Below are 56,834 nucleotides of genomic sequence, written 5' to 3'. Positions count from 1 at the left end.
ATCGCGACCAACGGATGGTTCAGGTGAGCGAGCACGACGTCGTCATGGCCCCTGGCTACTCCGGCGTCGAAGGTCACCGGGAGCTGGCGGGGCGGTGCGTCGCGCCGCCCCAGCTTCTCGGTGAGCCCGGCCGAGGCCCGTACCCACGAGCCGGTGAGCGTCGGCACCTCGAACATCCCGTCGACGAGGCGCTGGTCGGACAGGTGGGGCCGTAGCGGTTGCTGCCTCGCGAGGTCGAGTGCCGTGTCGACCACCCGCCGCACGGCGTGCGGCGTGATGCCGAGCTCGGCGACAGTCTGGTCGACGGTGTCGCGGAGTCGGCGTACCTGCTCCCCGACGGCCTTCTCCGCAGGCAGATCGCGTGCCGCCGCCGACGTCGAGGCTGGGTCGTCGAGGCCGTCGTCGACGAGCTGCCCGAGCATTCGCCGCTGCACCTTGTCGGACAGGACGGCGTTGACCGCGCCGAGGTCGGCTTCCATCCGGGTCACCTTGTCGGCCACCCGGGCCAGGAACTCCAGGTCGGCCTCGTAACGGTCGACCGCGCGTCCGAAACCCGAGCCGACGAAGTGGCGGATGTCGGGAGCCTCGCGCTGGCCGTACCGGTCGATGCGGCCGATCCGTTGCTCGAGCTTGTTGGGGTTGAACGGGATGTCGTAGTTCACCAGCCGGTGGCAGTGGTTCTGCAGGTCGATCCCCTCGCTCGCGGCGTCGGTCGCCACCAGGATGCGTACCGGGTGTTCCGCGGGGTGGCGCTGGAAGGCGAGCCGGAGCCGCTCGCGGTCCGCCGTCGCGAGCTGGCCGTGCAGCTGCTCGACGGCGGCGCCACCCAGACCTTCCTGCCGCAGCAGCTCGACCAGCCAGCGCTGGGTGTCGCGGTACTCGGTGAACACCACGACCCGCTCGTTCGTCCAGAGCCCCCCGTCGGGGAGGCATACGGCCTTGAGGTAGGCGACCAGTTCGCGGGCCTTCGCATCCGGACGTGCCTCGTGCGCGAGCGCCCACTGCTCCATCCGGCGCAGCAGTGCCAGCTCCTGCTGCTCCGGAGTGGGCTGCAGCGCACCCGCGCGGTTCAGTGCGTCGTCCTCGGCCTCGGCGAGCGGCTCGTCGGCGTAGGTTGCGGTGTCGTCGAAGAAGTCGTCCATCCAGTCCGGCGGCTCGCCAACGTCGGGATCGTCGCGGTCGCGCGCCTGGAGCGTGCGCAGGTAGACGCCGACGGTGTGCGCGAACGCGGCGGGGCTGGAGAACAACCGCTTCTTCAGCAGCAGCGTGACGAGGTCGGTCGCCTTCCTGCCCCTGTTCGACCGGAGCCGCGCCCGACGCAGCCGTGCGAACTCCTCGAGCAGGCCGTGGATCTCCCGCTCGTCCTCGGGATACTCGACCCGGATCGCGGTGGCGACGCGCTCGACGAACCGCCGTGTGCCGTCCGCACCTGCGATGTCGCGCTTGAGTCGTCGCACGACCGTCTCGGCGACCGCTCTCCGGTCCGGCTCCACGCCGCGGGCGAACCGCTGGTCGTCGAGGATCTCCAGCAACGCGGTGAACGAGGCCTGGTAGCCGTTGTGCGGTGTAGCCGACAGGAAGAGCCGGTGGGTGAAGTGGGGCGCGAGACGGCGGATCAGCTTGGTCTGCTGGGAGTCGACGGCGTACACCTGCTTCGGTGCGGCCGGCGCGACGTGGTGTGCCTCGTCGAGGATCAGCAGGTCGAAGGTACGCGGATACGACGGGCCTCCCGGCGGCAGCACCTCGTCGAGGAGGCGCTGCGCCTTCGGCCCACGCAACCACGGCAGGCTGACGATGGCAAGCGGGTGCACCTTGAACGGGTTGGCCGCACTACCGTGCTCGCGGCGGACGACCGCGCACCGTTCGGTGTCGATCACGGTGAAGTCGAGGCCGAACTTCTCGGCCATCTCGTCCTGCCACTTCACGGTGAGGCCGGCGGGGCAGACGACCATGATCCGCCTGGCCCGGTGTCGCAGCAGCAGCTCCTGGGCGACCAGGCCGGCTTCGATCGTCTTGCCGAGGCCCACGTCGTCGGCGAGCAGCAGGTTGACGCGGGGTGCGTCGACGGCACGGGCCACCGGCTCGAGCTGGTAGTCCTCGATCGCGACGCCGGACCGGAACGGTGCCTGCAGGGTCTTGACGTCGGCGGAGGTCACGGCGGACCAGCGCACGGCGTCGAGGAACGCCGCGAGCCGGGCGGGCGGGTCGAATCCGTCCTCTGTGACCTCGGGCAATGACCCGGCCGGGAGTACCTGGCTGCCCGTCTCGACCTCCCAGATCACCTCGAGCGTGTCGTCGTACCGGCCGCCCTCGACACTGCGCAACCCGACGACCGTGTTGTCGGTGCCGGCGTCGACGTCGCTGACCACCCACCGCTCGGCCCGGACGGTGACCAGCGCCCCGACAGCCAGTTCCGCCTGCACCATGGAATGACGATGCGCTCCCTCGCGCTGGCCAGAACGGCGTTCCGACGAACAGCCCGGAGCGTCACCCGGTCCGTGACATCAGGTAAGAGTGGCTTTGGCGCGAACGCACGGTAGCCGGTTGAGCGGTGTGCGTCAGTCGGACAGATCGGTGAGGAGGTCGTCGATGATGTGTTCCTCCTCGACGGCGTCGCCGAGCTCGGTCATGGCCGCGCCGAGGGACGGATCCCAGCGTGCCTGCACAGGGCTCCCGGTCAGCTCCCTGCCGCGGAGCCTCGCAGAGCGGTAAGCGGTGGTCTCGAACCGCCAGGGGCGGACCGGGAACCGGTCGAACAGGAGGTTGCCGATGTGCAGGCCGCCCCAGTCGAAGTCGCCGTGGTAGCGGAGGCCGGCTCCCGCCGCGGTGAGCAGGCGCAGCAGGTGCATGACGGCGGCGCCGGGCTGTCCGCTGGTGCAGACCAGCGGCGTGCACGCCGGCCCGAGCTCTTGCGCGGCCGTCGACGCCACGACCGGGTTCTCGCAGACGGACGCGCGTGGCACGTCGAGCCGGGGAGGGTCGCGGACGAGCTGGCGGAGGGTCAGCACGACCGGCTGGCCCGTGCCGTGCCACGCAGCCAGGGCGCGGCCCGTGGCGGTCTCGTCGTCACCGGGGAAGCCGAGGGTGAGGACCGTCGTCGACAGTTCGTCGCGTAGGAGACCGACGGACGCCCAGACCTCGCGGCGCCATTCGGCGCCGGTGCCGGCCGACAGGCCGGACAGGGCTCGGGCGGCGCCGAGGCTCAGCGTCGCGAGCGGACGGTCGTCGTCGAGCGCGTGCGCGCTGCGCGCCACCCGGGCGGCGAACCGTCCAAGGGGTTCACCGTGCGCGGGGAGGTGGCGGATCACCTCGGCCAGGTCGCCGAGCAACGACTCCGCGGACTCGGGTGTGCCGGCCAACCGGCGGACGAGTCCGGTGGCGCGGATGCGTTCGTACCACGCCACGAGCCCGGGCCGCCGCTCGACGACGGCCTCCAGCGGCGTGAACGCGCGCTGCCACGACCGCTCCAGCTCCGCTCTCTCGGTGGTGCGGTCGGCCACCGGGCCGGTGAGGGCGACGACGGCGACCGCGAGTCCGTCGGGACACGCGCCCGAGTGGCGTACGACGTGGTCGACCGCGGGAAGGGAGACGGTGAGCGTCTCGCCCGGACGGGGACGTCGCCCGAGCAGGCGGTGGGCGGCGGCTCGCTGCTCGGCGGTCGCGCCGGACAGGGTGACCGAGGTGTCGAGCGGCTCGCCACGCTCCATCCGACGGCGCACCCTGGTGAGCAGCCACGCGAGCTCGTCGCCACCCAGCAGGCGAGCGAGCCGCTGGTGGTCGGTCAGTCCCACGACCCCTCCGAGAGGGCTTCAGGACGGTCTTCGGTGGCGAGCGTCGACACGGGGCGTTCGACCTTCAGTCGGTCGCTGCCGTCCCACTGCCAGTTGGTGACGAGCACGGCCGAGACGCCCTCCCTACGGGCCAGGTGCGATATCGCCAGCCCGGGCACCTCGGGGTAGCAGCCCCACTCGCGCTCGCTGGTCATGACGACGTCGAGGTCGAACGCGGCGAGCAGCCCGAGGTACTTCGCGCGGGCGTGGTCGTCGACCCCGGCGAAGGCCTCGTCGAGGGTGATGAGGCGTGGCGCGTGCGGGTTGTCGGCCGATGCGTAGTGCGCCGACGCCGCCGCGAAGAGGGGGACGCTGGCGGCGAGGACACGCTCGCCGCCCGAGGCAGGCCCGGTCGCCGGTCGCCACTGGCCGTTCTGGTGCCGCTGGATGACGAACCGGTTCCAGGCGCGGTAGTCGAGCGCCTCGGTGAGGTGCTCGTGCCAGGTGCCCGACTCGTCACGCGAGCGTGCCTGCGTGATCTGCTCCTGCAGGAAGCCGCCGACGGCGGCACGGTCGTCCGCCGACCAGGCGTCGGCGGTCTGCCGCAGCAGCCGTTCGCGGGCCGCCGCGAGTCCCGACGGGCCGTCGTCGCGCGGCTTCCAGAGCAGGCGCAGGCGCATGCCCGTGCTCGTCGGTCGTTCGGCCAGCTCACGGTTCATGGCCGCGACCTGGCTCTCGGCCACGGAGATCAGCTCCTGCAGAGTGCTCGCGACCTCGTTGACGAGGTGGTTCTCGAGGATCTCGCGTTCACGCTCGTCGAGCAGCCGCTCGCGCTGGTCGACCTCGACGGCCAGTGCCTCGGCGAGGTCGGGCACCGAGGTTGGTCGGCCGCGGAACTCGACCTCCACCACGATGCCGTCGTCACGCAGGTCCGCCGCCGCCTTGTTACCGTGCCGGGACAGGGTGTCGTGCAGCGTCTTGAGCTCGGTGTTGACCCGATGCTGGGCGCGATCCCAGGTGCTGTCGTCGTCCGGTGTGTCGGCGAGCTCGTCGTTGACTCGACGTGCGAGCCGCACGGTCGGGTCGGGTGCCCACGTCTCGTCGGCATCGGGGATGTCGAGGTCTGGCAGCGCGACGGCGAGGAGACCGGTGTTGGTGAAGCGCCGGAACGACTCGGTGGCCGTCGTCCGCTGCGCGGAGACGGCGACCAGTTGTTCGCCGAGACGTTCGCGCTCGCCGACTGCCTTGCCGCGAGCCTCGAGGGCGCCGTCGGCCTCGGTCTGCGCCCGCTTCCGGCCGTTCTCGTTGTCGCGCACCAGGTCAGCGACCTCGCCGAGCTGTCGTTCGAGCTCGGCGACGGCGGCGCCGACGGTCTGACGCAACGCGTCGTGCGTTTCGCGCGCGGCCTCGGCCGCGTGCTCGGTCTCGGTCGTGCGCATGGCCAGCTCGTCGCGTGCGGTACGGGCGTTCCCGAGGTCGCCGGCGACCTGGTCGGCATGCCGGGTCGCCTCGTCGAGTCCCTCAGCCGCGGGCCAGAGTCCGGCCAGCGCGATCCGGTACTCGCCCAACCCCCGCCGGACGTCGGAGAGCTCGCCTGTGTCGGCGGGGAGCCCGGTGTCCCGCGCGCCTTCGAGGTGAGCGGCCCGGGCTCCCTCGCTCGCGGCTGTGGCGGCGACGAGCTCCCGCGCGGCGACCTCCTGCCGGGTCGTGAGGCGCGTGCGTTCCTCTGCGAGCGCGCCGACTGCCGCGTGCGCCTGATGCACCGGCTGGTCGCCGGGAAAGGTCGCTTGCTCCGCCGTGAGGACGGTCTCCCGTTCCTTCAACTGAGCGCGCGCCGCGGTGATCCCGGTGAGCTCGGCCTCGACCTCGGTGAGGGTGCCGCGGAGCTTGGCGAGCCTGGACCGTCGTGCCGCCTCGCGCGCACCGCGGCCGATGTACTGCGCTGCCGGCTTGTGCCAGGTGCCTTCGAGCACCCCGATCCGGTAGCGACCGTCGACGCCGACCCACGTGTCGCCGCCGCGGCCGAGACCGATCGACCCGAGCACGGCCGCGACGGTGTCGTCCGACATCCCGCTCGTCTGCGGTGCCACCCGGTCGACCGCGGGTCGCAGAACGGTGTCGAGCGCGACGTCGGCCCGGGTGCCTGCCCGAACGACGACGTCGTCGGTGTCGGCGGACAGCAGCTCACCCCGGGGCGTCATCCAGGCGTCGAGGATGCCCGCCGACTCCAGTGCGGCTTCGAGCCCCGCCCGGTCGACCGGGTCGACGTGCTCGGCGAAGTCCACGAGCTGCCACAGCGGTGCGCCTGGGCGGCCCTGCCGGGCGGTGGCGTCTCTCGTGTGCGGCGGAGGTGGCGCGGTGTCCTCGCCGCGCTCCAGGCGTGCGATCTCTTCGGCCAGTTCCGCGGCGCGCTCGCGCTCTGCTCGCTCCCGATTCTCCAGCTCGGCCGCCAGCGTGGCCAGCTCGGCCGCCGCGACCCGGCCGGCGTTGCCCGCGGCCGCGGTCGCGGGGTTGGTCCCGTCGAGTGTCTCGACCCAGAGTTCCAGCTCGGCCAGCGTGCTGGCGGGATCGGGTAGTCGCAGCTCGGTCGCCCGGTCGAGATGTGCGCGTACCTCCCTGACCAGGGCGGCGCCGCGCTCGGTGACGGTGCGCTCGGCGTCGGTACGACGCACGGCCAGATCTTCGGCCTCGGTGTCGAGGTCCGTCGCTCTGCGCCGTGCGTCGGCGAGCGCTCGCGTGGTGTCGTCGACCTTCGTGAGCAGGCTCTGCACGTGGTCGATCGCGCGTTGCTGACGATCGACCAGCCGACCGGCCTCGCCGCGCAGTGCCGTCAGATCGTGTGCGGCGTCGAGGGGAGTGTTGATGCCGTCGGCGTGCTGATCGGTGATGTGCGCCGTGGCGGCGGCGTCTCCTGCCGAGTGTCGCGCCGCGGTCAGCTTGTCGCCTGCCGAGGACCGCCTCGCGGTCGCGGTGTTGTGCCGCTTCTCGAGATCGCCCACCCGTCCGGTGGCGTCGTCTCGTTCGGCGGCGATCCGCCGTGCCTCCGTGGCCAGTCGCTGCGCGTCTTCTCCGAGGCGTTCCAGCTCGCGAGCGCTGCGCATCTCCGGACTCGCGCGTAGGGCGGCATCGCGTGCCTTCAGTCGGCTCTCGACGCCGGCCAGCTCGGTGAGCTTCTCCTTGGCGGCGGACAACTCGCCGTCGGCCCTCGCGTACTCGGCCTCGGCCGCGCCCAGGTCGCGGTTGACCCGCTCGTAGTCGGACTGCGCGTTGCGCGGGAGCGCTGCCCTGCGCCGTGACGCGACGCGCGCGTAACGGCGGTAATGGCCGAGGAACGACGTGGCGGCGTGGTGAGCCTCGGTCATCGCCCGCAGCGTGTCGCGATCCTCCTCGAGGCTGCGGAACGCCTCGGCGACGTCGGCGATGACCGCCTGATCCAGGGGCGGGAGGGCCTCGGTGAGTGCTGCCGACAGGGCCTTCTCGCTGGGTCGCTTGGACAGCTGCGGCTGGCGCACCTGGACGAGGAGGTCGACGAGCGCGCGGTAGCGCTGCTCGCCGAATCCGAAGAGGGCTTCGTCGACGGCGCGGCGGTAGTCGCGCGCGCGGTCGTAGACGGTGCCGTGGCCGGCGAGCGCGTCGACCAGCCTGTCGCGGGCGAGCGCGGTTCTCGTGGCGTCGACGAGGGCGAGATCGGCACCCGGACGCCGGCTGGTGACGAAGAACCAGTGGCGTGCGATTCCCCGTCCGGTGACGGCCTTCAGCCCGCAGCCGAGCGTGCGGTAGTGCGCTTCGCCATGCTCGTCGACGCGACCGAACTCGAGCCAGGTGTAGCCGAGGCGTTCGGGGTAGGGGTGGTCACCGCCGAGCAGGAGGTTCCACTCCATCCGCTTACGTGAGTCGGCGTCGGGCTCGACGCGGTGCGGCGCGAGATCGCCGTCGAGCAGGAAGGGGAGGACGAGGGCGAGCACCTTGGACTTGCCGGTGCCGTTGTTCCCGCGCAGGAGGAGGCGGCCGTCGCGGAACCAGAACTCCTCGCTGTCGTAGTAGAAGAGGTCGACGAGGCCGGCGCGCAGTGGTTGCCAGCGTTCCAGGACCGGTGTCGGCAGCTGTCTGTTCATGAGCCGTCCTCCGAAGTGAGCATCGCAGCGAGAACACCACGGCGCAGTGGGTCGTCCACCGCACGTGAGCGAGGAGCGGAGCGGAGGAGGGCGGCGGGATACACAGTCATGTGAGATGCACCGCGAAGGTGGGTTCGGCGAGGCTGTAGCGGGCGAGCGCGGGAAGCGCCGTGACCGTGGACGCCGTGCGGCTCACCAGGTGCAGCGCTTCGAGGCGGACGAGTGCGGAGGTGGTCAGGTCGACCTCGGCACCCGGGTCACGCGCGGCTCGGCGCCAGTAGCCCCTGTGCTCGGTGGCCAGTCGGCGTACCTCCGCGTGCAGGTCCTCGACGGGTACCGCGCCTTCCTGTCGAGTGAGGTGCTCGGCGAGCAGCAGCGTGACGTGGCCCTCCGTGCCGCTCTCCGGCATGCGTACGTCGGTGAGGTCGTCGTACGGATCGACCATGGCGATGCCCTCGGCACGGACCTCGGCGACCAGGCCCGTGAGCTCGGTGATGCGGGCAGTGATGGCGGTGCGTTGCCCGGTGAGGTAGGAGCGTTCGGCGTCGTCGAGCTCGGCGTAGTAGAGCACCGGCTCGTCGAGGAGACGTCGGGTCAACCGGTGCCGGATGCGCTGGTTGCGCAGCTCGTCCGTGGTCGGCGGGATCTCGTGGGTCAGGGCCGCCAGTCGGTCGTCGAAGCCCTGGTCGTCGACGGTGGACGGCCCCCGCGGTGTGGCGAGGAGTGCGGCGAGCACCCGGCGGTGCACGTCGTAGAGCGCATCTCCGGTGTCCCTGACGAACGCCTCCTCGTCACCGGCAACCCGGCTGAGCACGCGAAGGTCGAGGAGCAGGCGGACGACCGCCACCAGGTCGGCGCGTTCGTCACGACCTTCGAGAGTGAAGGTCACCCCGGCGGCGGACAACCGCGGGTCGCCGGCTTCCAGGACCACCTGCTCGGCGAGGCGGCCGAGCGTCACCTGGGAGTCGGCGCGTTCGAGCGCGGCCAGCGCCAGGCACGTGAGCACGTACCTGCGCCGGCCGAACGGAACCCGGGACTTCACGTCACGCGCGGGGAAGGTGTGGTCGTGTGTCGTCGCCGCGCTCTTGACCAGCCTCGCCACCTCGCTGTCGACGACGAGCAGCCACCCGGTGTTGCGGTCGAACCATTCGCGGAGCTCCGCCGCGTAGCGACGGACGAGGGGAAAGGCCTCGTCGCCGGCGTGCAGCAGCGGACGTCGCAACAGTGCCCGCGCGGCCTTGCGCTGTTCGTCGGTTCTCGTCGCGTCGAGGGCGTCGGTCAGGGCGGTCACGAGCAGGCCTCCGGAGCGGCGGGGAGCGTCATGCGCTCTGCTCCTGGCGGGCGTTGGCGATAAGGTCCAGGATCTCGACGAGGTGGTCGGGCCCGCCGAAGGTGCCGAGCGGAGTGTGAATCTCGGCGCGATGCCCGTCGTCGAGTGGGGTGAGCCGGATCATCATGGTGCCGTCCGACGTGATGGTCTCTATGGCAGTGCTGTCGGGGGTCTGCGCGGCGAGGCTGTCGAGGGTCTGCGCGGCGAGGCTGTCGGGGGTCTGCGCGGCGAGCGCGTCGCCGAGCAGACCGAGGAAGAGCCGGAACGCGGCGGGGTCGAGGTGCCCGACGTCGGTGAGCCTGGTGGGGTGCGTCGTGACGAGGGCGTCGCGAGCGTCGCTGGTCTCGGCGGCCTCGCGCGCCGCGAGCTCGGCCAGGTGAGCGCGCTGCGTGGACCGGTCTACCACGCGGTTCGGCTTGCCGCGTCGTTCGTAGCTGCCGGTCCTGCGCAGCCGCGGACTGATCTCGAGCGGGGGAGCGTCGGCCCAGGCCGTCTGCGCCGACGTCGGCTCCGCCGCGCCGTCGGAGTCGGCGGTCAGGTGACGTGCGCTGGACAGCCCGAACGCCGCCCGCCATAGCCGGTGCAGGTCGGCGTCGTCGGGAGCCTCGGCGAACCAACCGGCCAGGCTGCGGAAGTCGGCGGACCGGTCGGAGCGACCCGCGCGCCGCTCGTTGAGGGTAGCCACCACTTGGAGGAGCTGCGGGATGGCGGCGCGGGCCTGCGAGCGGAGGAGCTTCGCCTGGCTCGGGTGCCCGGGCTCGCTGACGAACCATGCGCGGAAGCCGTGCCAACGCTCGTCCCAGAGCCGTCGAGTGCGTTCGAACTCGACCTGCTTCGCGTCGGCGGCATCCTCGCCGGCACCGGGCGCGGCGTCCTCGGACTCACGGCCGGCTGCGATGTCGAGGAGCCAGGCCACGCCCCGCTCCTCCAGTGCTGCGACGAGCGTCGCGATCTCCGAGCCCGTGGTGACCAGGTCCTTGATGAAGCGTTCGAGATAGTCGATCAGCCGATCCTTGTACGCGTGGAAGGCGTCGATGTCCGCGTCGTGCAGGTCGATGGTGCGCTGCAGCGAACCCATGAACGCCTGCGCATTACCGGCCAGGTCGGTGAACCGGTCGACGAGTCCGCGCAGCAGTAGGTGCACCTTGGCGGGATCCGCCGCGGGCTGCTCGGCCAGTTCGGTGAGGGCGCGGAGCTGGGTGACGATGTCGGCGAGGGCGACGGCCTGGAGCGCGCCGCGCCTGCCGAGGACCTCGTCATAGGTCTCGACGGCCTGCTCGACGGCCTCCCCCTGCCGGGTGAGCTGGAAGAGGTAGCGGGCGCGGTGGAAGTCCTCGACGCTCGTGACCCGGCTGGTGTCGGCGTCCGCGCGCAGGTTGCCCCAGTCGACGAGTCTGGCGAGGGCATCGTTCAGGCTCGCGGACTCGACCGCGTGCGCGAGCGACTCGTGTACGTCCTCCGGCCTCATGTGCACCGTGAACCGGCGCTTGGCCTGGACGAACGCGGTCATGACGCTCCGGTACAGGCCGGCGTTGGGCGCGGTCAGGTAGCTGAACGGGGTGAAGTCCCTCTCTGGCACGGTCGGCCCTCCCGCGGTGACATGCGTGCCTTCGAGGGTAAGGTATCGCGCCGACACCGAGCGGCGCGGGGAAGGCGGTGGCGGGTGCGGTGGGTCGACGAGATCGAACGGATGGCGGCGGACCGGTTGCCGGAGCCTGTCTACCGGTACTTCCGGCAGGGCTCGGACCTCGAGCTGTCCGTCCGCGAAGCCGCGGGAGCCTGGGACGCGCTCCGGCTGCTGCCGCACGTCCTGCGCGACGTGAGCACCGTGTCGGCGGCTCCCCGAGGCGGGTGCGCCGTGGTGGGTGCAGGCGTACGTCACCAACGACCGTGCTCTCACCGTCGACCTGCTCGCCAGCGCGAAGGAGAACGGTGCCGCGGCGGTGGTGCTGACCGCGGACACGCCTGTCGTCGGGCGCCGCCTCGACGACGGGCCGAGCGTGTGGGACACCGTGCCCGCCGACCACCTGCTGGTGAACGTCGCCAGCGACGGCGCGCAGGTGCATGCCCTCGACAAGGCCGCCGACCTGACGCCCGACGCGATCGGCTGGCTGCGCGACGTCAGCGGCCTGCCCGTCGTGGTCAAGGGTGTGCTCCGCGCCGACGACGCCCGCGAGTGCGTCGCCGCCGGGGCCGTCGGCCGTCTGGGTCTCCAACCACGGCGGCCGCCAGCTCGACGGCGTCGTCCCCACCCCCCGCGCGTTGCCTCGCGTCGCCGTCGCCGTCGCCGTCGCCGACGCCGTCGCCGGCACCGGTGCCGAGGTGTACGTCGACGGTGGGATCCGGCACGGCCGGCACGTGTTCGCCGCGCTCGCCCTCGGTGCCCGTGCGGTGTTCGTCGGACGGCCGATACTGTGGGCGCTCACCGTCGACGGCGCCGACGGCGTCCGTCGACTCCTCGACGAGCTCACCGGGGAGCTCACCGGTGAGCTCGCCCACACCATGATGCTCGCGGGGACGCCCTCGGTGACCGATGTGACGCCGGACACGGTGGAGACCTGAGGGCAGGCATGGTGAGTTGTCAGTGGCAGGCGTCGCTCCGGCCACGCCTGCCACTGACCTGGCCGGTCTCGGGCTCAGCGTGGAGAGGTGCCCCGATACGTGCCGCTGGCTTCCCATGGTGAGTACGCGCTTCCCATGGCGCATGGGCCATGTTCGGTGCGTCTTTACCAACTGAACGTGATCATTCGCCTAGTACTACAGCCGCACCATAAGTGCGGCTGTAGTATTAGGGGAACACGACCGTGGTGTTGCCGTGGACGAGGACGCGGTCCTCGCAGTGCCACGCGACGGCGCGCGAGAGCACGATCCGTTCGATGTCGGCTCCGCGCCTGACGATGGTCGGGGTGTCGTCGCGGTGCGACACCCGCGCGACGTCCTGCTCGATGATGGGCCCGGCGTCGAGCTCCTCCGTCACGTAGTGCGCGGTCGCGCCGACGAGCTTGACGCCGCGTTCCTTGGCCCGCTCGTACGGTCCGGCGCCGGCGAAGGCGGGTAGGAACGAGTGATGGATGTTGATGAGCGGTACGCCGACGCGCCGCAGGAAGTCACCGGACAGTATCTGCATGTACCTGGCGAGGACGACGAGGTCGACCCGGTCGGTGACGAGTTCGAGGAGGCGCTCCTCCGCGTCGGCCTTGGTGTCGCGTGACACCGGCAGGTGGTGATAAGGAAGGCCGAACGAGGCGACGTCGGTCTGCAGGTCGGTGTGGTTCGACACGACGAGCTCGATGTCGGCGTCGATCTCCCGCCGCCGCCAACGCCACAGCAGGTCGAGCAGGCAGTGGTCGTACCGCGAGACGAGGATCGCCAACCTCTTGCGCTGCCTGGTGTCCCAGAGCGTCCAGTCCATGCCGAAGCGTTCGCCGACCGCGGGTCCGAAGCGTTCCGCCAGGTCGTCGGACGGTTCGGACAGGGCGAACTCCATGCGGAGGAAGAACGCCCCGCCCTCGGGATCGGTGGAGTACTGAGCGGAGCTGACGATGTTGGCGCCGGACTCGTACAGGAACCGCGACACCGCCGCGACGATGCCAGGCTGGTCGGGACACGAGACGAGCAGCCGGAAGAGTGCAGGTGCGGCTGGGTTCACCCGGCTCACGATATCCGGCAGGGGAGACGCATCTGTCACCCCCCTATTGACAGGAGGTCCGCCCTGCCGCATGCTGAGCGGCATGAGCAACTGTAACCCCCGGGTTGACGGCGCGTGGGACGCGGTGCTCGGCCATCGGCCGGACGACGTCCGCGCCTCGGTGGGTGAGCGCTTCGCCGAGAACGACATCGACCCCGATCGCGTGCGTGCGGTCCTCCGGGACATGGGCGACGGCCTGTACACAGCGGCGACGACTGGCGAGAAGGAGTGGGCCGACGGGTTCGGTGGTCCGCTCGGTGTGGCACTGCTGGCCGCCGAGGTCAGCGCACTCGCCGCTCACCTCAACTCCCGGGCCTCTGCGGTACGGGCCGTCGCCGTGGACGACCTGCTCGAGGACTTCAGCGCCGTGACGGTCGCCGCACGACTCGGCGTCTCGCGGCAGAAGGTCTACGAGGTGGCCAGGGGTGGAATGCCTGGCACCTTCATCCCCCATGCCTTCGGAGGCAGTCATGCGTGAGATCACCGAGATCGTCGACCTTCCCGACGCGGCCGTCCAGCCGCTGGTGCACCCGCTGGATCTTCGTGACGCGCGCCAGCCGTTCCGGCGGTCGCAGCTCATCGGCATGCTGGCGAGCCCCGCGGTCGGCGTGTGTGTCGCCGCCCTCATCTGGTTCGTGAGCAGCGGCTACGTCGGGCCTCTGGTCGCGGGCTGCGCGATCGTCGGCTTCGGCGCCTTGGCCGGTCATCTGGCACGCGAGCAGGCCTGGGCGTACATCCCCCGCAAGCGCCAGGACCGGCGCCGGGCGCTGCCGCTCGCCTGGGAGCTCGGCTCGGCGCTGGTGTTGGGGGTGGTGCTCGCGGTGGCGTTGATTCTCGTGGTCGTGCGCCTGGCCCGACCCGACCTCACGCCCGATGTCCGCGAGTACACCTTCGGCATGGGTGTCGCCGTGGGTCTCCTGCTCGCCGGCGACGTCGTCGTCACTCTGGTACGCGGCGGCGGCAGGCGTGCGTTGCGCACGACGGCGGGCCTGCTCGCCGTCGCGGCCTGCCTCGTCGCCGCCTACGTCACGCTCTTCGACACCGCGGGCTCCGCCACGTCGAGCACCGTCGTCGCCGGGATCGTCAGCATGCTCGTCGTCGGCGCGGGCGTCGGTGTGTGGAAGTACGTCGAGTACCGCCGCAGGGCGGTGGCCCGGTGACCGTCCTCGACGACCGCGCACTCAACCGCGCGCTGCTCGCCCGCCAGTTGCTGCTCGAGCCGGCCGACCTCGACACCCTTTCGGCCGTCGAGCATCTGGTGGGGCTGCAGGCTCAGGAGCCGCAGGAGCCGTACGTGGGACTGTGGTCGCGGCTGCGGCGTTTCGATCCGGCGGAGCTGGTCGAGCTGCTCGAGAACCGGCGCGCCGTCCGCACCCTGCTGATGCGCAGGACGCTGCACCTCGTCTCGGCGGAGGACTGCCTCGCGCTCCGACCGCTGCACGAGCAGATGCTCGTCAAGCGGATGTCGAGCGTGCTGGCACGGCACCTGCCCGGTGTCGACCTCGGCGAGCTCGCCACCGCCGGCGCCCCATACTTCGCGGCAGAGCCCCGGACGGTCGGCGAGGTCGCCCGCGCGATCGGCGACCGGTGGCCGGACGCCCGGACGCGCGTCCTCGGCGACGCGCTCAGCACGGTGGTCGCGCTCGTCCAGGTGCCGCCGCGCGGGATCTGGGGCACGACGGCGCCGGCGCGGTGCACGACGATCGAGGCCTGGCTGGGCCGCCGACTCGCAGACGACGCCGGCGAACCGGACGAGCTCGTGCTGCGCTACCTGCGTGCGTACGGTCCCGCGGCGAGTGCGGACGTCCGTTCCTGGTCGGGGCTGACCGGCCTGCCCGCGGTGATCGAGCGCCTGCGCCCGAAGCTGCGCACCTTCCGCGACAAGCGCGGTCGCGAGCTGCTCGACGTCGACGAGGGGCCGTTGCCCGACTCCGACGTCCCGGCGCCGCCACGATTCCTACCTGCGTTCGACAACGCGGTGCTCGGCTACGACGACCGCAGCCGGATCATCGACATCGAGCACCGCGGGCTCAGCGTCGAGGGCACCAGGTTCGTCCTCGTCGACGGACGCGTCGCGGCCACGTGGACCAGTACCCGCGACGGTGCGGGTGACCCGGTGACGGTGACGGTCGAGCGGCTGCGGACGCTCACCGGGCGGGAGCGCGACAGCGTGACCGCCGAAGGGGAACGCCTGGCCGCGTTCCTCGGCGACGGCGCGGACGGGCGCGTCGAACTGCGCTGACGGCAGCTCGGCCGCAACACATGAGGTGCCTCCACAGGCCCGCTGTACGTGTACGTGTTCGCGACGCGACACGGCAGCGAGGAACGGGTCATACCCGCAGGGAGAGCTCCTGGCGGCACCTGGTCACGTAGTCGTCGAACCTGTCACCGAACTCGTCGTTGAGCTTGATGATCTCGCCGGCAGTGACCTCGTGCCGGTGCAGGTCCAGGACCCGGGTGGTCAGGTCCATCATGTCGAGCAGGCACTTCCTGCTGCTGTCGCCCGACACGAGCCATGCCTCGGCAATCTGCTCCTTGAGCGGCCGGACAGTCTCGGTGTCGGCCCGCAGCATAACGGTCAACCGGTCGCCGGCGGCGGAGTCACGTACTGCTTCGGCCTGCTCGTGCAGGGCTCGTGCGAGGTGGTGGAACGATCGCCAGAGGGCGGCGTATGCCTTGAACCTCACGTCGGACCAGTGCCTCGCCGTCTCGTTCCTGCGGGTCAACGAGCTCTGCAGCAGGAGCGCGCCGGCAGTGAGTGAAGCCGGTGCGATCGCGAGGATGAGCGCTTGCCACCAGACCATCGCACGAGTCTGCCATGCCCGCGCGAGCGGCGGACGGTTGACTTCGACTTACCGTTCGTGCAGACTTACCGATGTGCCCGCCTCCGCCGCAACCGTTCTCGACGCTCTGGGTGACCCGCGACGCCGGCTGATCCTGGAGCGGCTCGTCGACGGGCCGCTGCCGGTCGGTGTGCTCGCCGAGCACCTGCCGATCTCGCGGCCGGCGGTGTCCCAGCACCTCCGGGTGCTCAAGAACGCCGAGCTGGTCACCGAGTCGGTGCGCGGCACCCGACACCTGTACCGCCTGGACCGGAAGGGGTTGAGCGTCGTGCGCGACTATCTCGACCGGTTCTGGGCGACCACGCTGGACAACTTCGCCGCCCTGGCCGCGGCGGAGGCAGCAGACGACGACCCGTAGGGAGTAACCGGATGAGTGTTGAGTCGACGACAGAGATCGTCGTGCACCGGTCGGTGACCGTGCCGATCGAGCCGGCCCGTGCCTTCACATTGTTCACCGAGCAGATGACCGCGTTCTGGCCGCCGGAGCATTCGATCGGTGCGGCCGCGATCGCCGAGGTCGTCGTCGAGCCGCGTGCCGGCGGACGCTGGTTCGAGCGCGGCACCGACGGGGTCGAGTGCGCCTGGGGGAGGGTCGCGGTGTGGGAGCCGCCGGGACGTCTCGTCCTGCTCTGGCAGATCGGCGCGGACTGGCAGTTCGATCCCGAGCTGGAGACCGAGGTCGAGGTCACGTTCGTCGAGGATGCACCCGGCCACACGCGACTCGACCTGCGGCACCGTCACCTCGAGCGCTACGGCGACCAGGCCGACACCTTCCGCGGCATCTTCGAGTCTCCTGGCGGCTGGTCGGGCACCCTGGCCCGCTTCGCCGAGATCGTCGACTGACCGCGGACACCACCCCACATGGACCTCATGCCGCTTGCCCGCGCGGAACGAGAAGACCTCGCCGAGTTCCTGGCCACGCTGTCGCCGGACCAATGGGAGGGGCCGACGCTCTGCGCGGGCTGGCGGGTCCGCGACGTCGTGGCACACGCGATCAGCTACGACGAGCTCGACCGCCGCGAGCTGGTCAGGTGCTTCGTCGCGGGCCGGTTCCAGATCGACCGCGTCAACGCCGTCGTCAAGGCGCGCTGCGACCGACGCAGTCCCGACGAGCTGCTCGCGACCCTGCGGGCTACCTCGACCCGCAGGGGCTCACCGCCGGGTTGGGCGGCGCGATCGCGCTGACCGACGGGGTCATCCACCACCAGGACATCCGCCGGCCACTGGACATGCCGCGCGACATCCCCGCCGACCGTGTGCCGGCCGCGATGCGGACCGCGCTCTACGCCCCGGTCATCCGCGGCTTCTGGCGGGTCCGCGGCGTACGGCTCGTCGCCACGGACCTGGACTGGTCCACCGGCAGGGGACCTGAGGTGCGAGGTGCGGCAGAGGCTCTCCTGATGACCGTCGCCGGACGGCGTGACGTCGTCGCCGAGCTCACCGGCCCGGGTCAGCCGATGCTCGCGGAACGCCTGTGGAGACGACCACCCGCCGCCCCCGCGTGACGGCGTGGGCTTCACGTGAAGGGCGCCTTGCTGCTGTCATGGCGACATCGAGGTGCCATGACGCGTGCGGGGACGGGTGTGAGGGGGCGCGGTGGTCGTGCGTGCGGCGCGAGATCAACTCGACGATGCGACGTACCGGATCACCTCGACCTCGTCGACGACCACCGTGCCTTCGGTGATGAGCTCGTCGAGCTGGGGGAGGAATGCGCGGACGCGGTCTTCCTCGTCGACGATGATCACGACCAGGGGCAGGTCGTCGGCCAGGCTGAGGATGCGGCTGGTGTGGACGAACCGGCCGGCGCCGTAGCCTTCCGTGCCGCGGAGCACTGTCGCGCCGGCGAGGCCCGCTGCGTGCGCGCGACGCACGATCTCGTGGTAGACCGGTTTGTGGTGCCACTGGTCGGTGTCGCTGACGAAGATGCTGACCCGCAAGGCCATGCCCTGGTGTCGCATCAGGACCTCTTCCATGCCGGTGTCGGCCGGCAGTCGGTAGACTCGTGGAGTTCGCGGCGGTGGGACTCGCCGGCAACCGCAAGGCACCACGGTGCCTCGCCAACGGTCCCTGGGCAAGCGGAAAGGTGACCGTGACCACCGGCGAGACGACCCCCCAGCACAGTCCTGAGCTCGGCGACACCGATGTCCTCCGCTCGACACCCGCGCGTCATTCCTTCGGATCGAGAATGCGCCGGCACGCCGGCGTCCTCGCCGTCATCTCGGGCGGTGGCGCGGTGGGCAGCGTGGCCCGCTACCTCGTCGAGCTCGCGCTCCCGACCCGGCCCGGCTCGTTCCCCTGGGGAACGTTCGCCGTCAACATCGTCGGCTGCCTGCTCGTCGGCCTGCTGATGGTGCTCGTCACCGAGGTGTGGCAGACCGGCCGGTACCTGCGCCCCTTTCTGGGAGTGGGTGTGCTCGGCGGCTTCACCACGTTCTCGACGCTGGCCGTCGAGACACACGCGCTCGCCGCGCGGGGCCAGTGGCTGCTCACCAACGTCTACGTCGTCGGCTCCGTCCTGGCCGGATTGACGGCCGTGTGGGTCGGCGTGATCCTGGCCCGGTTGCTCGCTCGCCGCCCCCTCGGACGCCGGGCGCGGCGATGACAGCGGTGCTCCTGGTCGTTGTCGGCGGCGCGATCGGCGCACCGCTGCGCTACGTCACCGATCGACTCGTTCAGCAACGGCATGACCAGCTCTTCCCCTGGGGAACTCTCACCGTCAACGCGGTCGGCTCCCTGATCCTCGGCGTCGTCGCGGGGCTGTCGAGCGCAGGTGTGGTCCCCGCCTGGGTCGCGGTCCTGGTCGGCACCGGATTCTGCGGCGCCCTCACCACGTTCTCCACCTTCAGCTACGAGACGCTGCGCCTCCTCGAGGAAGGCGCACCACTGGAGGCGGCGCTGAACGTCGCCGCCAGCCTCGTGATCGGACTCGGCGCCGCCACCGCCGGCTACGCCGCGGTCGGCTACCTGGTCTGACGCAGTCGACGCCTTGTGTTAGTCGCTAACACACGTTAGCGTGTAACGCGTGGCTGAGAGGCTTCCCCTACGAGAGCGCCGCCGACTGCGGACGCGGTTGGCGATCCAGGAACACGCGATGCGGTTGTTCGCCGAGCGCGGCTACCACGCCACGACGGTGGCCGACGTCGCGGACGCGGCCGAGGTCTCGTCGATGACCGTGTTCCGGCACTTCCCCACCAAGGAGGCTCTGGTACTCGCCGACGACTACGACCCGACGATCGCGGCACGGATCGCCGCGCGACCGGCCGGGGAACCGCTCCTGCGCAGGATCGGCTGGAGCCTGGTCGAGGGCGTCGCCGAGCTGTCCGCGGACGAGTTCGACCTCGTGCTCGCCCGGGTGCGGCTGGTGCATGCGACCCCGGCGTTGCGGGCGCGGCACTGGGAGACGCAGTTCCAGACCGCTCAGGCCATCGTCGACGGCCTGAGCGACGGGCTCGACGACGACGAGGTGTTCCGGGTGCGCGTCACCGCGGAGGTGTGCCTGGCCGCCGCGGGCGTCGCGTTCTTCCGCTGGGCCGAGGCCGACGGGCGCGCCGACCTGACCGCGCTGATGGAGCAGGCGCTCTCCGTCGTCGTCGGCGAGGCGCACCCGTGAACGTGCCCGCGGTCGAGACCCGTGACCTGACGAAGCGGTACGGCGGCGTGGTCGCCGTCGATGGCGTCGCGCTGCGGATCGAGCCGGGCCAGATCTACGGCCTGGTCGGGCTCAACGGCGCCGGCAAGTCGACCTTGATCAGGATGCTGCTTGGCATGACCCGGCCGTCGCGTGGCATGGTCACGCTCTTCGGTGGACGGGTCTCGTCCGGCAGGGGGCCGTGGCGTCGGGTCGGCTACCTGGTCGACGGCGCGCACGCGTATCCGGGCATGACCGTGGACCAGAACCTCGAGATCGCCAGGCGGTTGCACGGCATCGCCGACCGGCGCGCCGTCGACCGCGCGGTGGACCTCCTCGACCTCGGTGCGTACCGGCACCGTCGCGCCGGGCAGCTGTCGTTGGGGAACGGCCAGCGACTCGGTCTGGCCAAGGCGCTGCTGCCCCGGCCCGACCTGCTCGTCCTCGACGAGCCGGGCAACGGACTCGACCCGGCCGCCGTCGTCGCCCTGCGCGAGCTGCTCCGCCGGTGCGCGGGTGCCGGCGTCGCCGTCCTGCTGTCGAGTCACGTGCTGGCCGAGGTCGCGCGGCTCGCGACCCGGGTCGGCATCATCGACCGGGGGCGTCTCCTCACGGAGCTGGACGGCAGCGACCTGACCCGTCGCGCACGGACCCACCTGCTCGTCGACGCCGTCGACCGGCCCGCCGCACGGCGCGTGCTCGATGCGCACGGCGTGCGCGTCGTCGGCGACACACCGGAGGGCCTGGTCGTCGTCGACGACGACGCTGTCGAACACCCGGACCGGGTGGCGTCGCTGCTCGTCGACGCGTCGGTGCCGCCGACGGCGCTGCATGTCCGGCGGGAGGACCTCGAGGGGTTCTTCCTGCGACTGCTCGCCGAACACGGCGACCGCACCGGGGTCGGGCGGGCGTCGTGACCGGCGCGCGTGCGCTGGCCGCGGCGTGCCGGGTCGAAGCCGGCAAGCTGCGCCACTCCCGGGCGCCGGTGCTGTCTGCGGCCGGGATCGCGCTGGCTCCGGTGATGACCGGGGTGTTCGTGGTCGCGCTCCGCGCCCCGCGGCGGTCCTCCGAGCTGGTCGCGGGCAAGGCGGACCTGTTCGGTGCGGCCGCGACGTGGCCCGGCTTCGTCCAGCTGCTGCTCACCGTCTACGTCGCCGGCGGACTGGTCGTGACCGGCGTGGTCTCGGCGTGGATCTTCGGTCGGGAGTTCAGCGACCGCACGGCCGCCGACCTGCTCGCCACGCCCGTGTCGCGATCGGCGATCGTGACGGCGAAGTTCGCCGTCACCGCCGTGTGGTGCGCCGTGCTCGCCGCGGTCGTGCTCGCCGGAGGCCTGCTCGTCGGAGCCGTGCTCGGCCTGCCCGGGTGGACCGACGTCGTGGTCGTCGACGCCGCGGCGAAGGTCGCGGCCGTCTACGCGTTCAACGTCCTGCTCACCACGCCGATCGCGTTCGCGGCGAGCGCCGGGCGCGGCTACCTGCCGGCGGTCGGCCTCGTCATGGTGCTGGTGGTCCTCGCCCAGACACTGGCGATGGTGGGCGCGGGTACGTGGTTCCCATGGTCGGTCCCCGCGTTCGCGACGGGTGTCGTCGCACCGGACGCGGGCACGGTCGGGCCCGTCGGGTACCTGCTCGTCGGGCTGGTCGCCGTCGCCGGGGCCGGCCTCACCGCGGCCTGGTGGCAGCGCGCCGACCACCGCTGAGTGTCCGGACGTTGCGGCTCCGGAGGCGGTCGCGGTAGTGTCTGAAAACAAATACTCGATCTGTTCATATGGTCATGGAGGGCAGTCATGCCGCCGGCCTTCGGCACCGGGGAGCGCGAACGCATCGACGCGATCCTGTGTGACGCCGCCCGACGCCTGTTCACGACGCAGGGGTTGCGCAAGACGTCGCTCGACGAGCTCGTCAGGCCTGCCGGGATAGCGAAGAGCAGCTTCTACGCGTTCTATCCCTCGAAGGAGGAGCTCTACATCGAGCTGATGTTCCGCGAGGTTCCCGCCCTGCAGGCCCGACTTCTCGACCGACTCTTCGAGGAGTCGGGCGACACGGCTGACGCCATTCGCCGGTTCCTGTACGGGGTACTCGACATTCAGCAGAACAACGCGCTGTACCACCGGTTGGTCACGCACCCCGACGAGCTGGAGGCCGTGTCGAGAAGACTGACCCCCGGCCGGCTGGAGGAGGCGAAGCAGCTCGTCACCGGCCCGATCATCGAGTTCATCGAACGCGCTCAGCGCGACGGCGAGCTGGTGGATGCGGAGCCCGACGTCGTGCTCGGTGTCATGCAGGCCGTCATGCTCGTGCCGCTCGAGGCACACCGGCTCGACCCGGCGACGTATCCCCAGGCCCTGGAGATGCTCATCGACCTGGTCGCGACCGGCCTGACCCGGCAGGGCGCGACAGGCGGCGGGAGAAGGAGGTCCGCGTCGAGATGATCACCGTGGCCGGTTTGACCTTCCGCTACCCGGGATCTGCCGAGCCGGCGGTGCGCGGCATGGACTTCGAGGTGAGGCGCGGAGAGGTGTTCGGCTTCCTGGGCCCCAGTGGAGCCGGCAAGTCGACGACACAGAAGATCCTCATCGGCCTGCTCGCAGGTCACGGCGGCAGCGTGGAGGTGTGGGACAGGGAGCCACGGGCGTGGGGGCCCGCGTTCTACGAACGCGTCGGAGTCTCGTTCGAGCTGCCGAACCATTACCTGAGGCTGACCGCCAGGGAGAACCTCGAGTTCTTCGCGTCGCTCTATTCCACGCCGACGCGCGACACACGTGAGCTGTTGGAGTTGGTGGGACTCGAGGACGACGCCGACACCCGCGTCGCCGCGTTCTCCAAGGGCATGCAGATGCGGTTGGTGTTCGTCCGCGCGCTCGTCCACGATCCCGAGCTGTTGTTCCTCGACGAGCCGACATCGGGCCTGGACCCGACGAACGCGCGGAAGGTCAAGGACATCGTGCTCGCGGAGAAGGCGCGGGGAAAGACGGTGTTCCTGACGACCCATGACATGGCCACCGCGGACGAACTGTGCGACCGGGTGGCGTTCGTGGTCGACGGCCGGATCGTCGCGCTCGACTCGCCGAGGGAGCTCAAGGTCGAGCGGAGTCAGCGCCGGGTTCGGGTCGAGTATCGCGACGGATCCGGAACCCTGGCGGAGCGCGACTTCCCGATGGACCACCTCGCGGATAGTCGCGGGTTCCTCCAGCTGTTGCGAGACGAGCGGGTAGAGACGATCCACAGCAAGGAGGCATCGCTCGACGACGTCTTCGTGGAGACGACGGGCAGGAGCCTGACGTGAGCCGGTTGGGTGTCGCGTTGCGCCTCGAGGTGAGGTTGCAGTGGCGGTACCGCTTCCTCCATGCCGGGGTGTTCTCCGGCGTCATGTGGCTGGCGCTGCTGCTGCCTCTGCCGCACGACCTGCGCTCCGCCGCGGAGCCGTACGTGATCCTGGGCGATCTCACGATCGTCGGCTACTTCTTCATCGCCGGCGCGGTGTTCTTCGAGAAGGGCGACCGCACGGTCTACGCCCTGGCGGCCACACCGCTGCGGTTCGTCGAGTACCTGGCCGCGAAGGTGATCACGCTGACGTCCCTGTCCGTGGTCCTCGCGGTCTTCGTCGCCGCCACGACCCACGGTCTCGACTTCCGGCTGCCGTACCTGCTCCTCGGCGGCGCGCTCGGGACCGTGCTGATGCTGATGGTCAGCTTCGTGTCCTCGATGCCGTTCACCTCGATCAGCAACTGGTTCCTGCCATCGGTAGGGCCACTCGCAGTGTTCACGCTCCCGGTGTTCCACTTCTCCGGTGTCTGGGAAGCCCCGTGGTTCTACGCGATCCCGACACACGGGCCGCTGTTGCTCCTCGGTGCCGCCTTCGACCAGAAGACGCTCGCGGCCTGGCAGGTCGGGTATGGCGTGCTCTACCCGTTGCTCTTCGCAGGCCTGATGTACGTGCCGGCGCGGCGGATGTTCGACAGGTACGTCGTCGCCAGGACCGGAGGCGCTTGATGTCGCGCGCGGTGCTGGCATTCGGACGCAACGACGTACGCAACCTGCGGCGCGAGTCACTGTTGTTCGGCATCGTCTTCGCGCCGCTCGTCTGGATCGCCATGGTGCGGTTGGCGACGCCTCCGGTCACCGACCTGGTCGCCGCACGTTACGGCGTCGACCTGGTGCCGCACTACCCGGTGATCCTCACCGCGTTCCTGCTCCTGACGAGTCCGATCGTCGTCGGAGGTGTGGGGGCGTTCCTCGTCCTGGACGAACGCGACGCGGGTACCTTCGCGGTCCTGCTGGTCATGCCGACGCCGATGCGGTCCTATCTCGGCTACCGAGCCGCCACCGTCGTCGCCGTCACGGCGACCTACGTCGTCGCCACCATGGCCGCGAGCGGGCTGGTGCCACTCGGCCAGATGCCGGCGCTCGTCCCGATCGGCCTGCTCACCGGCCTGTCCGGACTGGTCATCGGTCTCGTCCTGCTGCGCCTCGCGCGTAACATGGTCAAAGGACTCGCCGTCATGCGCGCCCTCGGCATCGTCGTCGCCGGCCTCCCGCTGATCCCCTACTTCCTCGGGCCGCAGTGGCAGTACCCGTTCTGGCTGCTCCCGCCGTACTGGCCGGCGAAGACCTACTGGCTCCTCAGCACGGGCGACACCTGGTGGCCCTACCTGCTGGCAGGGATCGCCTATCACGTGCCACTGATCTGGCTGCTGTACCGGCGCTTCCTCCGCAGCCTCGACTGAGCGGCGCCCGTCACGCCAGGACGAAGTAGCGGAGCCAGAGGTAGGGCACGGCGAGCGCGACGGTGATGACGGTGACGACGAGTCCGTAGCGGGTGAACTGCCAGAAGGAGATGGGTTTGCCGGCCTTCTCTGCGATGCCGAGGACGACGACGTTGGCGGAGGCGCCGATGGCGGTGGCGTTGCCGCCGAAGTCGGCGCCGATCGCCAGGGACCACCACAGCACCTGAGCCTGGCTGTTTCCTCCGCTGGACTGGACGAGGTCGGCGACGACAGGGCTCATCGTGGCGACGTAGGGGATGTTGTCGACGATCGCGGACAAAGCTGCGGATCCCCACAGCAGCACCATGGACGCCAGCAGCATCCGGCCCTCGACGGCGTCCGCCGCGGCTCGGGAGACCGTGTCGATCACGCCGGTGTGGACCAGGCCACCGACCATGACGAACAGGCCGGCGAAGAAGATCAGGGTGGGCCATTCCACGTCGCGGGCCACCTCGGTGGCGTCCAGGCGGGAGAGCGCGAGGAGGAGCAGGCCGCCGAGGAGCGCGACCACGGAGGGTTCGAGGTGCAGGGCGGTGTGCAGGACGAAGGCGACCAGCACCACGGCGAGTACGGCCAGGGAGACCACCAGCAGGCGGCGGTCGCGGATGGCGTCCTTCTCCCGCAGGCTCATCACGGCCTCGACCCGTGCCGGGTCGTACTGGAACGATTTGCGGAACAGGATGCGGCACAACCCGATGAACACGACCAGGACGACCGCGACGAGGGGCGCGAGGTGGATCAGGAAGTCGTTGAACCCGAAGCCGGCGCGGGAGGCGATGATGATGTTGGGCGGATCGCCGACCAGGGTGGCCGTCCCGCCGATGTTGGAGGCGAGCACCTCGGCGATCAGGAACGGCGCCACCGGCACGCCGAGTCGGTCACAGACCAGGAAGGTGACCGGGGCGATCAGCAGCACGGTGGTCACGTTGTCTAGCGCGGCCGACGCCACCGCGGTGACCAGGACCAGGATCACCATCACCCGGAACGGTCGCGCGCGACCTCGCTTGGCCGCCCAGATGGCGAGGAACTCGAACAGGCCGGTGCGCTTGAGCACCGACACGATCAGCATCATGCCGAGCAGTAGGAAGATAACGTTCCAGTCGATGCCGGACTCTTCGGCGAAGAACGCCGTGTGCGCGTCGGTGGCACCGATCACCAGCATCACCGCGGCGCCGCCGACCGCCGCCGCTACCCGGTGCACCCACTCGGTCGCGATCAGGACGTACACGACGACGAAGACCGCCACCGCCATCCAGGCGACGACGCTCACGTGCCGAGCATCCGGTCCAGCAGGGCGTCCAGGGTGATGGCACCGAGCACCGTGTCCTCGTCGACCACCGCGACCAGCGGGCACCGCGTGCGCGCCATCAGCGCGGCGATCTCCAGGACGCTGGCGTCCGGATCGACGACCGGCAGCTCGCGCCGCTGCGCTGGCAGGCACTCGCGGACGGTGCGGTCACCGAGCTCGGTCAGGAACAGGTCGGCGTGGTCCTCGTCGATCACCCGCGCCACGATCGGGTCGTCCTGGATGTAGGAAGGGACCACGAGCTGCAGCACCTGTGTGCCGGGCAGGATCGTCGCGGGGTGCCCGTGATCGTCGACCACGATCAGCCCGGGAAGGTTCTGTGCGGCCAGCAGTCGGGCCGCCTCGACCGCCGGCATGTCCATCCCCACCATCGGGAACTCACCGACGAGATCTCGCGCACGCACCAGGGCACTCCTGTCAGGTTCCCGAGGCCCGCTTGACCTCGGAGCCGACCAGTCTTCCCGGCACGCCACGGCCACGATAGCGCCTCGACCGTGACCCCGCGGCCGCGGTGCGGGCGAATGATCAGCGGGGAGCCCGTGAGGGGACCGCTCACCGTGCTCTGGCACGGTCGGGGTGCCCCTCACAGGTTCGGCGGCGCACCAGCCGCTCTACGGTGAGGTGTCAGCCCGAAGGAGGCAGGGATGAAGGCACTGGTCCTGGCCCACGGCACCCGCGGCGACGTCCAGCCCTACGCCGCGTTGGCCGTGGCCATGCGCGACGCGGGCCACGACGTCCTGCTCGGCGCGCCGGCGGCCTTCGCGCCGCTCGCGGAACCGTACGGACTGCCGTTCGCGGCCCTGCACGACGGACCGAACACCCTCATGGACGATCCGCAGATCCGGCAGGCGATCGACACGAACTACCGCGGCGTACGAGGCAAGCTGACCGCGGTCGAGGTCATCCGCCGCACCAAGCCGCTGATGGCCCGGGTCCTCGGCGACATGGCGACCGCCGCCGCAGGCGGAGCCGACGTGGTGGTGCACCCGCCCGGCATCCCCGCGCACCACCTCGCCGAGCGAATGGGCGTGCCCGCCGTACCCGCCTGCATGCAACCGGTCTGGGTGCCCACCCGAACGTTTCGCAACCCGATGATTCCTCTCCCGTTGCCGAAGGCGCTCAACCGGGCCAGCTACCGGCTGCTCGTCCTCGCCCTGCGCACCATGGCCGGGCTCGGTGACACCTGGCGTGCCGACACGCTCGGCCTGCCTCGGCGCCGCCGGCAACGTGACATCCTGCGCCGTCCCGACGGCGGTCCCGCCACCGTGCTGCACGGATTCAGCCGCCACCTGCTGCCCGAGCCACTGGACTACCCGGAGTCCGTGCACACCACCGGCTTCTGGTTCCTCCCCGCCGCTCGAGACTGGGTCCCCTCGCAGGGCCTCACGGACTTCCTGGCAGCCGGCGCGTCGCCGGTGTCCATCGGGTTCGGCAGCATGGCCGGTACCGACCCCGGACGCATCGGCCGGGTTGTCACCGACGCCGTCCGTCTCGCCGGCGTCCGAGCGGTCCTGGTCACCGGCTGGGGCGGCATCGACCCGACCGACCTTCCCGACGATGTCCTCGTGCTCGACCAGGCGCCCCACGACTGGCTCTTCCCGCGCATGGCCGCCAACGTCCACCACGGCGGCAGCGGAACCACCGGAGCCGCGCTGGCCGCCGGACGGCCTCAGGTGGTCTGTCCGTTCGTCGCCGACCAACCCTTCTGGGCGGCACGCGCCCACGCGATGGGAGTCAGTCCCGCCCCGCAGCCCCAGCGCCGACTCACCCCCGACGGACTCGCCACCTCGATCCGCCAGGCCGTCACCGACGACACGATGGCCGCCCGCGCGTCACGTCTCGGCGACCTGATCCGTGCCGAGGACGGCGTCCACCACGCCGTGCGCATCATCGAAGCAACCGTCGAACGACAGGTCCGGAGCCTGTAAGGGTGCCCTCACTTCCGGACGTGGACGAGGAAGTAGACCGGCCGCGACGACGGGAACAGCTGACGTCCTGACCTGTCGACCATCTTCCACCGCACCATGCAGTCGGCCGGTGCCGTCGACGGTGCGGTGACCGTCACGCTGATCTTGACCCTCTCGCGCGGGTAGGTGTTGCCGATCGGGATGCGACGTGGTGTACGACAGTCGGTCGGACCCAGCGACTCGTCCAGCCGCTGCAGATACCGGTCGCGCCACGCGACCTTGCCGGCGTTCTGGATCTCCCACACCTTCTGGAACTTCCGGCCGGGCTTGACGATCGTGCCGTCGGGGATCGTCACGTCCCTGATGAACCGGCTCGCGTCACCCGGCGTGGCGGGGCCGGGCGGCGTGGTTGGCGACGACGTGCGCTCGTCGTCCGATCCGGCCGAGCGGCCGTCGACGACGGTGAAGGCGACCGCGGTCGCGCAGGCGGCGACGACGACCGACGCCACGATCACGACGAACCTCCCGGACTCGCGCCGCAGGCGTCGCCAGGGGGCGCCGAGCCGGCGGTGGGCGCTCTCTCCCATGTGGGACGCGGAATCCGCGGCGAGGGCGAGGTGCGTGCGCTGCCAGTGCTCGTGCAGCGCTTCCTCGTCGCCGTCGCATGCCCGTACGAACTCGCGTACGGTCTCCCACGGCTGCAGCCTGTTGCCGGTGACCGTCTGATGCAGGGTCGCGTGCGAGACGGCGCCGGACGTCGCCGCCATCCGACGGAACGAGGGATTGCCTGCGGCCGCCCGCAGCCGCACCAGCTCGTCGACGAACTCCTCGAGGGGCTCCGGTCGCTCGCCGCCTGGCTGATCCGGCACGACCATCCCCCTCGCGCTGTCACATCTCCGAGTCGGGCGCTCCAGAACCTGTCAGATCTGACAGGCGGGCCGCGCGTCCTCCGCAGGGTCGTCCGACTATAACGCCAATTCGCCGCTCCGTAGGGCGCTCGGATCGACGCCCCTGCGTACCGGCCACGAACGCCCGTGGTGCCGGCCGGGCGCCGCGCCCCGATGGTGTCAGACGTGTGTCAACGATGCCTGTCAACAGGTATCGGACACGTGCACCGGGGGACAACTCTCGTGTCAAAGAGCGTCCTAAGGACGCTCCCGACACAGGAGGCCGTCATGAGATCGATGCTGGTGGGGGTCGTCGCGGCAGCGGCGATCGTGGCGTTCCCCGGGGTGTCGCCCGCGGATCCCGCCGTCGACATGCAGGCGGTGCTCATGGCGGCGCAGATCGACCCGCAGCGTCCGGACCAGGCCGTGACGCCCGGTTCCAAGGGCGGCGTCACGCTCGTGGAGCAGGCGCTCCACGACGAGGGGCTGCTCGACGAGAAGTGGGTGGACGGCAGCTTCGGGACGTCGACCGTTGCGGCCTACCGGGCCTACCAGGAGTCGCTGGGCTACAGCGGCCTGGACGCCAACGGCCTGCCCGGCGTGACCTCACTGAAGGAGCTCGGCACGGACCGGTTCACCGTGCAGAACGCCGTCACGCCCGGTGACCGGGTGTCCTACCAGGGCAAGACGGTGAACACGCGGACCAGGGACATGCTGGCCGAGGCCGAGCGGAAGCTCGACCGCGACCTCGTCCTCGACCAGGGGTCCTACAACCCGGGCGGTGACCCGACGTCGGCCGGTACTGGGCACGGCGAATGCCCCGGAAGCCTCGGCGGCGCCCGCCTACCAGATGCCGTTCCCGTGTGGGTACACCGCCGACGCCAACACCCGATCCGACCACAGTCCGCCGCAGGCCGTGGACTTCCAGAAGTCCGGTATCGACGGTGACTCGGTCCTCGCCTCGGCCGCCGGCACCGTCAGTCGGGTCGAGAACGAAGGCGGCGACAGCTACGGCAGGTGGATCGAGATCGACCACGGTGGCGGGGCGGCTACCCGGTACGCGCACCTGTCGGTGCAGGGTGTCAGCGAGGGCGAGAAGGTCTCCCTCGGCGAGAAGATCGGCAACGCAGGGAACACCGGCGGGTCGTCCGGGCCGCACCTTCACTACGAGCAGCTCGAGAACGGCAACCCGGTGCGCGTCACGCTCGGCGGCCAGGCCGTTCCGTACTACGGCGAGACGTCCTTCACCAGCAAGAACAACTGTGGCGGCAACCCGCACACGGCCGAAGAGGTCTGCGGTGCCGGCTACTCCGTCATCGACTCCGCGAAGCTCGGGAGCGCCGGTGACGCGTACCTGCTCTACAGCTCGAGCAGCGGCAAGAACTGCGTGGCCACGCTGAAGCGGACCAACGTCGGCAAGGCGACAGCGACGTCGGCGTTCCTCGAGGTCGAGGGATCGAAGCGAGCGACCGACTCCGGCGACTTCAAGTACTACGCAGGACCGGTCGCGGCCAGCGCCAAGGCGACCTGCGTGAAGTGGGGCGGGTCCGTCGGAGCGGAGAAGTACGAGAGCGGCTTCGAGCACTGCGACTGAACGTCAGCGGCTCGACCGCGCCAGTACGACGAGACGAGGAGGAGACATGCGAATCCTGAAGATCGCAGCAGCCACGGGCATGCTGTCCAGCGCCCTGGTCGCCGGGGCCGTGGCGACGGCCGCGCCGGCACAGGCGGCGCCGACGGTCAACATGGAGGCCGTGGTCAAGGCGGCCCAGTGGGACCCGTACAAGCCCGACCAGTCGATCACGCCGGGCGCCGGTGACAGCGTCAAGGCCGTCGAGCAGGCGCTCGCGGCGAAGGACATGTTGGCGAGCAGGTACGTCGACGGGCACTTCGGCACGACCACCATCGACGGCTACGCGAAGTACCAGCGGTCGCTCGGCTACAGCGGTCTGGACGCCTCCGGTCTGCCGGGCAAGACGTCGCTGGCGAAGCTCGGCGACGGACGGTACACGCTGAGCAACACCCTCAGCGTGGGCGCCAGGTCCACGATGGACGGTGAGACGGTCAACGCGCGCACCGCCGCCATGATCAAGGAGGCGGAGGGCAAGGCGGGCGAGAACCTCACCCTGACCCAGGGCTCGTACACCTCCGAAACCGGTGCCTCGGCGGGCACCCACGACGGTGGCGGCGCCGTGGACATCTCGATCTCCGGCGTGTCCGACGTCGATGGCACCGTGACGGCGCTCCGCCAGGTCGGCTTCGCGGCGTGGCACCGCACCCCGGCGCAGGGGTTCGACCACCACATCCACGCCGTCGCGATCAGTGACACCGACATGTCGCCCGAGGCACAGGCACAGATCGGTGACTACTACAAGGGTCTCAACGGTCTCGCGGGCCATGGCGCGGACGACGGTCCCCAGGTGGCGAAGGTGACCTGGGAGGAGTACAAGCGCAGCTGAACACAGGTATGGCCGAGAGGGGTCGGGCGGCATTGCCGCCCGGCCCTCTCAGCGAAGGCGGATGCGTCCGGTTCCCGGCTCGGCGTGCCCGATGACCGTCGCATGGTCGCCGGCCGCGGTCAGCTCGGCGACGGCCTGCTCTGCCCGCTCGGGTGCGGCCGCGAACAGCAGGCCGCCGGAGGTCTGCGCGTCGGCGAGTAGCAGCAGCGTGGTCTCGTCGATGTTCTCGTCGGGCAGGTCGAGCATCGGACGTGTCCAGTCCAGGTTGCGACGGGTGCCGCCGGGCACGGTGCCCTGGTCGGCCAGCTCGCGCACGCCGGGCAGGATCGGGACGTCCGCGGTGTGGAGGACGGCGTCGATGCGGGACGCCTCGGCCATCCGGGCGAGGTGGCCGAGCAGCCCGAAGCCCGTGACGTCGGTGGCGCCGGAGGCGTTCGCGGCGAGGGCGGCACTGCTCGCCTTGGCGTTGCTGGTGGTCATCGTCTGCACCGCGGCGCGGGTGATCTCCGCGGTCGCAGTGCCCTGCTTGATCGCGGTGGTGGCGATGCCGATGCCGAGTCGCTTGGTCAGTACCAGGTGGTCGCCGGGTCGCACACCCGCGTTCGTCAGCAGCCGATCGGGGTGGGCCTCGCCGACCACGACGAGACCGAACTTGGGCTCCGGATCGTCGACGGTGTGTCCGCCGACGGTGACGTACCCGGCCTCGGCCGCGATGTCGTCGGCGCCACCGAGCACCTCGGAGAGCAGCGACGCGGGCAGCTCGTCACTGTTCCACGCGACGACGTTGAGCGCGAACAGCGGCCGGCCGCCCATCGCGTATACGTCGGAGATCGAGTTGGTCGCGGCGATCCTGCCCCAGGTCCTGGCGTCGTCGACCACCGGAGTGATGAAGTCGACGGTGATGACGAGCGCGCGTTCGGCATCGAGCCGCCACACGGCGGCGTCGTCGCCGGTCTCGGCCCCGACGAGTAGATCGGGGTGGACCGCTGGGGTCAGGTGACGCAGGACCTGCGTCAGCTCGCCGGGAGCGAGCTTGCAGGCTCAGCCCGCGCCGTGACTGAACTGGGTCAGCCGTGGCTTCGGCGGTGTCATCGATCTCTCCCACCCGACGTCGTCCGTTGCCGCCGAGGCTACCGCGACACCTCCCGGTGCATCCACGCACTGTGAGCCGATCGACGATCGCTTGCGTGGGGGACGGTTCCTCCGATTCGCTAGGGACTCGACGGGGCACTAGCGTCAGCAGCACACTCTCGCGCGGGAGGACCTCATGTCAGGAGTGCAGCCGTCAGTTGAGGAGCTTGCCGCGTGGGTCGAGGACTCGTGCCGCCAGAGCCTGTGCCTGGTCGCGGACCTCGACGACGCGCAGATGGTCGGGCCGTTGCTCCCGACCGTCAATCCCCTCATCTGGGAGATCGGCCATCTGGCGTGGTTCCAGGAGAAGTTCGTGTTGCGCGACGCCTGCGGCGAACCGCCGCTGATGGACGCGGTCGATGCCCTGTACGACTCCGGTGCCATTCCGCATGACACCCGCTGGCACCTGGGGTTGCCCAGCCGCGCCGACACCGTCGCGTACGTCGAGAGGGTCGCCGAGCGCGTGGCCGAGCGGGTCCTCGACCCGAACGCCACCGATGTCGTGCACCACTTCGCGCGGTACACCGTGCACCACTACGACACCCACACCGAGGCGTTGACGTATACCCGGCAGACCCTCGGGTTCCCGCGGCCTGTCCTGTCCGGCATCGGCGCCGCCGGTGACGCCGAGACCGCCGGTGCGCTGCCGGGCGATGTCACGAGTGACGGCGGGGAGTTCCTGCTGGGTGCGCTCCGCGCCGACGCGTTCGTGTACGACAACGAGAAGTGGGCGCATCCCGCGCGCGTAGGTCCGTTCGCGATCGCGAGGGCACCGGTGACGCAGGCGGAGTTCGCCGCGTTCGTCGATGCCGGCGGCTACGACGATCCCCGGTTGTGGTCGGACGGCGGCGCGTGGCTGGCCGCTACCGGTGCCCGTCACCCGGTGTACTGGCGGCGCGGTCCGGACGGTGAGTGGCAGCGCCGCCACTTCGACACCTGGGTGGATCTCGAGCCGCACCTGCCGGTCTCGCACGTGTGCTGGTGGGAGGCCGACGCCTTCTGCCGGTGGGCCGGCCGACGGCTGCCCAGCGAGCCCGAGTGGGAGTTCGCCGCTACCGGCGGCGACCGGCCGAAGCCGACGTACCCGTGGGGCGACGCTCCCGAGTCCACGCGCGCCGCGACCGACTGGCGCTCGATGGGTCCGGTGGACGTGGCCGCCCACCCCGGAGGGGACAGCCTGCTCGGTTGCCGGCAGATGATCGGCAACGTCTGGGAGTGGACCGCGAGCGACTTCGCCGGGTACCCGAACTTCGAACGCGACGCCTACCACGAGAACTCCGAGCAGTTCTTCGGCAGCCGCAAGGTGCTCCGCGGCGGCTCCTGGGCCACCCGCCTTCGCTACCTGCGCACCACGTACCGCAACTACTTCACCCCCGACCGCAGGGACGTGAGCGCAGGCTTCCGTACCTGTGCGCGCCGGTGACGACGATTGCGCTCGCCTACCCGTCATCGACCACGGTGCACGGGAACGCCGTCACGGCGATGCGGTGGGCGGCGATCCTGCGTGACCTGGGTCATCGGGTCACCCCGATGCACGCGTACGACGGCAGACCGTACGACGTGCTCGTCGCACTGCACGCGCGCAAGAGCGCGTCCGCGGTGCGGGACTTCCGGGCCGCCTGCCCGGAGGGCACGGTGATCGTCGCCCTCACGGGCACCGACCTCTACCCGGACCTCGAGACCGCGGGCGTCGACCTGGCGGTGCTGGCCGCCGCCGCGCGGCTGGTCGTGCTGCAACCGGCCGGCGCGGCCCAGCTGCCCGACGCCCTGCGTCCGCGCACCCGGGTGATCACGCAGGCGGTTCCGCCGATTCCCCGGCAGCGACCCAGATCCGACTGCTTCGAGGTCGCCTTCCTGGCCCACCTGCGGCCGGTCAAGGACCCGCTGCGCCTGGCCGCCGCGGTGCGTCTGCTGCCCACCGCGTCCAGGATCCGGGTCACCCACGCCGGCGCGGCCTACACCGACGAGCTCACCGCCGAGGCGTCCGCCGAGTCCGCACGCAACCCCCGGTACGACTGGCTCGGTCCGCTGCCCAGGGACGAGGCGTTGCGGGTGCTCGCCCGCAGCCGGGTGCTCGCGCTCACCTCGCTGCACGAGGGTGGCGCCAACGTCGTCTCCGAAGCACTCGCGGCCGGCGTGCCTGTCGTCTCCTCGCACATCCCGGGATCCGTCGGCCTGCTGGGAGACGACTACCCGGGCTACTTCCCGGTCGGCGACGCCGAGGCCCTGGCGCGGCTGCTCGATCTGGTGGAACGCAACGAGGAGGGCCGGTACGACGACCTGGTCGAGCGTTGCGCGTCCCTGGGCGGGCTGGTCGATCCCGCGCGCGAACGGGACGCCTGGCGCGGGCTGCTCGCCGACCTGCCGACCGGCGGGGCATGAACGCACAGACCGCTGCGACGAGAAGAGGACGAGCGCGTGGGAGCCACGGAACGATCCACCACCGAACCGGTGAGCACACCGCCGGGCATCAGGCCCAACATGGCCAGGTTCCTGCTCCTCGTCGCCCAGGTCGCCTTCGTCGGCGCCCTGTGGGGCACGGAACGCACGGTGCTCCCGCTGATCGCCAAGAGCGAGTTCGGGATCGCCTCGGCCACCTCCACGTTGTCGTTCATCCTGGCCTTCGGACTGACCAAGGCGCCGGCCAACTTCGTCGCCGGACGGCTCGCCGACCGGTTCGGCCGGCGTCGCCTGCTGCTCGGCGGCTGGCTCCTCGGCCTCCCGGTTCCGCTGCTGATCGCGTTCGCGCCGTCGTGGAGCTGGGTGATCGTCGCGAACCTCCTGCTGGGCGCACAGCAGGGCATCTGCTGGTCCACCTCGATCTTCATGAAGGTGGACGTCTCGGGAAAGCAGCGCAGCGGGCTCGCGGTGGGCATCAACGAGTTCGCAGGTTACGGCGGGACCGCCGTGCTGGCGTACGCGAGCGGCGCCATCGCCGCGTCCATGGGACCACGGGTGGCCCCGTTCCTCCTCGGCGAGGCGTTCGTGCTCGCCGGGCTCGCGACCGCCTGGTGGCTGGGCCAGCAGACCCTCTTCTCGCTGCAGCCGCCGCGGTACGACCCGTCGCCGGCGATCCCCGGCACCCGCTTCGCCTTCGGTGGGCTCTGCCAGGCCGGGTTCGTCGTCAAGCTCGGCGACACCCTCGTGTGGGGCCTGCTCCCCACGTACTTCCACGCACACGGCCTCCCCGTGGCCACCGTTGCCGTCCTCGCCGCCGCCTATCCGGCCAGCTGGGCCGTCCTCCAGCCGTTCACCGGTGCGGCCAGCGACCGTTTCGGCCGACGCGGGGCGATCATCAGCGGCATGCTCGTCCAGGCCGTCGGCCTGGGCATCGTCGCGCTGTCCAGCGGGTTCGGCGGTTGGCTGGCCGGGTTGATCCTGCTCGGCGCCGGCACCGCGCTCACCTACCCGGTCCTGATCGCGGCCGCCGGCGACACCGCCCTCCTGCACGCCTCCCGCATCGGTCACTACCGGTTCTGGCGCGACATGGGCTTCGTCGCCGGAGCCCTGCTGATCGGCCAGCTCAGCGACCGGCTCGGCACCTCGACGGCGCTGCACATCCTGATGCTGGTGCCGCTCGCCTCCGGCGTCCTCGTGGCCGTGGCACTGAGCCGGCGCGGCAGGGAGTAACGTCGAAGGCAGCACTGGAGGGATGTGTGTCAAGTGGGCGAGGACCGGTCTTATACGTGGAAGGGCGCTGGGGGTCAGTTCACGCTGGCGGTGGACGAGGGGGTGTTCCCGCCGAGCAGCACGACCCGGGTGCTGGGTGACGCGATGCGGATCCGTCCCGGAGACACGGTGCTGGACGCCGGATGTGGGTGTGGAGTCCTGAGCTTCGCCGCGGTCGAGCTCGGCGCCGGTCGGGTGATCGGGTCCGATGTGTCACAGGCCGCGGTCGACTGTGCCACCAGGAACGCGAAGCGGCTCGGCATGGCCGAGATCGTCGAGTTCCGGCGTGGCTCGCTGTTCGAACCGGTCCCTGATGTCCGTGCCGACGTCGTGATCGCCGACATCAGCGGGATACCCGATGTCGTGGCCCGCGCGTCCGGCTGGTTCCCCGACGGCCGCGGAGGCGGCCCGACCGGTGCCGAGCTGCCGGTGGCGATGCTCGCCAAGATCCGAGATCACCTTGCCCCCGCCGGACGCGTCTACCTGCCGACCGCCACCCTGCAGGACGAACCGGCCGTTCTCCGGGCGGCCAAGCGCGTGTTCGGCGACCACATGCGCGAAGCCGCGAGCCGTGACTTCCCGCTACCCGAGGCGGTCACCCGCGTCGCGGAGGTCGCCAGGCTGATCTCCGACGGAGTGATCCGACTGAGCCGCCGCGGCAGTCGCCTGTTCTGGCGGCTCACGATCTGGCAGTGCGGGACGTCCGACACGATTCCGACCTGACGTCCGGCCGCGCCGTGTCGGTCGTGCCGACGGCGCGACGGCTCAACCGTCGGCGAGCGGCCTGAGGACCGTGCGGTACAACTCCTGCTTCCGCTCCAGCGCCAGGCCGGGGTCGTCCGGTAGGCCGACACGCGAGTCGTCGACGGCGAGGTGGTCGGCGAAACCGTTGAACGGCTCGAAGACGTCCGGGTAGGACTCGCAGCCACCGAGTCCGAGCCCCGCCGCGATGTTCAGGGCCATCTGATGGCCGCCGTGCGGAATGCAACGCTGCCGGGACCAACCGTGCGCGCCGAGCATGTCGAGAGTGCGGAGATACTCCACCAGTCCGTAGGACAGTGCCGGGTCGAACTGCAGGACGTCCCTGTCGGCACGCATTCCGCCGTACCGGATCAGGTTGCGGGCATCGGCATGGCTGAAGAGGTTCTCGCCGGTGGCCATCGGCCCGGCGTAGCAGTCGGCGAGGACGCTCTGCAGGCGGTAGTCCAGCGGATCACCTGGCTCCTCGTACCACCGCAGACCCAGCGGCCCGAGCGCATCGGCGTAGTGGATCGCGGTGTTGAGATCGAAGCGACCGTTGGCGTCCACGGCCAGCCGGCCGGCATCGCCGCCGAGCACGCCTTCCACCACGGCCTCGATGCGGCGCAGGTCCTCGTCGAGAGGCGCGCCGCCGATCTTCATCTTGAGCGTCGAGTAGCCTCGATCGAGGTAGGAGCGCATCTCGTCGGTGAGCGCGGCGTACGTCGCGCCGGGGTGGTAGTAACCGCCGGCCGCGTAGACGAAGACCTCCTCGGTGACCTCGCCGCCGTTCGTCCGGTCGGCGAGCAGGCGCCACAGTGGCAGTCGTGCGATCTTCGCGGTGGCGTCCCAGACGGCCATGTCCAGCACACCGACCGCCACCGACCGCTCCCCGTGGCCACCGGGCTTCTCGTTCCGCATCAGGACCTGCCAGATCGCCGCGGGGTCCAGGTTCGTCTCGGACTCGTCGAGCAGCGTCGCAGGTTCGGTACGGGCGGCCTCGAGGAGGCGTGGGACGAAACGCTCGCGCAGCAAGCCCTGCGGGGCGTAGCGACCGTTGGAGTTGAAGCCGAAGCCGACCACGGGACGTCCGTCGCGGACGACGTCTGTCACCAACGCGACGACGGAGACCGTCATCGTGCTGAAGTCGATGTAGGCGTTGCGGAGGTGCGACCGGATCGGGACGACGACGTCACGGACGTCCACGATGGTGACCATGTCTCTCCTCCGAGTGGGGTCGTCAGGTGCGCGGGTCGTCAGGTGTTCGCCACCCGCGACGCACGCAACGCCTCCCGGTCGACCTCCAGTCCGAGGCCGGGCCGCTCCGGGATGGCGATGGTGCCGCCGACCGGCCTGGGGGCGTCGGGGAAGAGCAGCTCACCGACCTGCACCATGCCGAGGTGCCACTCGACCAGCCAACCGTTCGTCAGGCCCGCCATCGTGTGCATGTTGAAGTGTGGCCAGCCACCGCCGTTGGCGATCGGCAGGTTGTAGACCTGCGCGAGGTGCGCGGCCTTCCGCGCCTCGGTGTAGCCGCCGCCGTAGCAGACATTGGGCTGCAGGACGTCGACCGCCTGGTGCTCGACCAGCTCGCGCAGCCGCCAGCGATGCCCTTCCATCTGTCCGGCGGCGAGCGGGATCGACGTACGGGTGCGCAGGTCGGCCATGGCGCGTGCGTCGTTCTGGTGCAACGGCTCCTCGAACCAGGTGATGTCGCAGTCCTCGATCGCCCGGCACAGGCACAGCGCGTCGATCGGGCGGAAGAGGTAGTTGGCGTCGATCATGATGTCGACGCCGTCGCCGACCTCCTCACGCACCGCGCGAACGCGTGCCGCGTCCTCCCGCCAGCCGCCCTTGTCGACGCCCACGACGAGCTTCAGTCCGGTGAAGCCGGCGTCGACATGCAGTCGCGCGGCCGCGGCCAGCTGCTCCCGGTCGTACTGGGGGAATCCGAACGTGACGTAGCAACCGACCTCGCTGCGGGCGCCCCCGAGCAGGCCCGCGACCGAGCGACCGACGGCCTTGCCGTGGATGTCCCACAACGCGATGTCCACCAGCGACAGTGCGCTGGACACCACGCCGGTCATCGCGCGCGGGTTGAGCTTCTTCGACACCCGCTCGTGGATGGCCTCGATGTCCCGCACGTCCATGTCCCGCAGCACGGGAAGGAAGTGGTCGACCACGGCGGCCACCACGGAGCGGACGAGGAAGTGACCGGTGAGAGCGATGCCGGTCAAGCCGTCGTCGGTCTCCACCTCGCAGAACACGAACTCCCGCTGCTCCTCGCGCCCATAGCCGCTGATCCTCTCGGCGAGCAGGGGCACGCTGATCGACGTCGTGTGGACGCTGGCGCGGATGTCCTTGATCTTCATCGGTTCGCTCGCCTGTGGGCAGTCATGGAAGGAACTCTGCATCCCGCGGGAGCGGAGGTCCAACAAGACTTCGCTACCCGACAAGTAGGCTGCGCCTATCGGTCCGGGATCCGGGAAGGGCGCGCATGGACGTCCGTCAGCTGGAGTACTTCCTGGCCATCGTCGACCATGCCGGATTCAACCGGGCGGCGAAACACCTCCACCTTGCCCAGCCGTCGTTGTCACAGGCCATCCGCGGGCTCGAACGCCATCTCGGGGTCATGCTGTTCCACCGCATCGGACGGCGGGTCGTGCTGACCGATGCCGGTCGCGCGTTGATCCAGCCGGCGCGGCAGGTGCTGCGAGACGTCGACACCGCGAGGGCGGCCATCGACTCGCTCAAGGGACTGACCGCCGGCGAGGTGGACATCGCCTGCATGCCCACGCCGGCCGTCGAGCCGTTGACCAGCATCATCGGCCGCTTCAGTGAACGGTACCCAGACGTGTCGGTGAGGGTCCTCGCCGAGTTCACACCCGGTGGGGTGATCGACGCGGTCAGGACCGGCGTGGCACAGCTCGGACTGCTGGGGACACCGCAGCCGGTCCAGGCCGCCGGTATCGAACTGCACCTGCTGCAGGAACAGCGATTCGTTCTCATCATGCGGCCGGACCACCCGCTCGGGAACAAGGCGAGCGTCACCGCGGCCGACCTGGCAGGGACCGACCTGATCGTCGTGCAGCACGGGACCGGACAACGGCAGGTCGTCGACACGATCAGTGCGCAGGGAGTCGACGTGCGCATCGCCGTGGAGGTCGAGCACCGCGAGGCGATCCTCCCGTTGGTCCTTGAGGGCGTCGGGGTGGCTGTCATGACCGAGGCGTGGACATCGCTCTCGCGCAAGTTCGCGCTGCGGGTCGTGCCACTGGAGCCGACGTCCTTCCTGCAGATCTACCTGGCGCACCGCAGGGCCAGGCTCACCCCGGCGGCGGAGGCGTTCCTGAACGTCGCCGTGGGTTAGCAGTGTTCGGGCCGACCTATAGGTGCTCGCTACTTGCCGGATCGGCCCTTCGTCTTGGACACGCGAGGCCGAGGGCCCGTTGAATCGGGAAGTTGATCGGGCACCAGGATGCGGCCGGCACTCGACCGCGCAGGTGCGGAACAGGAGCATCTTCGTGGACTCCACACGAACCATCCGGGTGGCCGTGATCCCCGGCGACGGCATCGGGCCCGAGGTCGTCGCCTCCGGTCGCACCGTTCTCGACGCCCTGGCGAACGCGTCCGACGGCCGGTTCACCTTCGAGTGGGGCGAGTTCCCGTGGGGATCCGACTACTACGCCCGCACCGGTCGGATGATGGCCGAGGACGGGTTGGCGCGGCTGCGGACCTTCGACGCGGTGTACTTCGGTGCGGTCGGTTGGAGGTCGGTCCCCGATCACGTGAGCCTGTGGGGCCTGCGCCTGGCGATCTGCCAGGGGCTGGACCAGTGGGCGAACATCCGCCCGATCCGGTTCCTGCCAGGCGTCACGAGCCCGCTGCGGAAGGCCGACGACGCGGTGCTCGACTGGGTCGTCGTCCGCGAGAACAGTGAGGGCGAGTACGCCGGGATCGGCGGACGCAACCTGTCGGCGCGGGGTCCCGGTCGCGAGGTCGCCGTGCAGTCCGCGCTGTTCACCGACTTCGGGTGCGAGCGCATCATCCGCCACGCCTTCGACCTCGCCCGCACGCGGTCGTCGCGGAAGGTGACCAGCGTGACGAAGAGCAACGCCCAGCAGTACGGCATGGTGCTGTGGGACGAGGTGTTCGAGCGGGTGAGCGCGGACTACCCCGACGTCGCCGCCGACAGCTGCCTGGTCGACGCCATGGCGGCCCGCTTCGTCCTGCAGCCGGAGTCGTTGTCGGTGGTGGTCGCCTCCAACCTGAACGGTGACATCCTCTCCGACCTCGGCAGCGCCCTCGCGGGCAGTCTGGGCCTGGCGGCGAGCGCGAACCTCAACCCGGAGCGGCAGACCCCGAGCATGTTCGAGCCGGTGCACGGCAGCGCACCGGACATCGCCGGCAAGGGTGTCGCCAACCCGATCGGGGCCATCGGGAGCGCGGCGTTGATGCTGCGGCATCTCGGGCTGCCCGACGACGCCGCCCGCGTCGACAGGGCGATCGAGGCGTGCGCCGCAGCCGGACACCTGCCACCCGATCTCGGGGGGACGAGCGGTACCGAGGACGTGACCGCGGCGATCATCGACCACCTCGCCGATGAGCCGACAGGAGACGTCCGTGAACCGTCCCCCGACGGCTGACCCTCCACGTCCCCGGTGAGGCCACCGGCTCGAAGGAACCTGGCGTGTCACCCGGCGGTACGCTCCCGGAGGGACGTTCTCGTCGAAGGAGCCTGGCGTGGGGAGCAACGGCGCACTCCACTGGCGCGGTGGAGTGCCACTGTCGCAGCACCTCGTCTTCGCGACCGGTGATCCCGAGGCCGCGGTGGTGGGCGCGACCGGCCTGCTCGCGCCGCACCGCCTGACCCTGCCGGCCGGCGCGGCCGGCTTCGCCGCGCGGGTCAACGCCAGGCGGTGGCGGGATGTGATGGTCGCCTACTTCTCGTACGGGGTGGAGCTGCAGGTGACGGCGGGGCCCCTGTCGGACATCTATGCGGTCAACCTGCCGCTTTCCGGTCATGCGGACGTCAACTATGCCGGCGCTCGGTTCCATTCGTCGACGTCGACCGCCGCGGTCTTCTCGACCACGGACGGGTCCACGATGCGGTGGACTGCCGATCACACGGTGCTCTGCGTGACGATCCGTCGTGCGGCGCTCGAGCGGCATCTGTCCCGGATGCTCGGACGCAGCGTCGACCACCGGATCCGGTTCGCACCCGAGATGTCGGTGCGCCGGACCGGGGCGAGCTGGGGCGGCGTGGCCCAGACGCTGGTCGACGTCGCGGAACGTGTCCCCGTCGGAGGGCAGTCGCCGTTCGTGACGGCAGAGCTGGAGCAGACGGTGATGACCACGTTGCTGCTGGCTCAGCCGCACAGTTACTCCAGTGCCCTGCTCGACGGCGTCCCTTCGGCGTCGAGTCGTACGGTCGCGGGCGCCGTCGAGATCATGCGCTCCGAGCCGGGTGCCCGCCTCACGGTGGCGACGATCGCCGAACGGGTCGGAGTCAGCGAACGATCACTCCAGCTCGCGTTCCGGCGGCAGACGGGCACATCGCCCGGTCGGCATCTGCGTGACATGCGGCTGGACCGCGCCAGGCACACCCTGCTCACGACCGCCGCCGACGAGCGGTCGATCTCGCGGATCGCGACGGAGTGGGGGTTCTTCCACCTCGGCCGGTTCGCCGGCGCCTACCGCAGGAGATTCGGCGAGAACCCGTCGCAGACGTCGCGCAGGCGTCGGGTGTGACGCCTCGGGCGACCTTCGGATTCCGGCCAGAACCCTGCGGGAACGGATACCGCTCCTCCGCCGACGCTTCTAGCGTGCACCGTACTGCGACGATGGCACGCGGAGGAGACCTGCGATGAAGCGGAGTACGGACCGGATCCTGACGAGCCACACGGGTTCGTTGCACCGCTCGGAGGACTTCGAGGCCGCGGCGACGCGACACTTCGGTCCGTCGGGCGACGACAACACGCAGTGGGACGCGCTCCTGTCGAGCGAGGTCGAGTCCGTCGTGGGGAAGCAGCGCGAGCTGGGCGTCGACGTCGTCAACGACGGCGAGTACAGCAAGTCCAACTGGCTGTACTACGTGGCGGATCGACTCGCCGGGTTCGGGGACGCGTCCGTGCAGCCGCCGTCGCTGTCCGGCGGCCTCGGCGGTGCGACGGACATCGCGAACTTCCCGACCTTCTACCGTGACGCGGCCGAGCTCGACGGCGTGTCGATCTGGCGCCGGCACAGCGAGTCCTTCTTCCCCGACCCCGAAGCGCCGCTGAAGATCCAGGCGTGCATCGGCCCCGTCACGTACAAGGGCAAGGAGAGCCTCGCCAGGGATATCGCCAACCTCAAGGCCGGACTGGCGGCGGTGGGCGCGGAGCCGAGCGACGGGTTCATCGGCGTGGCCGCCCCCGGTACCTTCGGACTGCTGCACGTGGACGAGCACTACGGTGACCGAGAGGCGTACTTCTTCGCACTGGCCGACGCCATCGGGGAGGAGTGCCGGGCCATCGCGGCTGCCGGACTCAACGTGCAGATCGACGATCCGATGCTGCCCTCGATCCACGACATGCTCGAGCTGGACCGTCAACAGACCAGGGAGCTCGGTGAGCTGGTCGTCGCCGCCACCAACCGCGCGCTCGAGGGCGTGCCGGAGGAACAGGTGCGCCACCACATCTGCTGGGGGAGCTGGAACTCGCCGCACGCCAGCGACATCGAGCTCGAGGACGTCATCCACCTCGTCTACCAGGTGAAGGCGCAGACCTACTCCGTAGAGGCAGCGAACGTGCGTCACGACCACGAGTGGCGGGTGTTCGAGAAGTCGAAGCTGCCGGCAGGCAAGATCCTCATGCCCGGTGTCGTCTCACACGCGACCAACGTGATCGAGCATCCGCGAGGAGTCGCCGACAGGATCGTCAGGTTCGCGGGCGTCGTGGGTCGCGAGAACGTGATCGCCGGCAGTGACTGCGGCTTCCGGGCCAGGAGTCACCCGGAAGTCGCCTGGGCCAAGCTCCGGTCGCTCAGCGAGGGCGCCGCCCTCGCGACGAAGGATCTGTGGCCATAGGGTCCGCGGGCGCGGCGAGAGTTGCCATCGCGCCCGAGACCTTGTCAGAGTGAGCTACCGCCGAGTACGGCGGCGACCCGATGCCCGCTGGTGCGGGAACGGATTCGCTGACGCAGGGAGGTAGCTGGCATGCCCGAGGCAGTCATCGTCGCGACGGCGCGGTCACCGATCGGCCGCGCGGGAAAGGGCTCGCTCACCGAGCTGCGACCCGACGACCTCACGGCCGCGATGGTGCGCGCGGCTCTCGACAAGGTTCCCGAGCTCGACCCGGCGGACGTCGACGACCTGCTGCTCGGGTGCGGTCTGCCGGGTGGTGAGCAGGGCTTCAACATGGCGCGCGTGGTCGCCGTCCTGCTCGGCTACGACCACCTGCCTGGTGCCACGGTGACGCGGTACTGCTCGTCGAGCCTGCAGACGACGCGGATGGCGTTCCACGCGATCAGGGCGGGCGAGGGCGAGGCGTTCGTGAGCGCCGGCGTCGAGTGCGTGTCGCGCTTCGTCAAGGGCAGCTCCGACTCGCTGCCCGACACGGCGAACCCGGCGTTCGCCGACGCGTCGGCCCGCACCGGGCGCCGGGCGCAGGCCGACGCCGAGACCTGGACGGATCCCCGCGCAGCCGGGCAGCTGCCTGACGTCTACATCGCCATGGGACAGACAGCCGAGAACGTGGCTCAGGCGTGGCAGGTCACCCGCCGGATGCAGGACGAGTTCGGCGTACGGAGCCAGCACCTCGCCGAGGCGGCGATCGACAACGGCTTCTGGAAGCGTGAGATCACCCCGGTGCGGCTTCCCGACGGCACGGTCGTGGAGGCGGACGACGGCCCGCGGCGTGGCACGACCCTGGAGAAGGCGTCGCAGCTGCAGCCGGTGTTCCGGCCGGACGGGACGGTGACGGCGGCCAACTGCTGCCCGTTGAACGACGGTGCCGCCGCGGTCGTGGTGATGAGCGACGAGCGGGCGAGGGCGCTGGGCATCACGCCGCTGGCGCGGATCGTCTCGACCGGCGTCACCGCGCTCTCGCCGGAGATCATGGGCCTGGGGCCGGTCGAGGCGTCCAGGCAGGCACTGGCCCGTGCCGGGATGGCGATCGGCGACGTCGACCTGGTCGAGATCAACGAGGCGTTCGCCGCCCAGGTCATCCCGTCGGCGCGGGAGCTGGGTGTCGACCAGGACCGGCTGAACGTCAACGGCGGGGCGATCGCCGTCGGGCACCCGTTCGGCATGACCGGAGCGCGCATCACGACCACCTTGCTCAACTCGCTGCAGTTCCACGACAAGCAGATCGGCCTCGAGACGATGTGCGTCGGCGGGGGCCAGGGCATGGCCATGGTCGTCGAGAGGCTGAGCTGAGTGGGTGAGCCGACCGCACGCCCGTTCGACGGACGGGTGGCGATCGTCACCGGCGCGAGCCGCGGCATCGGGCTGGCGGTCGCGGAGACCCTGCTGGCCAGGGGCGCGCGGGTATGCGTCACGGCCCGCAAACCCGACCCACTCGCGGCCGCGGTGCGTGACCTCGGCGGGAATGGCACGGTCATCGGCGTGCCGGGCCGGGCCGACGACGCGGACCACCAGCAGGAGGCGGTGGCGCGCACGGTCGAGGCGTTCGGGCGGGTCGACATGCTGGTGAACAACGCGGGCATCAACCCGGTCTACGGGCCCGTGCTCGACAGCGATCCGGGGGCGGCGGCGAAGACCTTCGCGGTCAACGTGATCGCGCCGATCGGCTGGGTCCGCGCGGCTCACCACGCCTGGATGGGCGAACACGGCGGCGCGGTGGTCAACATGGCGTCGATCACGAGCATGCACGCCTCGCCGGGGATCGGCCTGTACGGAGTGAGCAAGGCCGCGCTGATCCGGCTCACCGTCGAGCTGGCCGCGGAGCTCGCGCCGACCGTGCGGGTCAACGCGGTCGCCCCGGCGATCGTGAAGACCCGCTTCGCCACCCCGCTCTACGAGGGCCGCGAGGACGACGTCGCGGCGACGTACCCGATGAGACGGCTCGGCGTCCCCGCGGACGTCGCGGGTGCGGTCGCCTTCCTGCTCTCCGACGAGGCGGACTGGATCACCGGTCAGACGCTCGTCCTGGACGGCGGACTCAGCCTGACCACCGGTGGATGACGACGGGAGGACGCGGTGGGCGAAGGAGCTGACCAGCGAGCAGCGGGGAGGGATGCCGACCCGCCGGGGCTCGACCTGGACCGGCTGCGTGCCTACCTCGACCGCGAGCACCCCGGCCTGATCGGTACGGGTGAGCTGCGCGGTGAGGTGATCGGGGGCGGTCGGTCGAACCTGACGTACACGGTGACCGACGGACGGTCGCGGTGGATCGTCAGGCGGCCACCGCTCGGCCACGTCCTGCCCACCGCGCACGACATGTCCCGTGAGTACCGCGTCATCACGGCGTTGCACGACACGAGCGTGCCGGTGCCGCGCACCTTCCTCCTGTCCACCGAGTCCGACGTCGTGGGTGCGCCGTTCTACGTCATGGAGCACGTCGCGGGTACGCCGTACCACGACGGCGAGCAGCTCGCGGCGATCGGGCCCGAGCGCACGCGGGCCATCGGCCTCCGGCTGGTCGACACGCTCGTCGAGCTGCACGCCGTCGACCCCGCATCGGTGCGCCTGGCCGACTTCGGCCGCCCCGAGGGCTTCCTCGAACGCCAGCTGCGTCGGTGGAAGAAGCAGCTCGACGCGTCGCGCAGCCGCGACGTCCCGCGCATCGACGAGCTGCACGAACGGCTCGGCGCGGCGGTGCCGGTCTCGCCGCGAGCGGCCATCGTGCACGGGGACTACCGGCTCGACAACGCCCTCGTCGACGACGAGGACCGGATCAGCGCCGTCCTCGACTGGGAGATGTCCACCGTCGGCGATCCGCTCAGCGACCTCGCGCTGCTCGTCATGTACGCCGACCCCGCGGCCGTCGGGAACGCCAGCCATGCCGCGGGATACCCGGGCACCGAGGAGATGGTGACCCGCTACGCCGAACGGTCGGGACGCGACGTCTCCGGGCTGGAGTGGTACGTGGCACTCGCGTACTTCAAGCTCGCCGTGATCTGCGAGGGCATCCACCTCCGCTTCAGCCACGGGCAGACCGTGGGCGAGGGGTTCGAGCACATCGGTACGCACGTGGGCCCGCTGGTGGCCGGCGGTCACGCCCGACTCGACGCTGCTGAGGGACGGTGATCGCTGATGGACTTCGCATTCGACGCCCGCACGGAGGAACTGCGTCGGGAGCTGCTCGCGTTCATGGACGAGCACGTCTACCCGGCGGAGCCGGTGTTCGAGGCGCAGCTCGCGGAGCGCACCGAACCGTGGACGAGCGTCCCGGTCGTCGAGGAGCTCAAGGCCGAGGCCAGGCGACGTGGCCTGTGGAACCTGTTCCTTACCGGCGAGCACAGCCTTACCGGCGAGCACAGCCTGACCGGTAAAGACGGCGCCGGGCTGACCAACCTGCAGTACGCGCCGCTGGCCGAGATCAGCGGCCACAGTCCGCAGCTCGCGCCGACGGCGCTCAACTGTGCGGCGCCGGACACCGGCAACATGGAGGTGCTGGCGGCGTTCGGCACCGAGCGTCAGCGCGAGCAGTGGCTGCGACCGCTGCTGGACGGGGCGATCCGGTCCGCGTTCGCGATGACCGAGCCCGACGTGGCGTCCTCCGACGCGACCAACGTCCGCACCCGCATCGAACGCGACGGCGACGACTACGTCGTCAACGGCCACAAGTGGTTCATCACCGGGGCGATGAGCCCGAACTGCCGGATCCTCATCGTCATGGGCAAGACCGACCCGGACGCCGAGACGCATCGGCAGCAGAGCATGGTGCTCGTACCGCGGGACACGCCAGGCGTGACCGTCCGGCGCGGCATGCGGGTGTTCGGCTACGCCGACGACGACCACGGCGGTCACGCCGAGATCGTCTTCGACGACGTGCGGGTGCCCGCCGACAACCTCGTCGGCGAGGAGGGCGGTGGCTTCGCGATCGCGCAGTCCCGGCTGGGGCCGGGGCGCATCCACCACTGCATGCGGCTGATCGGCATGGCCGAGCGCGCGATCGAGCTCACCTGTCGCCGGGCGCTCGACCGGCAGCCGTTCGGCCGGCCGCTCGCCGAGCAGGGCGTCGTCCAGGAGTGGATCGCCGAGGCGCGCGTACGGGTCGAGCAGCTGCGCCTGCTGGTGCTCAAGACCGCGTGGCTGATGGACACCGTGGGCAACCGCGGCGCGCATACCGAGATCCAGGCGATCAAGATCGCCACGCCGCTCACGGTGGAGTGGATCCTCGACAAGGCGATTCAGGCGCACGGCGCCGGGGGAGTGAGCCAGGACTTCCCGCTCGCCGCGCTGTGGGCGACCGCGCGTTCGCTGCGGTTCGCCGACGGGCCCGACGAGGTCCACCGGCGGTCGCTCGCCCGCCGCGAGCTACGCCGCCACCGGACATGACGGCAAGGGGTGACCGAGTGGGGACCGGTCCTGGCGCCGCTCGCTATCGTCTCGGACATGGCGATGACCTTCCCCCTTCGCGGGCGCATGGCGGTGTGCGCGGTTCTGCTCCTGGCTCTCGTCGGGTGTGGACAGCCACCGGAGCCCGGGCCCGCCCGCAGTGAGACCGGATCGAGCACGCCGGTCACCAGGTCGACGGTGCCGGACCGGCAACCGCGCACGCTGGTGCTGAAGGCGACCGGCTCCGCGAAGGTCACGAAGGTCACGTACACGCTGGACCGCAAGGTCGAGAGGAAGGGTGCGGCCGAGCTGCCCTGGCGGAAGTCCGTCACCGTGCCCGCCGACGGCGACCCGCACTCGTGGCGTCTCGACGTGGCGTTCACCGGCAACGGGCGCGTCAACCTGGTCGCGATCTTCGAGGGGGCGGTCGTCGCTCGGGGCGGCAGCGCCGGCTCCGGCAACGTGACGGGCAATGCCAGCGTCGGCGGCACGGTGAGCGGTTGACCGTGGACCGGTCAGGTCGGGCCCGCGTCGTGGATCCACCAGTCGACCATCGCCACGGGGCCGCGCCCCCGGTGCGCGTACACGGCGATGGCCCGGCGGTCGTCGGTCCACTCCAGGAATCGCTCGCCGGTGCCCTCGATCACGCCGCAGCGGATCCTGCCGCTGCGGCCACCGCGGGAGTACGCACCGCTCCCGCTGAAGCCGTTCGACGGATCGGTGCAGCCGCCGCCACCGCCCCCGGAGTCGTTGTAGGCGGCTCGCATCGCGGCGACGTCACGGAACCGGTAGTACACGACCATCCCGGCGCCGCTGGTCGGCCCACAGGCCACGCCGGTCACGTCCGCGGCGCCCACGTCCCGCCACACCTGCTCAGGTGAAGGGCGCACACAGTTGATCCTGGAGACGCGCGGGACGCGGCGGACGACCGCTCGCTCGGACGCGCTGGGGAACGGCGGTGCGGCCTGCTCGTTGACCGCTTCGACGATGCGGCTCAGCGGTGCGAGGTGCCATTGCGACCACCAGCCCGTGAGCGTGGTCCGCTCGACGCCGGTCACCGTTCCCGCCACGAGCAACGGCTCCATGGACCAGTCCATCCGCAGCGTGCCGTCCGACTCCGGCCGGCACAGCACCTGTCCGAGATCGACGCCGAGCCAGTCGTGTCGCCCGGTGCCGAGAAAGCCGGGTGCGTCGCCCTCGGCGCACCGCGCTCCGCTGTCGGCCCCGGCCGCCTGCACGCGGTCACTGAAGCTGTCCCTGAGCACCGGCCGTGACGCGAACCTGTAGTAGGTGACCGACCGCGCGCCCGACCCTCTCGGGACGCAGGTCACCGCGGCGGTGGCCGCCGGGAACGCGTCCAGGTCTGCGGTGGCGGCGCGCACGCAGTCGATACCGGCCGCGACGTCGACCAGGGCACGCTCGTCGGCGCTGGGGAACGCCCGGTCGGTGCCGGTCCATCCGGTCCAGGCTCGACGCAGGGCCGTGGCGTCGGATGCCTCGGCCCGGCTCACGGTGCGGGCTTCGTCGTCGATCCAGACGACGACGGCCCGGCCGTCGCGGACGTAGCAGAGCACGCGCCCGACCGGCGGCCCGGTGGCCGGATAGCGGTGCTCACCCTGGGTGCCCCGTACGCAGTCGCCCTGCGATCTGCCGACACCCGACGCGGCGACGGCTCGGCGGTAGGCACGGGAGGCGGTGCTGCCGGCCGTGAACAGGGACGTCACCGCGGTGCGGCCCGCGTCGTCCGGGCAGGACAGTGCGGATGCCGCGCCGGTCATCGCCGTGGTCGCGGCCCGGCAGTCGCCGCGCAGTGCGGCGGGGATCCTCGCCAGGTCCGTCGTCTGGTCCTGCCCCTGGCCTGGAACCACGAGGAACAGGAGCAGGGTGAGGACGGCGACCAGGCCGAGGGCTGTCCGGCCGCCCACGGTCGACAACCGGCGCCGCCGCCGAGTCTTCTCGGCCGCTGCCGCGAGTTCGTCCGCCAGCTCGCCGCACGTGGCGTACCGATCGGCCGGGTCGACGGCCATCGCCTTCTGCAGGACGCTGCCGACGGGTGCGCTGAGGGAGGGGACCTCGCGACTCCGGCGGGCACGCGACGCCGGAGGTGCCAACCCGACAAGGCAGTCGTAGAGCACACAACCGAGCGAGTAGACGTCGGACCTGCGGTCGACGTCACGACTGTTCACCTGCTGCTCGGGCGACCAGTACAGCGCACTGCCCATCGCCGCACCCGTGGCGGTGACGGTGCTCGCCGCGGTGCTCTTCGCGATGCCGAAGTCGCACAGGTAGTACCGGTTCGTCGCCGCCTCGACGAGGATGTTGGCGGGCTTGACGTCCCGATGCACGAGGCCCTGGGCGTGCGCCGCGTCGAGGGCACTCGCGATCTGGCGTGCGACGGCGACCGTCTCCTCCAGGTCCAGTCGCCGACGATCGGCGATGACCCGGCCCAGGTTCGCTCCCTCGACGAACCGCATCGCCAGGTAGCCGAGGACGTCGTCACCGTCACCGACCTCGCCGGCCGCGTAGACGTCCACGATGTTCGGGTGGCGCAACCCCGCCGCGATCGTGGTCTCTCGCTTGAACCGGGACGCGAAGGCGCGCCGCCGCATGAGCTCGGGCCCGATCACCTTGAGCGCGACGTCCAGCCCGCGCTCCGTCTCCTCGGCGCGGAACACCTCGCTCATCAAGGTGCTGGACAGCTGCTGGCGCAGCCGATACTGGGGTAGCAGTCGGGTGATATCCGGTCTGACCGGGCACTCGTCCTCGGTCGCGTCCATGGATGCGCCGCGCCCGAGCCGCTCGTTCACCCCAGGTCCTCCACCGAGCCGTCCCCGTCTCGGTGACCCTAGCGCAACCTCACGAGCCCGAGCCCGGTGAGAGGCTCGTCACGGCATGAGCTGGCCGCCGGTGACGCCGAGCACCTCGCCGTTGACGAAGCTCGACTCCTGGGAGGCGAGGAAGACGAAGGCCGGTGCGAGCTCGACGGGCTGTCCGGGGCGTCCGACGGGCGCGTTCTTGCCGAACTGCGCGGTCTTCTCCTCCGACATCGACGCGGGGATGATCGGCGTCCAGACCGGCCCGGGTGCGACCGCATTGACCCTGATGCCGCGTTCGATCAGCTCCTGTGACAGCCCTTTGGTGAAGGTGACGATCGCGCCCTTGGTCGAGGCGTACGGCAGCAGCGGCGGCGACGGCTTGTGCGCCTGGATCGACGCGACGTTGATGATCGACCCGCCCTCGGGCATGTGCGGCAGGGCCGCCTGGCACATCCAGAACATCGCGATGATGTTGGTCTTGAACGTGTGCACGAGCAGGTCGGCGGGAATCGACTCGATCCCGTCGAACGCCATCTGGTAGGCCGCGTTGTTGACGAGCACGTCCACCTGGCCGAACCGTTGCACTGCACGTTCGACGATCTGCGTGCACGCGTCGGGCTCGCTGATGTCGGCGGGGACGGCGACGGCGGAGCGGCCGGCGTCCTCGACGACCCGTACGGTCTGGTCGGCGTCGGACTTCTCCGCGTCGAGGTACGAGAACGCGATGTCGGCTCCCTCGCGCGCGAATGCGAGCGCCACGGCGCGGCCGATTCCGGAGTCTCCACCGGTGATGACCGCGGTCTTCCCTTCGAGCCGGCCGAGGCCGCGGTACGTCTCGTACCCGTAGTCGGGCTCGGGGTCCATCGCGGAGTCCAGCCCCGGATGCGGCTGCGCCTGCTCGGGGAAGTCAGGTCGCGGATGCTGATGGCGCGGATGCTGCTGCTCGTGCTGATCGTTCGACATCGTCACGCTCCATCCTGGTGTCGGCTCGGATCGGGCCTACCCGGGGTGTCGTCGCTCAACCACGAGAACCTGGGTTGTCGTCCGAGGACCCTGGGTCGGGAATGCCGACGCGGGTGACGATGGCCCTCGCGAGGTCGCGGAGCTTGGTGTTGCGCCGCTGGGACGCGGTCCTCAGGATCGCGAACGCCTGGTCGGCGGTGCAGTGTTCCTGTGCCATCACGACGCCCTTGGCCTGGTTGATCACCGCGCGGGATTCCAGTGCTCGTTCCAGCTGGTCGAGCAGCTCGGCCTGCTCGGCGAGTCGTATCGCGACCATCACGGCGCCTGCGGCCTGTGCGGCGAACACCACCGCCGCGTCATGATCGTCCTGGGTGAGTTTCGCAGCGCTGATCGAGTAGAGGTTCAACGCTCCCAGCGGTGCCCCGGTCGAGGTCGGCAGCGGCACGGACAGCGACTTGGTCAGTCCGTGCGCCAGGCCGTAGGTGCGCCAGGCCGCCACCGCTCGCACCGGGCGACGTCGGGAACCTCGACCGGGTGGCCGGTGGCCATCGCCTCGAGGCAAGGCCCCTCTCCGGCGGTGTGCTGCACCCCGTCGAGTCGGGCGGCGAAGTCGTCGCTGCTGGCGATCGTCATCGGCCCGCCCTCGATCCGTACGGTCAGCCCGCAGGACAGTTCCCGGTCGATCTCGTCGGATGCCAGGCGCGCGAGGTCGCCGAGGAATTCCTGCACCGACTCGACGCCGACCAGCAGGTCGTACAACGGGCGCATGCGTGCGCGGCGTGCAGCTGCGTCTGGCATTGGACGACAGGGTCCGTCCCACGGGCAACCGCGCCCAGGTCGAAGGGGTCCATCGTGACGGAACATCGGCGGGGGAGGTGCGGCATGCGGCGTCGTGGTCAGCTCCCACGGCCGGTCAGCGCGTCGCGGAGCCGGTCGATCAGTCCGGTTCCGGGCGTGAGGATCTTGTCGGCCGGTGGCGTGTGAGGCACTGCCGGATGCGGTCGGGTCGGTGCTGCCTGCTTGCCGGCCCGGAACCTCTCGCCGAGCTCGCGGAGTCGGGCTGGATCACAGGTGGTCCGCAGCCGGGGCAGCAGGTTCGCCTCCTGCTCCTCGACCCGCTGCCGGGTCTGTTTGATCAACTGGGCGAGCAGCACCGCGAACTCCGGGACGGTGACGTCGAAGGCTTCCAGACGCTTCATCAGCGCTTCGGCAGCGGCGTGCTCGTCGAGCTCACGGTCGGCGATGTCGTCGCCGTCATACAGAACTGCCCGGGCTTCGGGGTACAGGTACTGCTCCTCGGCCACCGCGTGCCGCACCAACTCGGTGATCAGATGGTCGACGAGATCGCGGCGCCGCCCTGGGTCGCTGTCTCTACGCTCGTGCTCCAACTCGGTGAAGAGTGCCTCCATCTCACGGTGATCGGCGATGATCACGTCCACCAGATCAGGTGCTGGGCCGGCAGCCATCGGGTTCCCTCCAAGGCAGCAGAGTGCGGATGTCATGCCGGTCGAACGTCAGCGGGTTCAATGCGCCCGAACGAGTTCGGCGGGCCACAGCTGGGTGTGCGGGCAGTCGCCGGACTCGTCCTTGCTGGCGCCGATGATCCACGCGAACCAATCCGCGTCGGTCGCCACGCGCACTACGCGGCGCCCGGTCGGGTCGGTGTACACATCGCTGGTGCACCGGTAGCCCTGGATGTATCGCGAGCGGCCGGTCTTCTCGTCCACCGCGACCAGGACGACACGTTGCCCGGACACCAACGACTCGGTCGGTGCCGGCGACGACGGTGGAGTGAACGTACCTCGAAGGGTGGTCATCTTCGTGCCCCTGCGCGCTCGTAGGAAAGGGGGCGCGCTGCTTGACCACCTATGCGCAACGTAGACCAAGGGGTCGAGACTGGTCAACGGGTTAGTGGCGACCGCACCGGGGTAGGAAGACGGGAGGCCGAACGCGGTGCCACACACCTCGTGAGTCGCCGCAGGGAGGAGAAGTTGACATGCCGCAGCAGGCGTGGGGAAGCAAACGGGAACGGCAGTACGAGCACGTCAAGGTCGCGAAGAAGCAGCGGGGGGCCGGTGAGGACCGGGCGCAGGAGATCGCCGCGCGGACCGTGAACAAGAACCGGGCCCGGTCCGGGGAGAGCCGGCAGGCGAGCAAGGTGTCGACCACGGGTGCGTCGCCGCAGAAGCGGGGCGGCAAGCGTTCCGGAAACCGTCAGGGGTCAGGCGGGCCCACCAAGGCCCAGCTGTACAACGATGCGAAGAAGCGCAACATCAAGGGCCGGTCGACGATGACCAAGCGTGAGCTGCAGAACGCGCTCGGCAGGTAACCTCCAGAGCCGCAGCGCCTGGCCTGCGCGCGCCGGCGTACGGAAGGATGCGGGGCGTGGGCGAACTGATCGTGTTGCGGCACGGCGAGACGGAGTGGAGTCGTACCGGCCGACACACCGGACGCACCGACGTGCCGCTGTCGGCGCACGGCGAGGATCAGGCACGCGGTCTGTTGCCGGCGCTGCGGCGCCGCGGCGTCGTGCGCACGTTCGTGAGTCCCGCGAAGCGCGCAGGGCTGACCGCGCGGTTGGCCGGCCTCCGCGGCGCCGAGGTCGACGCGGACCTGTGGGAGTGGGACTACGGCGCGTACGAGGGCCGGACGACCGAGCAGATCAGGCAGGGGCGGCCCCCGGGGGGCGGGCTCGACCACGGCGAGGACCCGCTCGCCGCGGTCGTCCGCGAGGTCACCGAGGAGACCGGCTACGAGTGCGCGGTCGACCGGCTGCTCGGCGTCGAGGGTCGCCGGGTGCGGTTCACCCGCAAGCCCCCGGTCGACATGCACGCGGTGCGCGTCTTCTACGAGGCCCACGTCGTCGGCGGCGAGCTGCGGCACGAGAAGAACGGCAGCACCGACCGCGCCGAGTGGTTCGACCTCGACGCCGTGGCCGACCTCATCAGGTCCGAGCTCGTCGACCGCGGCCTGCGCTACCTCGCCGACCGCCCCGCCACCGGTAACCTCGGCTGACCACGCCCGCGCGTCTCGACCGTCGTCGCCCGTGCTGAGGAGACACACCATGTCCGGCCTGACCCGATGGACGCCCCGGCTGGTACTCGCGCTCGGCGTCGTCCACCTCGTCTACGGGGTCGTGTTCTCGTGGAGCGTCCTCGTCGAGATGGCGGCGGAGGGTGTCGTCGCCACCGTCCACGGCGCGGAACGCGGATACGTCCTGTGGTTCCTGGCCGCCGGGATCGCGATGCTGACCCTGGGAGCGTTCGGCACCTGGGCCGCGAGGACCGCCGGCCGCCTGCCCAGTGCGCTCGGCTGGGGACTCGTCGCGATCGGCCTGTTCGTCTCCATCCCCGAGCCGATCTCGGGCGGCTGGCTCGTGCTCGCGCTCGGCGTGCTCGCCCTCGGCGCGGCGCGGCGTTCCCGCCCGCCGGTCGACCACTGACCACCGGTCAGAAGAACGCGCTCTCCGGCATCGCGTTGAACGCGGGCACGAGGTTCTCCTCCTCGTAGTCGAGGTGGGCCTCCAGATCGGCCGCCAACCGCTCCAGCACCGGCCGCACGGCTGCGACCTCCGCCTCGCCGGCGAGGGCGTCGGCCACCTCCTCGAGCCGGGCGAGACGGCCCGCGATGTCCCGGTGCTCGCTCATCAGGCGCGCGACGACGGGCGCGAGACCCGGATCACGGTCGACGACGCGCGGGAAGACGTACGCGTCCTCGATCCGATGATGCATCTCCAGGTGCCGGCAGAACGACAGGCAGCGCGACTGCACGCTCTGCACCTCCTGCCGGCGCCGCAGCTCGTCGACGGCGACCCGGGCGTCGGCGACGCCGGGTGCGCCCCCGTCCGCCAGCGCGGCGACCGCGCGCTGCAACAGCGCCAGGTCGCGCCTGAACCACTGATGGATGGCCAGCAGCTCCCTCGCCAGCGCGCCGTTCCTGTCACCCCGCGGCGCGGGCATCTCGGAGTCCATATCAAAACGATAGGCAGGCTCCCGCTCACCCTGCGGCCGGCGACAGCGACGTAGCCACTCGTGCACGAAGCCGCGCAGCACCTCGGGCGCCTCGAACGGAAGATAGTGCCCCGCCCCGTCGACCGCGGCGAACGTCTTCGCCACCAGCAGAACGCGACTTGTCAGTGCCAGGCGTGCCTATAACAACGCCTGACACTGAATCGTCAATAGGCTCGCCGCCCGCACCGTTTGATCACGTGCACGTGATCAACGTGGACTTCACCTCGTGCCGGGACGAGGTGAAGTCCACGTCGGTGAGGTGAAGCTCCACCGACGACCCTCGCAGCGCACACGTGAACGGCACCCTCACCATGCCCCGACACGGTGAGGGTGCCGTTCACGGGTTGCGACCACGAAGCGACCGACACCACGACCGAGTCCACCCTTGTCACCCGCCCCGGGGTCGCCGCACCAGCGGCGATGGATGACTGACAACTCGCATCGGGGTCACGGCGGCCGCGCGTGCACCTGTTCAGGCGGGGATTCTGGGTGGGGTCGAGCCACTTGGGTGGCACTGTGTGGGGGCGGCCGTTGAGCATCGCGAGGTGGACGGTGCCGTCGTGGACCGCCGTGTGGTGGGCGGTGCAGACCAGCGCGAGGTTGTCGATGTCGGTGGCTCCGCCGTGGGACCACCAGGTGAGGTGGTGCGCTTCGGTGTGTTGCGGTGGCGCGTCGCACCCGTGGACCACACAGCCGCCGTCGCGGGCGACCAGTGCCCGACGCAGCGGGGGTGGGGCGAGGCGCTTGTTCCGGCCGTAGTGCAGCATCTCCCCGTGGTGCCCGAAGACGGCGAGCGCGGCGTCGGCCTGGCACGCGGTCTGCAGCAGCTCCTGCACGGAGACGGGTTCACCGTTGTTCAGCCACGCGAGCCCGACACGGTCCTGGAGTTCAGCCAATGTGATGGTGGCGATGACCTGCGGCCGGTACCCACCACTGGTGGGCATGTCCGGGTGCCCGAGAGCGAGGGTGGCGAGCTGGCCGAGCGCCTCGGCGCGGCGGCGGGTCGCGGTCCGCAGATCGGGGGTGCCGTCGGCTTCGGGTTTCGGCTTGGCCAGGGCCTCGATCGCGAGGGTGACGGCGTTGGCGGTGGGGGCGTCGAGGCGGCCGCGGAGGGCGTACATGCCGTGCAGGTCCGCGGTGATCGTGAACTGCTGGTTCTCCTGCTGCTCCTTCTCCGTCGCCAGGACCCCGTCGGGGTCCAGGCACGCGCCCAGGTGTTTGGCCGCACACCGCAACCGCGCCGGATCCAGCTCAGTCGCGGTCTGCACCAGCCGGGCCTCCGCCGCGGCACGGGTCGGGTCGT

At 70.7% G+C, this 56,834-nt stretch carries 56 protein-coding genes and 2 pseudogenes (1 of these 58 running past the window's edge); 36 read left to right on the top strand and 22 right to left on the bottom strand.

The window, feature by feature from the left end:
- The 5 genes from GEV10_02720 to GEV10_02700 form a co-directional block, all read right to left on the bottom strand.
- Positions 1-2,426, bottom strand: the 5' portion of a protein-coding gene (locus tag GEV10_02720; protein MQA77387.1) for a helicase. 700 nt of this gene lie to the left of the window's left edge; 2,426 of the gene's 3,126 nt are visible here — the first part of the coding sequence; the start codon lies at positions 2,424-2,426; the stop codon falls past the left edge of the window.
- A 132-nt stretch (positions 2,427-2,558) separates the two neighbouring features.
- Positions 2,559-3,785 carry a TIGR02679 family protein gene (locus tag GEV10_02715; protein MQA77386.1) on the bottom strand — a complete coding sequence of 409 codons (1,227 nt, stop codon included), beginning with the start codon at positions 3,783-3,785 and terminating at the stop codon, positions 2,559-2,561.
- Positions 3,782-7,885, bottom strand: coding sequence for a TIGR02680 family protein (locus GEV10_02710; GenBank protein ID MQA77385.1), 4,104 nt, complete (start codon positions 7,883-7,885; stop codon positions 3,782-3,784). Before GEV10_02710 ends, GEV10_02715 begins: the two co-directional genes overlap by 4 nt.
- Positions 7,886-7,991: 106 nt before the next feature.
- Positions 7,992-9,176 carry a TIGR02678 family protein gene (locus GEV10_02705; GenBank protein MQA77384.1) on the bottom strand — a complete coding sequence of 395 codons (1,185 nt, stop codon included), beginning with the start codon at positions 9,174-9,176 and terminating at the stop codon, positions 7,992-7,994.
- Positions 9,177-9,204: 28 nt separating this feature from the next.
- Entirely contained in the window at positions 9,205-10,794 is a 1,590-nt protein-coding gene (locus tag GEV10_02700; GenBank protein MQA77383.1) for a TIGR02677 family protein, read from the bottom strand.
- A gap of 84 nt (positions 10,795-10,878) precedes the next feature.
- Here GEV10_02700 and GEV10_02695 point away from each other — a divergent pair.
- A pseudogene (locus GEV10_02695) lies at positions 10,879-11,777 on the top strand (alpha-hydroxy-acid oxidizing enzyme).
- A gap of 226 nt (positions 11,778-12,003) precedes the next feature.
- On the opposite strand, the gene purU reads toward GEV10_02695, so the two are convergent.
- Positions 12,004-12,948, bottom strand: coding sequence for a formyltetrahydrofolate deformylase (gene purU, locus GEV10_02690; protein ID MQA77382.1), 945 nt, complete (start codon positions 12,946-12,948; stop codon positions 12,004-12,006).
- Here purU and GEV10_02685 point away from each other — a divergent pair.
- From GEV10_02685 to GEV10_02675, 3 genes are read left to right on the top strand one after another with little or no spacing between them, the layout of a single operon-like run.
- Complete coding sequence (locus GEV10_02685) at positions 12,947-13,381, top strand: hypothetical protein (GenBank protein MQA77381.1); 435 nt, start codon at positions 12,947-12,949, stop codon at positions 13,379-13,381. The genes purU and GEV10_02685 overlap by 2 nt on opposite strands.
- Entirely contained in the window at positions 13,374-14,063 is a 690-nt protein-coding gene (locus tag GEV10_02680; protein MQA77380.1) for a hypothetical protein, read from the top strand. Before GEV10_02685 ends, GEV10_02680 begins: the two co-directional genes overlap by 8 nt.
- Positions 14,060-15,145: a winged helix DNA-binding domain-containing protein gene (locus tag GEV10_02675; GenBank protein ID MQA77379.1), complete on the top strand. Its 1,086-nt coding sequence runs from the start codon at positions 14,060-14,062 to the stop codon at positions 15,143-15,145. The genes GEV10_02680 and GEV10_02675 overlap by 4 nt, the downstream gene beginning before the upstream one ends.
- Positions 15,146-15,233: 88 nt before the next feature.
- Here the strand turns inward: GEV10_02675 and GEV10_02670 are convergent, their stop codons facing one another.
- Positions 15,234-15,707 (bottom strand): hypothetical protein, encoded by a 474-nt coding sequence (locus tag GEV10_02670; protein MQA77378.1) that lies wholly within the window; start codon positions 15,705-15,707, stop codon positions 15,234-15,236.
- Between GEV10_02670 and GEV10_02665 the strand changes: the two genes are divergently transcribed.
- The 3 genes and pseudogenes from GEV10_02665 (at position 15,685) to GEV10_02655 (ending at position 17,251) form a co-directional block, all read left to right on the top strand.
- The gene (locus tag GEV10_02665) at positions 15,685-16,104 is read left to right on the top strand and encodes a metalloregulator ArsR/SmtB family transcription factor (GenBank protein ID MQA77377.1); all 420 of its coding nucleotides are present in this window, start codon (positions 15,685-15,687) and stop codon (positions 16,102-16,104) included. The genes GEV10_02670 and GEV10_02665 overlap by 23 nt on opposite strands.
- Before the next feature lie 11 nt (positions 16,105-16,115).
- Positions 16,116-16,589, top strand: a complete 474-nt coding sequence (locus tag GEV10_02660) for an ATPase (protein ID MQA77376.1) — start codon at positions 16,116-16,118, stop codon at positions 16,587-16,589.
- An 18-nt stretch (positions 16,590-16,607) separates the two neighbouring features.
- A pseudogene (locus tag GEV10_02655) lies at positions 16,608-17,251 on the top strand (maleylpyruvate isomerase family mycothiol-dependent enzyme).
- 114 nt (positions 17,252-17,365) lie between these two features.
- Here GEV10_02655 and GEV10_02650 read toward each other — a convergent pair.
- Positions 17,366-17,704, bottom strand: a complete 339-nt coding sequence (locus tag GEV10_02650) for a DUF190 domain-containing protein (protein ID MQA77375.1) — start codon at positions 17,702-17,704, stop codon at positions 17,366-17,368.
- Between the two features lie 227 nt (positions 17,705-17,931).
- Between GEV10_02650 and crcB (GEV10_02645) the strand changes: the two genes are divergently transcribed.
- The 9 genes from crcB (GEV10_02645) to GEV10_02605 all read left to right on the top strand — a co-directional run bounded on the left by crcB (GEV10_02645) (position 17,932) and on the right by GEV10_02605 (position 24,103).
- Positions 17,932-18,348, top strand: a complete 417-nt coding sequence (gene crcB / locus GEV10_02645; protein ID MQA77374.1) for a fluoride efflux transporter CrcB — start codon at positions 17,932-17,934, stop codon at positions 18,346-18,348.
- On the top strand, positions 18,345-18,719 hold the full coding sequence (gene crcB / locus GEV10_02640; protein ID MQA77373.1) for a fluoride efflux transporter CrcB: 375 nt from the start codon (positions 18,345-18,347) through the stop codon (positions 18,717-18,719). The genes crcB (GEV10_02645) and crcB (GEV10_02640) overlap by 4 nt, the downstream gene beginning before the upstream one ends.
- A 118-nt stretch (positions 18,720-18,837) precedes the next feature.
- Positions 18,838-19,356, top strand: a complete 519-nt coding sequence (locus GEV10_02635; GenBank protein MQA77372.1) for a TetR family transcriptional regulator — start codon at positions 18,838-18,840, stop codon at positions 19,354-19,356.
- Positions 19,357-19,358: 2 nt separating this feature from the next.
- Positions 19,359-20,291, top strand: coding sequence for an ATP-binding cassette domain-containing protein (locus GEV10_02630; protein MQA77371.1), 933 nt, complete (start codon positions 19,359-19,361; stop codon positions 20,289-20,291).
- Complete coding sequence (locus GEV10_02625) at positions 20,288-21,076, top strand: ABC transporter permease (protein MQA77370.1); 789 nt, start codon at positions 20,288-20,290, stop codon at positions 21,074-21,076. The genes GEV10_02630 and GEV10_02625 overlap by 4 nt, the downstream gene beginning before the upstream one ends.
- An 87-nt stretch (positions 21,077-21,163) precedes the next feature.
- Positions 21,164-21,808 carry a TetR family transcriptional regulator gene (locus GEV10_02620; protein ID MQA77369.1) on the top strand — a complete coding sequence of 215 codons (645 nt, stop codon included), beginning with the start codon at positions 21,164-21,166 and terminating at the stop codon, positions 21,806-21,808.
- Complete coding sequence (locus GEV10_02615; GenBank protein MQA77368.1) at positions 21,805-22,662, top strand: ATP-binding cassette domain-containing protein; 858 nt, start codon at positions 21,805-21,807, stop codon at positions 22,660-22,662. The genes GEV10_02620 and GEV10_02615 overlap by 4 nt, the downstream gene beginning before the upstream one ends.
- A complete protein-coding gene (locus tag GEV10_02610) occupies positions 22,659-23,369 on the top strand; it encodes a fluoroquinolone transporter permease (GenBank protein ID MQA77367.1) in 711 nt (236 codons plus the stop codon). The genes GEV10_02615 and GEV10_02610 overlap by 4 nt, the downstream gene beginning before the upstream one ends.
- Positions 23,369-24,103 carry an ABC transporter permease gene (locus GEV10_02605; GenBank protein ID MQA77366.1) on the top strand — a complete coding sequence of 245 codons (735 nt, stop codon included), beginning with the start codon at positions 23,369-23,371 and terminating at the stop codon, positions 24,101-24,103. Before GEV10_02610 ends, GEV10_02605 begins: the two co-directional genes overlap by 1 nt.
- Positions 24,104-24,113: 10 nt before the next feature.
- On the opposite strand, the gene GEV10_02600 is transcribed toward GEV10_02605, so the two are convergent.
- Both GEV10_02600 and GEV10_02595 read right to left on the bottom strand, forming a co-directional pair.
- Positions 24,114-25,412 carry a hypothetical protein gene (locus GEV10_02600; GenBank protein MQA77365.1) on the bottom strand — a complete coding sequence of 433 codons (1,299 nt, stop codon included), beginning with the start codon at positions 25,410-25,412 and terminating at the stop codon, positions 24,114-24,116.
- Positions 25,409-25,852 (bottom strand): CBS domain-containing protein, encoded by a 444-nt coding sequence (locus GEV10_02595; GenBank protein MQA77364.1) that lies wholly within the window; start codon positions 25,850-25,852, stop codon positions 25,409-25,411. The genes GEV10_02600 and GEV10_02595 overlap by 4 nt, the downstream gene beginning before the upstream one ends.
- A gap of 240 nt (positions 25,853-26,092) precedes the next feature.
- On the opposite strand from GEV10_02595, the gene GEV10_02590 reads away from it, so the two are divergent.
- Positions 26,093-27,376, top strand: coding sequence for a glycosyltransferase (locus GEV10_02590; protein ID MQA77363.1), 1,284 nt, complete (start codon positions 26,093-26,095; stop codon positions 27,374-27,376).
- A gap of 8 nt (positions 27,377-27,384) precedes the next feature.
- Here GEV10_02590 and GEV10_02585 read toward each other — a convergent pair whose 3' ends face one another.
- Positions 27,385-28,230, bottom strand: a complete 846-nt coding sequence (locus GEV10_02585; protein MQA77362.1) for a hypothetical protein — start codon at positions 28,228-28,230, stop codon at positions 27,385-27,387.
- 300 nt (positions 28,231-28,530) lie between these two features.
- On the opposite strand from GEV10_02585, the gene GEV10_02580 reads away from it, so the two are divergent.
- The 3 genes from GEV10_02580 to GEV10_02570 all read left to right on the top strand — a co-directional run bounded on the left by GEV10_02580 (position 28,531) and on the right by GEV10_02570 (position 30,701).
- Positions 28,531-29,190 carry a hypothetical protein gene (locus GEV10_02580; protein MQA77361.1) on the top strand — a complete coding sequence of 220 codons (660 nt, stop codon included), beginning with the start codon at positions 28,531-28,533 and terminating at the stop codon, positions 29,188-29,190.
- Positions 29,093-29,836 (top strand): peptidoglycan DD-metalloendopeptidase family protein, encoded by a 744-nt coding sequence (locus GEV10_02575; GenBank protein MQA77360.1) that lies wholly within the window; start codon positions 29,093-29,095, stop codon positions 29,834-29,836. The genes GEV10_02580 and GEV10_02575 overlap by 98 nt, the downstream gene beginning before the upstream one ends.
- A gap of 79 nt (positions 29,837-29,915) precedes the next feature.
- Positions 29,916-30,701: a peptidoglycan-binding protein gene (locus tag GEV10_02570; protein MQA77359.1), complete on the top strand. Its 786-nt coding sequence runs from the start codon at positions 29,916-29,918 to the stop codon at positions 30,699-30,701.
- 48 nt (positions 30,702-30,749) lie between these two features.
- On the opposite strand, the gene selD is transcribed toward GEV10_02570, so the two are convergent.
- The gene (selD, locus tag GEV10_02565) at positions 30,750-31,793 is read right to left on the bottom strand and encodes a selenide, water dikinase SelD (GenBank protein ID MQA77358.1); all 1,044 of its coding nucleotides are present in this window, start codon (positions 31,791-31,793) and stop codon (positions 30,750-30,752) included.
- A gap of 175 nt (positions 31,794-31,968) precedes the next feature.
- Here selD and egtB point away from each other — a divergent pair, with 175 nt between their 5' ends.
- The 4 genes from egtB (at position 31,969) to GEV10_02545 (ending at position 36,224) form a co-directional block, all read left to right on the top strand.
- Entirely contained in the window at positions 31,969-33,255 is a 1,287-nt protein-coding gene (gene egtB, locus GEV10_02560) for an ergothioneine biosynthesis protein EgtB (protein ID MQA77357.1), read from the top strand.
- Between the two features lie 59 nt (positions 33,256-33,314).
- Positions 33,315-34,214, top strand: a complete 900-nt coding sequence (locus tag GEV10_02555) for a TIGR04348 family glycosyltransferase (GenBank protein ID MQA77356.1) — start codon at positions 33,315-33,317, stop codon at positions 34,212-34,214.
- Between the two features lie 111 nt (positions 34,215-34,325).
- Positions 34,326-35,462, top strand: coding sequence for an MFS transporter (locus GEV10_02550; protein ID MQA77355.1), 1,137 nt, complete (start codon positions 34,326-34,328; stop codon positions 35,460-35,462).
- Between the two features lie 90 nt (positions 35,463-35,552).
- Positions 35,553-36,224 carry a methyltransferase domain-containing protein gene (locus GEV10_02545; GenBank protein MQA77354.1) on the top strand — a complete coding sequence of 224 codons (672 nt, stop codon included), beginning with the start codon at positions 35,553-35,555 and terminating at the stop codon, positions 36,222-36,224.
- 42 nt (positions 36,225-36,266) lie between these two features.
- On the opposite strand, the gene GEV10_02540 is transcribed toward GEV10_02545, so the two are convergent.
- Positions 36,267-37,457 carry a mandelate racemase gene (locus GEV10_02540; protein MQA77353.1) on the bottom strand — a complete coding sequence of 397 codons (1,191 nt, stop codon included), beginning with the start codon at positions 37,455-37,457 and terminating at the stop codon, positions 36,267-36,269.
- A gap of 38 nt (positions 37,458-37,495) precedes the next feature.
- On the bottom strand, positions 37,496-38,611 hold the full coding sequence (locus GEV10_02535) for a mandelate racemase/muconate lactonizing enzyme family protein (GenBank protein ID MQA77352.1): 1,116 nt from the start codon (positions 38,609-38,611) through the stop codon (positions 37,496-37,498).
- A gap of 125 nt (positions 38,612-38,736) precedes the next feature.
- Between GEV10_02535 and GEV10_02530 the strand changes: the two genes are divergently transcribed.
- The 9 genes from GEV10_02530 to GEV10_02490 all read left to right on the top strand — a co-directional run bounded on the left by GEV10_02530 (position 38,737) and on the right by GEV10_02490 (position 48,246).
- The gene (locus GEV10_02530; GenBank protein ID MQA77351.1) at positions 38,737-39,609 is read left to right on the top strand and encodes a LysR family transcriptional regulator; all 873 of its coding nucleotides are present in this window, start codon (positions 38,737-38,739) and stop codon (positions 39,607-39,609) included.
- Positions 39,610-39,763: 154 nt separating this feature from the next.
- Positions 39,764-40,885, top strand: coding sequence for a tartrate dehydrogenase (locus tag GEV10_02525; GenBank protein ID MQA77350.1), 1,122 nt, complete (start codon positions 39,764-39,766; stop codon positions 40,883-40,885).
- A 97-nt stretch (positions 40,886-40,982) separates the two neighbouring features.
- Entirely contained in the window at positions 40,983-41,990 is a 1,008-nt protein-coding gene (locus GEV10_02520; protein MQA77349.1) for a helix-turn-helix domain-containing protein, read from the top strand.
- A 115-nt stretch (positions 41,991-42,105) separates the two neighbouring features.
- Entirely contained in the window at positions 42,106-43,305 is a 1,200-nt protein-coding gene (locus tag GEV10_02515) for an epoxyalkane--coenzyme M transferase (GenBank protein MQA77348.1), read from the top strand.
- Positions 43,306-43,434: 129 nt separating this feature from the next.
- Entirely contained in the window at positions 43,435-44,655 is a 1,221-nt protein-coding gene (locus tag GEV10_02510; protein ID MQA77347.1) for an acetyl-CoA C-acetyltransferase, read from the top strand.
- A complete protein-coding gene (locus tag GEV10_02505) occupies positions 44,656-45,423 on the top strand; it encodes a glucose 1-dehydrogenase (protein ID MQA77346.1) in 768 nt (255 codons plus the stop codon). It begins immediately after the preceding gene.
- A gap of 15 nt (positions 45,424-45,438) precedes the next feature.
- Positions 45,439-46,488, top strand: coding sequence for a phosphotransferase (locus GEV10_02500; GenBank protein MQA77345.1), 1,050 nt, complete (start codon positions 45,439-45,441; stop codon positions 46,486-46,488).
- A 6-nt stretch (positions 46,489-46,494) separates the two neighbouring features.
- The gene (locus GEV10_02495; GenBank protein MQA77344.1) at positions 46,495-47,742 is read left to right on the top strand and encodes an acyl-CoA dehydrogenase; all 1,248 of its coding nucleotides are present in this window, start codon (positions 46,495-46,497) and stop codon (positions 47,740-47,742) included.
- Positions 47,743-47,799: 57 nt separating this feature from the next.
- The gene (locus tag GEV10_02490; GenBank protein ID MQA77343.1) at positions 47,800-48,246 is read left to right on the top strand and encodes a hypothetical protein; all 447 of its coding nucleotides are present in this window, start codon (positions 47,800-47,802) and stop codon (positions 48,244-48,246) included.
- An 11-nt stretch (positions 48,247-48,257) separates the two neighbouring features.
- Here the strand turns inward: GEV10_02490 and GEV10_02485 are convergent, their stop codons facing one another.
- The 6 genes from GEV10_02485 to GEV10_02460 form a co-directional block, all read right to left on the bottom strand.
- The gene (locus GEV10_02485; GenBank protein ID MQA77342.1) at positions 48,258-50,549 is read right to left on the bottom strand and encodes a protein kinase; all 2,292 of its coding nucleotides are present in this window, start codon (positions 50,547-50,549) and stop codon (positions 48,258-48,260) included.
- A gap of 78 nt (positions 50,550-50,627) precedes the next feature.
- Positions 50,628-51,521, bottom strand: coding sequence for a glucose 1-dehydrogenase (locus tag GEV10_02480; protein ID MQA77341.1), 894 nt, complete (start codon positions 51,519-51,521; stop codon positions 50,628-50,630).
- A gap of 55 nt (positions 51,522-51,576) precedes the next feature.
- Positions 51,577-52,020, bottom strand: coding sequence for an ANTAR domain-containing protein (locus tag GEV10_02475; GenBank protein MQA77340.1), 444 nt, complete (start codon positions 52,018-52,020; stop codon positions 51,577-51,579).
- Positions 51,981-52,319 carry a hypothetical protein gene (locus GEV10_02470; GenBank protein ID MQA77339.1) on the bottom strand — a complete coding sequence of 113 codons (339 nt, stop codon included), beginning with the start codon at positions 52,317-52,319 and terminating at the stop codon, positions 51,981-51,983. Before GEV10_02470 ends, GEV10_02475 begins: the two co-directional genes overlap by 40 nt.
- Positions 52,320-52,417: 98 nt before the next feature.
- Positions 52,418-52,987, bottom strand: a complete 570-nt coding sequence (locus GEV10_02465; GenBank protein ID MQA77338.1) for a hemerythrin domain-containing protein — start codon at positions 52,985-52,987, stop codon at positions 52,418-52,420.
- A 57-nt stretch (positions 52,988-53,044) separates the two neighbouring features.
- Positions 53,045-53,248 (bottom strand): hypothetical protein, encoded by a 204-nt coding sequence (locus GEV10_02460; protein ID MQA77337.1) that lies wholly within the window; start codon positions 53,246-53,248, stop codon positions 53,045-53,047.
- 269 nt (positions 53,249-53,517) lie between these two features.
- Between GEV10_02460 and GEV10_02455 the strand changes: the two genes are divergently transcribed.
- Genes GEV10_02455 through GEV10_02445 form a run of 3 tightly spaced genes read left to right on the top strand, consistent with a single transcriptional unit; the run spans position 53,518 to position 54,963 of the window.
- Positions 53,518-53,850: a plasmid stabilization protein gene (locus GEV10_02455; GenBank protein ID MQA77336.1), complete on the top strand. Its 333-nt coding sequence runs from the start codon at positions 53,518-53,520 to the stop codon at positions 53,848-53,850.
- Positions 53,851-53,906: 56 nt separating this feature from the next.
- Positions 53,907-54,536, top strand: a complete 630-nt coding sequence (locus GEV10_02450) for an NUDIX domain-containing protein (GenBank protein ID MQA77335.1) — start codon at positions 53,907-53,909, stop codon at positions 54,534-54,536.
- 49 nt (positions 54,537-54,585) lie between these two features.
- Entirely contained in the window at positions 54,586-54,963 is a 378-nt protein-coding gene (locus GEV10_02445) for a hypothetical protein (GenBank protein MQA77334.1), read from the top strand.
- Between the two features lie 7 nt (positions 54,964-54,970).
- Here GEV10_02445 and GEV10_02440 read toward each other — a convergent pair whose 3' ends face one another.
- Complete coding sequence (locus tag GEV10_02440) at positions 54,971-55,636, bottom strand: hypothetical protein (GenBank protein ID MQA77333.1); 666 nt, start codon at positions 55,634-55,636, stop codon at positions 54,971-54,973.
- A 59-nt stretch (positions 55,637-55,695) separates the two neighbouring features.
- The coding region (locus tag GEV10_02435) for a DUF222 domain-containing protein (GenBank protein MQA77332.1) at positions 55,696-56,834 on the bottom strand (1,139 nt) is incomplete at its 5' end.

This window comes from Streptosporangiales bacterium (assembly GCA_009379955.1).
Taxonomy (GTDB): Bacteria; Actinomycetota; Actinomycetes; order Streptosporangiales; family WHST01; genus WHST01.
This window is presented reverse-complemented; position numbering and strand designations above follow the sequence as displayed.

Excerpts from the sequence above, each read along its gene's own strand:
- GEV10_02710 (MQA77385.1), bottom strand. The coding sequence starts at position 7,885 with ATGAACAGACAGCTGCCGACACCGGTCCTGGAACGCTGGCAACCACTG.
- GEV10_02685 (MQA77381.1), top strand. The coding sequence starts at position 12,947 with ATGAGCAACTGTAACCCCCGGGTTGACGGCGCGTGGGACGCGGTGCTC.
- purU (MQA77382.1), bottom strand. The coding sequence starts at position 12,948 with ATGCCGCTCAGCATGCGGCAGGGCGGACCTCCTGTCAATAGGGGGGTG.
- GEV10_02680 (MQA77380.1), top strand. The coding sequence starts at position 13,374 with ATGCGTGAGATCACCGAGATCGTCGACCTTCCCGACGCGGCCGTCCAG.
- GEV10_02665 (MQA77377.1), top strand. The coding sequence starts at position 15,685 with ATGAGCGCTTGCCACCAGACCATCGCACGAGTCTGCCATGCCCGCGCG.
- GEV10_02670 (MQA77378.1), bottom strand. The coding sequence starts at position 15,707 with ATGGTCTGGTGGCAAGCGCTCATCCTCGCGATCGCACCGGCTTCACTC.
- GEV10_02660 (MQA77376.1), top strand. The coding sequence starts at position 16,116 with ATGAGTGTTGAGTCGACGACAGAGATCGTCGTGCACCGGTCGGTGACC.
- GEV10_02650 (MQA77375.1), bottom strand. The coding sequence starts at position 17,704 with ATGCGACACCAGGGCATGGCCTTGCGGGTCAGCATCTTCGTCAGCGAC.
- crcB (MQA77374.1), top strand. The coding sequence starts at position 17,932 with ATGCGCCGGCACGCCGGCGTCCTCGCCGTCATCTCGGGCGGTGGCGCG.
- crcB (MQA77373.1), top strand. The coding sequence starts at position 18,345 with ATGACAGCGGTGCTCCTGGTCGTTGTCGGCGGCGCGATCGGCGCACCG.
- GEV10_02635 (MQA77372.1), top strand. The coding sequence starts at position 18,838 with ATGCGGTTGTTCGCCGAGCGCGGCTACCACGCCACGACGGTGGCCGAC.
- GEV10_02620 (MQA77369.1), top strand. The coding sequence starts at position 21,164 with ATGCCGCCGGCCTTCGGCACCGGGGAGCGCGAACGCATCGACGCGATC.
- GEV10_02615 (MQA77368.1), top strand. The coding sequence starts at position 21,805 with ATGATCACCGTGGCCGGTTTGACCTTCCGCTACCCGGGATCTGCCGAG.
- GEV10_02605 (MQA77366.1), top strand. The coding sequence starts at position 23,369 with ATGTCGCGCGCGGTGCTGGCATTCGGACGCAACGACGTACGCAACCTG.
- GEV10_02590 (MQA77363.1), top strand. The coding sequence starts at position 26,093 with ATGAAGGCACTGGTCCTGGCCCACGGCACCCGCGGCGACGTCCAGCCC.
- GEV10_02585 (MQA77362.1), bottom strand. The coding sequence starts at position 28,230 with ATGGTCGTGCCGGATCAGCCAGGCGGCGAGCGACCGGAGCCCCTCGAG.
- GEV10_02580 (MQA77361.1), top strand. The coding sequence starts at position 28,531 with ATGAGATCGATGCTGGTGGGGGTCGTCGCGGCAGCGGCGATCGTGGCG.
- GEV10_02575 (MQA77360.1), top strand. The coding sequence starts at position 29,093 with ATGCCGTTCCCGTGTGGGTACACCGCCGACGCCAACACCCGATCCGAC.
- GEV10_02570 (MQA77359.1), top strand. The coding sequence starts at position 29,916 with ATGCTGTCCAGCGCCCTGGTCGCCGGGGCCGTGGCGACGGCCGCGCCG.
- egtB (MQA77357.1), top strand. The coding sequence starts at position 31,969 with ATGTCAGGAGTGCAGCCGTCAGTTGAGGAGCTTGCCGCGTGGGTCGAG.
- GEV10_02555 (MQA77356.1), top strand. The coding sequence starts at position 33,315 with ATGCGGTGGGCGGCGATCCTGCGTGACCTGGGTCATCGGGTCACCCCG.
- GEV10_02540 (MQA77353.1), bottom strand. The coding sequence starts at position 37,457 with ATGGTCACCATCGTGGACGTCCGTGACGTCGTCGTCCCGATCCGGTCG.
- GEV10_02535 (MQA77352.1), bottom strand. The coding sequence starts at position 38,611 with ATGAAGATCAAGGACATCCGCGCCAGCGTCCACACGACGTCGATCAGC.
- GEV10_02530 (MQA77351.1), top strand. The coding sequence starts at position 38,737 with ATGGACGTCCGTCAGCTGGAGTACTTCCTGGCCATCGTCGACCATGCC.
- GEV10_02515 (MQA77348.1), top strand. The coding sequence starts at position 42,106 with ATGAAGCGGAGTACGGACCGGATCCTGACGAGCCACACGGGTTCGTTG.
- GEV10_02510 (MQA77347.1), top strand. The coding sequence starts at position 43,435 with ATGCCCGAGGCAGTCATCGTCGCGACGGCGCGGTCACCGATCGGCCGC.
- GEV10_02495 (MQA77344.1), top strand. The coding sequence starts at position 46,495 with ATGGACTTCGCATTCGACGCCCGCACGGAGGAACTGCGTCGGGAGCTG.
- GEV10_02490 (MQA77343.1), top strand. The coding sequence starts at position 47,800 with ATGGCGATGACCTTCCCCCTTCGCGGGCGCATGGCGGTGTGCGCGGTT.
- GEV10_02480 (MQA77341.1), bottom strand. The coding sequence starts at position 51,521 with ATGTCGAACGATCAGCACGAGCAGCAGCATCCGCGCCATCAGCATCCG.
- GEV10_02470 (MQA77339.1), bottom strand. The coding sequence starts at position 52,319 with ATGCCAGACGCAGCTGCACGCCGCGCACGCATGCGCCCGTTGTACGAC.
- GEV10_02465 (MQA77338.1), bottom strand. The coding sequence starts at position 52,987 with ATGGCTGCCGGCCCAGCACCTGATCTGGTGGACGTGATCATCGCCGAT.
- GEV10_02455 (MQA77336.1), top strand. The coding sequence starts at position 53,518 with ATGCCGCAGCAGGCGTGGGGAAGCAAACGGGAACGGCAGTACGAGCAC.
- GEV10_02445 (MQA77334.1), top strand. The coding sequence starts at position 54,586 with ATGTCCGGCCTGACCCGATGGACGCCCCGGCTGGTACTCGCGCTCGGC.